The sequence below is a fragment of the Microcoleus sp. w1-18aA5 genome, from assembly GCF_036701705.1.
Classification (GTDB): Bacteria; Cyanobacteriota; Cyanobacteriia; order Cyanobacteriales; family Microcoleaceae; genus Microcoleus.
In genome coordinates this window covers 57,672-114,193 of the sequence record NZ_JAUPTE010000011.1, presented here as the reverse complement: position 1 = coordinate 114,193, position 56,522 = coordinate 57,672, and the positions used below count along the sequence as shown (strand labels likewise).

Sequence of the window (56,522 nt, the reverse complement as noted above, 5' to 3'; positions counted from 1 at the left end):
AGTTTCCTTTGTTTCGGAACTTAGAAAATTTTTAGCAGGCATTCACTTTGTCTGAATATCATTATGTTATATTATACTACTATGCGTTTTAAATGCACAACAGCTTACTACTTCATATATTTCGTTGGGGCTAAGTGGATGTATCTCTATCAGCTCCCGCGTTTTTACTGCCCAATCTTCTGTGGCAAGCCCCGCATAAGGTGAAGTCATTTACTCTATCCCCTCCAACAATTTGCTTAGCGGTACTTCCAAAGCTTTAGCTAGACGCACAATATTCAGAAGTGCAACATTTCTCTCGCCACGTTCAATGCCACCAATGTAATTTCGATGCAGTTCTGCTAGTTCAGCTAACTCCTCTTGGCTTAGCCCCCTAGCTTTTCTCAATTTCCGAACCTGTTCGCCAAATATTTTAAGCTTTATAATTTTTATCAATAAAAAAATTTAAAGCTTGTAACGGCTTTAAATCTACACACTATGAGTGTTAATTTAAACAAAGTTTCAATCAACTTGGCAGATCCGGCACTGTCCAGCCATTTTTCTGGACGATCGCACTGCCCAGAAAGTAGCGCTATTCTTAGAAAAGGGATTTGTGTCAGCGAGACTCCGGGAGATTCTTATCAATATTACTTGGAGTCCTGAGCAAATGAAATTGATCGAAGCGCAATTAGCACGCGCGGCAGTTTAGCTCGCCGGAAGAGGTTATTACAAAAGCCCTCCAGACTTTGACTCAAACACGCCAGCATTATTGGGAGTGGGTGGAGGAGGTGCGCTCTTCGGTGGAGGAAGCGGAGGCAAAACTATCGCGGGGTGAGGGAATCCCCTTAGAGACTGCGTGCGAGCAATTACAGGAAAAGTTTCGCAAGGCACGAGAGGTTGAGGGATGAGTCAATGCTTTGTCTCTCCAACAGCAATTCGTGCAAAAAGTATCCCATAATTTTGGGTCAGGGAAATAAACCGACACCTATTTTATAGTTTGTGCTAGTTAGATTAGATTCAAATAGCCCGGAATTAATGCCAGTTGAACATCAGTGGGGAAATTTACCCGAAAACTACTTTAATAACCTAATATTCAAGTCAATGTCTAAGGTAATCGATGAGCTTTGTCAAGAACTTGTCAATCTAGCATTTAACCGGGAGCGCTGGCGCTCAATGACATATTTCCCACATTTAAGAATAAGCTCTTTGAACGCAACTTAGTATGAGTTTTGAATTTAAGATGTATCAAAATCCAGAGCGCAGTCCGGCTGCAACTTCCCCAACCGCCTACTTGGTGTAATCAATAGTAATGATGAAATTTCTAGTTTTAAGAGTTCCTAGGTCCGTCAACGAAGGCTTTTAACTCAATAGCATCGTGACTGCAAAACACGCGCACATCTTTACTATGCTGCACCGATAATGCGTGCAGCCGGCCTTGATTGAGCAACCTAGCCTTGCGATCGACCTCCATCATCCATTGGTAGGCGCGCAGACCGGGCGTGCAGCGTCGGTTAGCTGCATCCATCTCGTGTCGGTAGAAATAGGCATCGCCTGCGTGCAGAAGCCAGCCATCGGGTGTATCAATGGCAATGCCAGCATGACCGCGCGTGTGCCCCACCAACGGGATTAGCAAAATTTCCGGCGGCAATCCGTCGAGCTCGCGGACTGCTTCAAAACCAAACCAAGGTTCGCCACCCGCCGAATAGTATTTCCACCGTTTGACTTCATCCCACTGCCCCGGACGATAGCGCCTTTTTGTGATGAAACCATGCCGATCGTGTGCGGCATCGATTTCAGCCTGCATGACGTGTACGGTTGCTTCAGGGAAATCCTCTAGACCACCGGCATGATCGAAGTCGAGGTGGGTGAGTACAATATGGCGCACATCGCTTGGTGAAAATCCGAGCTGTTCAATTTGATGGATTGCCGTGTACTTGCGATCGAACTGGATGTTATTAAAATAAACGAAAAACGGGCTGAGCCGAGAGTAAGGCGACTGGATATCCCGCAATCCGAAGCCGGTATCAATCAGAACAAGTCCCTGATTGGTTTCAACCAGCAGACAGTGGCAGGCGAGGTTAGCCGTCAAACCGCTACTAAAGCCATCGAAAAGCGCCCCTCCAATGGGACACATACAGCCACAATTGAGATGATGAATTTGCATAAATGTGCTGTACTAAATTACTTAGGCGGGAACCATTTATTACTCAGTTCGCATCCAAGGCCGATGCTGCATAATGCCATCGATGAACGCCTGAGAAAAATTCGCTAAATCGTCGTCACTACTGGGAGAAGTAAACACGCTTTTATTGGCTGCAATCTTGCCACTATCTGCGATGTTTACTTTCTTTAAATCTACACATAAGCATAGTAAGACGGGCGGAAATTATTGGTTGGCAGAACCCGGTTCAGTAAGCTGGCGGTGCATTTCGGCATTAACGGTATCAGGCAAAACCTTGCTTGCGCTGGCTAGAATCTTTGTCTTGAGCGAACCTGCAATGATGTTGTCCTTACCAGCCATCAAGGCTTCAAATCCCTGTTTGGCAACCTCGGCTGGATCATCTTTCTTGTCGGCGCCCGCCTTCGTGTCATCCATTCCCGCCCGGTGGAAGAAGTTAGTATCGGTGGGACCGGGCATCAGCGAGGTGACAGTTACACCTGTATCTTTTAACTCATTGCGGAGTCCTTCGGAAAACGAGTGGATGAAGGCTTTGGATGCTGCATAGACTGCCTCGAATGGCCCCGGCATTAGGGCGGCAATGGAGGAAGTGAATAGAATCCGTCCTTGGCCGCGATCGACCATATCCTTGACTACCCGTTTAGCCAAATGCACAGACGAGACAACGTTGAGGTTAATCAGATTTAGTTCGTCCTTCAAGTCTGTCTCGCGGGCAAAGTCGCCACCGACGCCGACACCGGCATTAATTGCGATCGCATCCACTGGCCGATTAGTCGCTTTTATCTGGTTGTAGAGCGTCTCAACACCGTCGTAGGTAGCGAGGTCTGCCTGCACTGTCTCGACTTTGGCACCGAGCCCCTCAAAGGCTTGAGCCGCTTCATTGATGCTCGCTCCGGTGGCGGTGACTAGGAGATCGAAGCCGTTTTGAGCGAACTGTTTGGCGAGTTCGTAGCCGATACCGTTAGAGGCACCCGTCACGATAGCCAAAGGCCGGGTCAACGAACTGTTTATAACCATTTAAAATCCTCTGTAACTGCTCCACGCTCTTTTGTCTAGGCTTGCTTCTGTCTGTACTAGACAATCTTTGTGGACTGTGGACGTTCAACTTTTACAATGCTAGGGAGATAGGAGTGCGATCGCATCTTTCCTAGGACATAAGCTTTTAGGCATTTAAATACGGTAGAGTCGAAAACAAACTTCATGCAATTAGTGTAAAAATCACAGCCGAGAATCATCTTAGAGAAAGAGCAAATAGAGAAACTACATAAAGCCTTAAAAAATGAATAAAATGGAAATATTAAAGAAATAATTATACTTAGATAGCAATCCTTGCAGGAGTCGTAAAATTTTTACCCCACCCCAACCCTCCCCGCGAGATCGGGGAGCAAGTAAGAAATTCACAAATGATGCGAGGATTGCTATCTAACTATGAAATGCGCGTAGATATGGCTAATAACTCTTTTGATAATTATTGGGGAGCCGCCATTATCGGGCGCTAAATCGGATGCGATGAGAGACGGGAGATGGAAGATGGGAGATTGACTCGGAATATTAATCCTGGGCTAAAAACATTTATCTCTGGTGGAACGGGCAGGAGGCTTGTCCAGGGATAACAGTGGGTGATGTTAGTTATAAGTGAATCTCAGGCACTGGTCTCAATCAGACCCAATCAACCTGGTAACAGCGACGCAAAATCTCAGATATCAGGTCGATCGCGCACCAAGAAACCAACCGGAGGATGCCAAGAGTGTAAGATGTCATTTATCAAGAATACTTTCTGTTGCCGATTGCCCGCTCGGCACCCAACATTGAAAATTATGACAGCCAATTGCTGATTCTGCTGGCTTCATGTTATAGTGGTTTTCCAAGAATTAAATTCGGTTGCGTAGTTTGTTGGTGTTTATTTACAAGCGTCTCTCCGAATCTAAGTCTCTGCACCCTAATGATTCTGGAGATTTTATGTCGATTTACGTGGGTAATCTTTCATATGAGGTAACATCAGATGACCTCAACGAAGTATTTGCCGAGTACGGTACTGTAAGCCGCGTCCAAGTGCCAATGGACCGGGAAACAGGCAGGATGCGGGGTTTTGCTTTTGTGGAAATGGCAAGCGAGGCAGAAGAAGCAGCAGCCATCGCAGCTTTAGACGGTGCTGAGTGGATGGGCCGTGACTTGAAAGTCAACAAAGCCAAACCTCGCGAAGACAACAAACGCCCGGGTGGCGGCGGCTGGGGCGACAAAGATCGCTCTGCTCGACGCTACTAAGCTTTGAGACTGAAAATTTGAGTTTTGGTAGTTGACGGCAGGTGCGAATGCTGCCTTTTTTTCGGGTTGTTTGATCGACCCATCCAATAAAACTCCCAAACCTCTAAATCAGTTTTGCCCCCTCCAAGGAGGGGGCTTTGTTTTTGGCGAAAAATCCGGCGAGATACGTTCGCGATCCAGTTCCCACTCTAGTTCGTGATTCAGTACCCTCTTCCTCTTAACTGCTTTTTTTAAGAGGCTGTCGGGATTTCGCGGCTCGACGCCTGTAAACTATCAAACTAGAATTAAGCAGCAAGAAAAGCTAGAATAACGGCAAAACTGAATATTGCCTAGAACAGCAAAACTATCTTTACCGAAGATTAGTCGAGAAAACCAGCCGAATATCAGCCAATATCTTGATTTTGCCTGAATAAAGATGTCCAAGGTCTACAGCACGGCGGAACTCATTAAAATCCTCGAAGAAGAGCGCCAAGCCTGCTTGTATGGGCGGCGCCTCAACTTGACTGAAACTCCTGCTACAGGCAACCCCGTGATTGACCGCTTTCTCAAATCTGAGGGCGTACAGAAGTTCACCGCTTATCAAAATTTTAAGGCAGCCGTACACGAATACCAGCGGGAACATCAAGTTTCTGGGATTGTCTGGCGGGAAATTGCGGTTAAAGGCAATACTCTACGCTATCCGGCAGTGGATGACGAATTAATAGCTCTACCGGTTGATTTGATTACGTTGAAGGCAGCTAAGATTGCTATGTTGGAATTCTGGCAGCAGGTAACTGCCGGGATGGATTTGTATTTAAGTGTTAACAGCGGAAAGGATTTTCGAGCGATCGAGTCGGTTGATGTAGAGGCTATAGCCCAGCGCACAGAATGGGCCAGCCTCTCGAAGTGGGAAAAGTTGGATTTTCTAGAAATTTTGTTGCAGTTGGGCTGGGGGAAGCCGGAGGAAGCTTATTATAAGCGGGGATGGCCGACATCGGGCAGCGAGTACATTCACGCCGTCAAACCCGGACAGCGGCCGATTTGTTAATTAGTCAGTAGTCAGTAGTCAGTAGTCAGTAGTCAGCAGTCAGTAGTCAGTAGTTACTGATTATTGGGAGATATTCAAAACAAATAACAAATAACAATTGGCAATTGCCAACTGCCAACTGCCAACTGTCAACTGTCAACTGTCAACTGTCAACTGTCAACTGACATCTGACAAAGCATCAAGCCAAACCACTGATTTGGATCTGTCCAAACCTGCACTGGAATTAAACCACGCTGCGAAAGTTCTTTTTTTACAGTATTGAGATTAAACTTGCGCGATATTTCGCTGCGGATAGTTTCTCCCGCTGCAAATTCAACCGTTAAATTGAGAGAACGCAACTGCACTGTTTGCGCTTTTTTACTTTTCAAGTGCATTTCTATTTGACATTCCTCTTGATTGTAAAAAGCCCAATGCTCGAACTGTGCTAAATCAAAATTTCCCTCATATTTTCGATTTAAATGTCGCAGCATATTCAAGTTAAATGCTGCTGTTACTCCTTGACTGTCATCGTAGGCAGGCTCTAAAATATCCTTAGATTTGTCCAAGTCAATTCCCAGCAAAAAATACTCTCCCGGCTGCAATGCACCGACAATTTGCGAGAAGAACAAATCGCATTCTTGAGCATTGAGATTGCCGAGGGTACTGCCGAGAAAACAAATCATTCGGGTTGGCAAGGGCGACGGTGCAATTTTAGCTAAGGCTAATTCGTATGTGCTGACAAGTCCGTGAATCTGGAGCGACGGATAATCGGCCAACAGTTGACAAGCGCTGCTTTCTAGGATAGTAGGACTGATGTCGATCGGCAAATAGTGCAGGGGATATTCCAGTTGACTGTAAGCATCAAGGAGAATCCGAGTTTTGGTGGAACTGCCGCTGCCGAGTTCGACGATTTCGCAGGGGCCAGTTAAATTGGCGATCGCCCCCGCGCACCCCTGCAAAATAGCCGTTTCAGTGCGCGTCAAGTAGTATTCCGGCAACTGACAAATCAACTCAAACAGGTTCGAGCCGCGATCGTCGTAGAAATACTTTGGAGGCAGGGATTTGGGGGTTTGAGTCAACCCGCTAACTACATCGCTGCCAGCATTGATTTCTGCGGGTGTCAGTGCCGCAGAGCTCACCAGTCGCTCTAAGTGCAGCCGGTTTTCTTTCGTTGAGGCTGAGTTTGTCGTGTCGGACAGTCTTGGGGATTTCATAAAGTAATTTTTAGATGCACATATCGGTATAGCACGCAGTCGCGTTGCCAAATATCGCGCTCAAGTCAGATTTTTCAGGCCACTCTCCGTTCTGTATTGTCTCACCCGATGGATCTCGCTTCCACAATTAAAACTTAAAATCTATCCACAAAAATTATTGAATACTTAACCAAACTTGTTTTGTTTGAGCTTGTTACATGGAAAAAAGTTGGGCATTTCACAAACAAATTTTGTCCCCAATTCCCTCTCCAGCCATTTATTTGATGTTCGTCAAATAAGCTTTATAATGCAATTATTAAAGAATTTATTCATCGGACTTTTCCGATGAATAAATTCCTGACTATGAACAAAGTTGAGGGTAGTTACAATTACCTAGCGAACTACTTAGCGCACCGAAAACCAGCAATAATTTGCCGCACGCCCGGATAATACCAATTCCGAAAACTTGATCGCAGAGCCTGCGGAAAAGTTGCCCAACTCCCGCCTTTCAAAACCCGGTGTTCTCCATCAAAATAAACTTGAGAATATCCCCTGTAAGGATAACTTTCAAATCCCGGATAGGCGTCAAAAGTTGAAGCAGTCCACTCCCAAACATTGCCTAACATATCGCAGCAACCCACCGCACTTGCTCCTTTGGGAAAGGCATCCACTGGCGAGGTATTGGCAATATTATTACCGTGATTGCACAGGCTGCCGTTTGGCGGTTCTTCTCCCCAAGGATAGATGCGATATTTTTGATTTGTGGCATCCCAAGTTGCAGCTTTTTCCCATTCGGCTTCCGATGGCAAACGCTTGCCGATAAAGTTGCAGTAAGCTTCGGCTTCGTACCAACTCACGCCGCAGACTGGATGGTTGTTGAAAGCTGGATTTTCTGACCAGTAAAGCGGTCGAGAGACGGCTTCGCCTTGCAGCCATTTCCAGCCGTCCGCTGACCACCAATCAGGGTTTTGATAGCCACCGGATTCCATGAAATCTCGGTATTGACGGCAAGTGACGGGATAGCGATCGATCGAGTATGCTTCTACATAACACAGGTGGCGCGATCGCTCGTTATCCAAAGCCTCAGCAGCATCGCTTCCCATATAAAATTCCCCGCCCGGAATTTCAATCGCCGGGGAATCGGTAATTGGTAATTTGTAATCTGCAATTGGTAATCGGTAATTGGAAATTAATCTTCCTTCCTCATTCCCTCTTCCTTCTTCCTTCTTCCCTCTTCCTTCTTCCTTCTTGTTGTGCATTTGCAACACGAAAGCAACAGTTTCGCAGTGCTGGCTTTCGTGCTGAATAATAAACCGCCAGAGACGTTCTTGCTCGTCGATCGGCGCGACTTCCAAATAATCTAACAGCTTTTTTCTAACCGCGTCCAGATATAATTCAACTTCAGGTAACGTCGGCAGAAAAACCCGTTGTTTTTTCGGCAAAATATCAGCAGCAAACAGTTGGTGATACTGAGGCAAGACAGGTTCCAAGCCAGCACATCGCTGTAACAGCCACAAATCCTCAGTATAAGCAATGTGACCTAAGTGCCAGCCAACTGGACTGAAATCAGGATGAGCTTGGCGGCAAAAAGTATCGTAGTCGATGTCTGTAAATAGCTTGAAAGTGCCGCGGCGACACTGCTGCAAATCGCGATAAATTGCCTCTCTACAAGATTGGATAGATTTCGATCTCACGATCTACTCCGGTAGTGATAATGCTCTGGACTGGACACTCGTGCCAATTGCCATCAAATAAAGGTTCAGAAGCAATGATGACAGAATCCGGGAAATTTAAATCGTCTCGCAGCCAATAGAGGGAAGGAGGGGCTTTTTGGGAAGCAAAGCGAGAGGCAATGAGCTGGTGTCCGTCGCTGATAATTATATTAGCTGAAAATTCTACTTGGTGAAAGTTTGCTAGCTCTGCCAAAGTTTTCAGCGTGTTTTGTAAAGCAGCTTCTAGAGTCAGATTTCCGGCTGTCAATTCATTGACAAACAAGCCGAAGATATGCTCTGAATCTGTAGTGCCGTTAATTGATTGATAAAGCGTATCGCTGAGGCGATCGCGAATTGGTCTGTAAAGAGTTTGCCGAAAATTCTTCACGAAGCCGTTGTGTACGAACAGCAGGCGATCGTTCTGAAACGGCTGACAGTTGCTCAAATCTACAGATTGTCCTGAAGTTGCACTGCGAACATATCCGATCGCGCATCCGGATTCAACGTATCGACTGATACTCGGCAGGTTAATGTCGCTCCAAATTGGCTGTACATTTTTATAAGTAAACGGGTCAGTATCTAAGTGCGGGTGATACCAACCAATACCAAAACCGTCAGCATTGAGTAGGCCAGAAGTCATTTCGCGGGGCTGGTAACTCTGCACAATTAGGGAATGTTCCGGCTTGTACAGAATAGCATCGAGTAAAATCGGCTCCCCGAGGTAGCCAAGCAAACGGCACATAAAATTTTTGCAGCAATGTGATTAGCATTGTAAGTCATGAGCCGAAAAATTGCCCGTTAGCGAAGCCCTCGAAGAGGATCGCCCATCTTCAGGGCTGGAAGGTTTTTTGTAGGCCGCTGCCAGCATCGCAGTACAAACGATACAGTTAAGGTAGAACCCCTGCAACACAAGGAGACTCTTGAATGTTCATCGACGAACTCATCCCAATGGCGAAAGAATTGATCGAACAGCCGATCGCCTTCGCGGGCGGATTTTTATCTGGCCTGCTTCGACTCAACCTTCACGAAGATCCCGTTAAAAGCTGGATCGACGAGCAAGCTGGTTCAACTTCCTACACTACTCCCCCAGCCGAACCCACCAACGGTAAAAGCACGGGGCCTCAGTCAATCTCGATCGACTAAGGAAAAGCAGTAACATCCTCCCAACGCCAAACTGATTACAGTTATGGCGTGGGTTTCCAAACTTCACAGTTTGGCTTTTCGCGTTTTTCCCTTACGGGATTTCCAGATTTGGCTAGATTGAATTGCTCACTTCCCGCTAGAAAGTCTGCACAGACACAACCGATTCCCGTATAGCCTTTCTCAGATTGATGAAGTACAATAACAGCAGTGTGTAGAGCAGTTCCAAATATCTTGCTGAGAAAGTTGACGGAATGCAAACTCGATCGCCTTTCCTAATTATTGATAATTTGTTTTGTGGATAAAACGGAAAATATTTGTAAGTTTTGACCATAATTTTTCAGTCTTATGATAAATCAGGCGAAGGGGGCGACAACTATATTACTTTCGCCCTTTTTCTTGATTACTTTATTTACTGATTTGCCTCTTTTTATGACCATTTTTCATCATTATTAAAGCATTTTTTCATTGTTTCGGTAGGTTGCCGGAGCATAAAAAGTATCAAATCTAATTGTATCATTTTCCTTCTTAAATTAACTTATATTAGAACTTTATGAACCATATAGCAATCCTAAATAAATCGTAAATTTTTTACCCCACCCCAACCCTCCCCGAAGCCGCAGGGAGGGAGTAAGGATCGCGCATTAAATAACTTACAATTTTAATTGTTATTGTGGGATGGGCGTCCCGCCCCTCCTTTTTGGACGGGCGGGACGCCCATCCCACTTTCAAGAGTGGAAGTTATTTAATTCTCATTCCTAAGAAATTCACAAATGATGCGAGGATTGCTATACCTTGTTAGTCGCTTTGTTTCCCAAGATGCTTGGTGATTCGTCGCCCACCTATCACTGATCTGATGAAAATCAAGTATTGTTCAGGGGTGGGATTTCTCGTCGCCCCAAAACTCATATCCTGATTCGCCCTGCGGATGAGTTTTGATTAAGCTAACTATTGCAGCCATTACCAAGGGTTGGTCAATGCGCCAAACCCTTTTAGTCGGAGTCGATCGCCCAGTTGTATACTACATAGCACGTGACAGTTAAATTAACAGGTTATTATGTATAGCACAACAAGTTCAGTTCGATCGACATGACTATCTACATTGGAAATCTGTCTTACCGCGCCACCGAAGAAGACCTGAAAGCAGTATTTGCAGAATACGGCACAGTCAAGCGAGTTGTCTTGCCTACCGACAGGGAAACCGGTCGGATGCGCGGTTTTGCATTTGTTGAGATGATGGAGGATGCCCAAGAAGACGCTGCAATTGCCGAATTAGACGGTGCAGAGTGGATGGGGCGCCCCTTGCGAGTGAACAAAGCTAAACCGAAAGAAGAGGGAAATCGAGGCGCAGGAATCAAAAGAAACGACGGATATTAGTCTGCGATGCGGCGGTTGACATCCTCTCGGAACCCACCTGATGCACCAGTGCGCCAGTAGCGCCGAATTGCAAGCAGCAGTTGATTTTGGGGATGCAATGTCAAATCCGCTGCACAAAAACATCGATTATTTACAGGAGCCTGCGGTATGCTTTTATTACAAGAATTTGATGCCAAAGAATGGGTGAAAACGCGCAGTTCCCTAGACGGTGAAGCAACATTTCTCACATGGAACGGTTATATTTACTCTTTTGTTCCCAACGAACCGAAAAAGCGCTTGTTCAAAATACTTGGCATGAGTGCAAGCAGGTGTATTGCTGACGGCGAGGGCGGCTGGAAATTCACCTCGCGAGAACTAACTTACTATCTAGACCCCAACAGCGGAAAAATTCTCCACAAATGGGAGAACCCTTGGACAGGAGAAACCCTAACGGTTGCTCACGTTGCTAACAACCCCGTCCAAGGGAATTTTAAAGGAATTTTCCCGGCTAAAGTAGAGCCTGAAATTACGACTTTTGTCTTTGACTTATTTCCCAACTATCCTAATCCTTTAGCTGAGGATGCCAGATTTGTTGATTACAGTCCAAATCCCATCTATCAAGCAGCGGAATTATTTAAGCTGACAGTGCCCACAGCAGAATTATTAAATCCCGAACTTGTCTCAGTTTCTCAAGTAATTCTGAGTTGGGATAGAATCGGGCCGTGGCTGGCATGGATGAAAATGGGAAATCGACCCGGTAACATGATTTACAGTGCCACGGGTTCCAAAGTCAATAGTTGGACAGAATTACCTCAATTGCTGCAAGATGAAATCAAAACTCGCATTCCTTTGTATAAAGATGCGCCGAAATCGCAATTAGATGTGGAAGATATGACTTCTTGGATTTATTTTCAACAGAACTTTGATGCTTATCTCGCGGGAGAAAGATTCCCTCTGCCAGCACCGGAAGCATAAGCTCATAATAGATGAATGCCCTCAATCAGTTCGCTATCGCATGGCGGCCCATGCGAAACCGGGTTGTTTACTGAATCTGCAGGCCCTAACGCGTCTTTTCATCCATCTTTCCCCGGTTTCGAGCAGTCGGAGTGCGATCGCGAACTGTCAATGTAGGGTGCGCGCACCAGGACATTACCGCATCATATCAAATCCGGTAGCATCGGAATTAATATTACTTACAGCCAGGACACGGTACTGCCGGGCCCCTACAATTAATCGGGCGTAGGGAAGCGGCACGTGCAGTCTCCTCTATATCATAAGGAGTGTAACCGGAACTGATATCAGTCAAATTAATTTGTAGTGAAGAATGCAAGTCTTGTGATTTTTATTACAGCACTTTGCTTAACGATTAGGTACAATATTAGAGGTGGTAAGAAAGAGAAAAATGAAACCCTACTCCCTAGATATACGTCAAAAGATTATTGACACAAGGAGAAGCAGGTAACACCTCTATTCGGAAAGTAGCAGAAAGATTTCAAGTGAGTAAAAGTACGGTACAGGCACTACTAAAGCGAAAAAAAGAGACAGGAAGACTACTCCCTAGTCAGGCTCATGGTGGTAAACCGAGCCAACTCTTTGGTCACGAACAACAGATTGAAGAGATGGTAGCCCAGTATCCAGATTACACACTTGCAGAATATTGTGAGTATTGGCACGAAAAAACAGGAGTATGGTTGAGCGAGAGTGCCATGTGCCGATTCTTACAAAAGCAGCAACTCACTTTGAAAAAAAAAACACTACGGAGTAGTCAAGCCCATAAAGAAATTAATCAAAAGAAGCGAGTAGAATATTGGGAAAAAATCCGAGATGTCGAACCAGAAAATCTGATATTTTTGGACGAAATGGGCGTATTGCTGGGGATAATGAGACTTAGAGCTAGAAGTAAAAAGGGAGAAAGAAGCTACGATATCAAGCCATTTTATAGAGGAAGTAGGGTAACAGTGGTGGGAGCAATAAGCAATAAGAAAGTCATCGCCATGAAGACCATAGAAAAATCGATAAACGGAGAGGAGTTCAAAAAATTTGTGCAAGAACAACTGGTTCCAAAATTATGGAAAGGAGCGGTATTAGTCATGGATAATTTGAAGGCGCACAAAGTAGAGGGGGTAGAAGAAATGATTGAAGCAGTGGGAGCAAGAATAGTGTATTTATCACCTTACTCACCAGATTTTAACCCGATCGAACATTTATGGTGGGAATTAAGGGCATGGCTCAGGAGATTTGTACCTCGAAGTGTACAGATTGTGGAAAAACTATTGGAATTGGGAGTGAAATTATGTTCAACTAAGCAAATCGCAAATTATTTTGCTCACTGCTGTTACTGTACCTCTTAGTCACGCAAAGTGCTGTAAGACTTGCATTCTTCACTACAAACCTGATTCTATCAATGTCCAAAAATATCCGTCAGGTGCAATGAAGGAAAAACTTTGTTCCCCAAATTCATTAGCGACTATTTCTGTAATTTTTTGTGCATTGCTGGCTTTGACTCGCTCAAAATATTCTGCAATACTAGACACTCGATATGTGTACAGCGACATTCCCAAACATCCGGGATTGGCGCGATCAAATCGATCGCTTAGTGCGATCGAACTCGGAAACCTCAGAATATACAGTCTACCCGATCGCGCGACCTGAAAATCTGTTTTCGACGATCGGGGGTCATCAAAAGCTGTCACCACAAATCCTTCCCCAGACTGAAGCTCAAAAATCTCCCTTCCGGCGAGGGAAGACTCAAAGGTAGTTTCTACATCGTCGCGCGCCCGAATCAACCCCAGAACTTCTTCATAAAATAGCAGCGTTTCTTTGCTGTCATCTTGAATTACCATTCCCATGTGGGTAATTTGACTGGTTTTAAAAAAAGCATTTGGATTAATTTTCCCGTAATTAGGCAAAGCATAATTGAATCTTTGAAAAAAAACTTGCCGACTCAAAGGCTGCAAAAGCATCATCTCACGCACTCCGACAGCCGCCTCGACAAAAGGACGCGGTTTTCGCTCTTTGTTGTAAATAATCTCCCAGTGCGGGGATGTATATTTGACCGACAAATTGGCAGATTCAGCATCTTCGGCATGGTTGAGGATATTCAACAAATCAGCAGTTAAAGTAGTTGCCCAACGGTTGCCTTTCACCTTCATTGACGACATTTGCAAACCATCGTTTGTAGGTTTTTCCCAAATCATCAAGCGAATTAATCCGTGATCCGCATCTTGGTGATAGAGTCGAATCGATCGCACTTTTGAACTAACTCCATATAATTCGCCAGCTTCGGATGCCGAGAATTCTCCTATTTTACCGATCCGATATCCAAATTGCTCCCAATATTGCAGTTGTGGAATCGCATCGGCTACGCCAATACACACTTCGTAAATGCCTGCGATGGAAAGGGGCTGCACTTGATTCATACTTTTTGAAACATAATTTACGCACTTTTACATCGGAGTGTTCGCTGTGAGATATCTAAGCGAGATATATAGCGGTTCTCAAGCGTGGTGAGGTATGCCCACGGAGGCCACGGAGGCCACGGAGGCCATGAGTACCTCATATGAGAGCTCGAAAGGCTATATATAGGCAAAGCTTTGCAGGGTGTTCCAAGCCAGATATATAGGCAAAGCTTTGCAGGATGATCGCACTCCTAAAAAAACGCTTTTTACCAAACCGGGATGCTTCCGATACATCGCCGATCAAACCAAGATTTATCACGAGAAACCGGGTTGATGAGCGTTAATCTTAGAAAGAGTAAACTCGCCCTTTTTCATCAATATAAACTGATCGGTCTTGCCGAGTGCTGCCGTCTGATCTGGTGATGCGAATCGTCAAAATGTTTGTCTGCGAGTCAACGTTATAGTCGTATTTCAAAGTTGTGGTTCCTCCGGTGGCATTAATCGGAATATTGGCAATATCGCCGGTGCGATTGCTGATGCGAACAATGATGTTTTTGCTGGTTCCGACGGGCAAAGATGACAAGCTGGCACCTGATTGACCGTATTCTAGGTTTAATCCAGTTTCATTTAACAGTCTGAGGGTAATGTTGCGAGTATTGTCAACCTGCGCTTGAGGTTGCCAGAATCCTGGTTTTTTGCCACCGTCAGTTGCAGGTTGAGCTAATGCTGGGTGAGGATGCAGAAAGGCTAGGGCGGCAAGTATTGCTGCGGTTGCAATAATTTTTGATTTCACGGTTTTTACCTCCGGGTCATTCGATTTTAGATTTTAGATTTTAGATTTTAGATTTTGGATTGACTTGCGCGAGATAAATGCGGGGGCTTGAGGATGTTCGATTTTCGATTTGGGATTGATTCCACGGATAAATCACGTGGCGGGTACCACCTTTGAAATTCGTGGTCAAGAATTGGTTATATTTCTATTCTAGCTTTAAAATCCGATGTTAGTGGAAGGAAGAGGGAAGAGGGAAGAAGGAAGAGGGAAGAGGGAAGAAGCAGTAAAAGCAATAAAAGCCAGGGTTTGAGAAATTAAGGATTTCCTAACCGTCGGGCGCGGTTGCTATATCTACTCAGAAACGGGGCTTCTGTAGTTGTTAATATTCCTGGACGCACGGGTTGTCTAGAAATCCGATTTCTGAGCGGGTGACTGCTTGCCAAAACTATGATTTAGAGTAGAAACGGGATTTCTGAGGTCAAGTGCGTCCGGGAGTGGTTAATTGTTAATTATCGATCGAGCGGCTTCTAGCAGCAGGCGCTGTTCGGCGCGGACGATCGCCCTGCTAGTTTGTTCTACAGCATCGACATTGACCGAAATAGACGAAATTCCCCACCGCACGAAGGATTCAACTGTGTCGGGATACAATGCGGGAGCGTCGCCGCAGATTGAGCAAGGAATGCCGGCGGCCCGGGCCTGTTTGATTAATTGTTCGATCGCCCTCATCACTGCTCGATCGCGCCCGTTGAAAGCACCTGCTACCTGGTCGGAGTTGCGGTGACTGCCTAACAGAAATTGGGTTAAATCGTTGGTGCCGATGGAAATTCCTTGAACTCCTGCTGTTACGTAATCTGACAATAAAAATAACACTGAAGGAACTTCCGCCATAATCCACAGTTGAAATTCGGCTGAACGGTTTTTCCAAATTGTTTCTAAGCGCTGGCGGCAGTAGATAAACTCGTCAACCGAGCGCACGAAAGGCAAAATTAAATTAACATTGGTATGGCCTGACTCGCAGACTTTTTGAAGTACGCAGAGTTCCCAATCAAATAATTCCGGTTCAAAGGTATAACTGAAACTGCCGTGGGCGCCTGACTCCCGTAAATCGAGAGAGCGATAAAATATTGGTCGCGGCGAAACGGCAGCAGCAAATAAGCTCAGGCAATCGGCCATGCGATCGACAAATTCCGATTGGCGGCCGTCTTGTAGCCAAACTTTGGGGTTTTGACAGTCCAAAGCTTCTAATGCCATTAATTCCGATCGCAGCAATCCGATGCCATCTATTGGCAGATTTTTGAGGCGGTCAATCGAACTTGTTTGGCTGACATTAACTAGCAGTTGAGTCGCCGTTGGTGGGCCCCAAACATATTGAGTAGACTCAGATTGTCGAGATTTAGGCCCGGAATTGGACGATCGCTCGGAGGTAGAAGATTGGTGCTTGGCTATTGACATTTTTGCTGCTGTACTGTATATATTTGCCTTTTTTGCTGTGTCCCGAAGTCGGCTGCTGTCTCCTCTGTCGATCGCATCGTGTTGGGCGAGGGCAAAAACTTCTCCGCTATCGCCGTCTACCAAAACCGAATCGCCCGATGCGATCGCCCGCGTGGCCCCGGTCACTCCCACAACGGCGGGAATCCCCAATTCTCTTGCTAAAATGGCGCCGTGGCCTGTCATACCTCCTTGTTCGGCAACCACCCCAGCAGCAACCTTCAGCCAAGGCAGCCAATTCGGATCGATTGTCCGAGCTACCAAAATGCCTCCCGCTAAGAATTCCGCGTTTTCTGGGTGGGAATTAGTCATAACTTGGGCAATTGCTTCGGCTTTTCCTGATGCTGCTCCCACACCTCTAAGTATGGCAGGAGTTCGGGCTGGGGCGATCGAGTTGGGCTGCCGGAGGGCGATCGAAGTTTCCTCTAGTGGCGCGACTTTTTCCCCTTTCACCAGACGAACTTGAGTGAAATAAAACTGCGGTTCGCCACTGTTTGCTGTCTGGTTTAGCGTCCACTCCAAAATTAAATCTGAGTCAAATTCGGCGATCGCTTTTTTACTCAATTCAATGATTTCTTGCAGTTGCGATTCCTCTAAAACGTATTCTGTTTGTGCTTCCTCTCCCAGCGCTAAAACTTGCACGCAACAGTCAGCAAAATCAGGAATTATAAAGGGAGAATCGGGAATTGGGAAAGCAGCAAACTTGCCCAGCAGGAGTTTTTTTTTCGGTTCACCATCGCCGACTTTGAGATTGTAGGCTAATGTTTTGTAACCGATCCGCTGGAATTTAACCGCGCTTGTTTCCGGCTGCACTTGATAGTAATCGGGGATGGTTTCTCCCTTAGCGAGGGACAATCCCAAACCGCTGATGGCTTGGATTTCCCACTGTGCACCCGCCTTTGTTTTCACCTCGCCCGCGGCGATGGCTTCTTGAAGTGGCTGCACCAAAACTGCGGGATTGATTTGCTGTACCCGCAGGCCGCACCGCTGCCAGTAAAATAGACTTCGGGCTCTGAACATTTCTGCCCAAGCTCGTTTGAGTCCGTCCCCAATGGCTTCGGGTTCTGCCCGTACTGCCTGAGATGCCAGAATGCCCACTGTTTTCGGGTTCCAGGAAGTCAGGGAAGGGCGAAAAATTAAAGCTGTGGAGTTTAAGTTTGACTTGGAGTTGAGTTGAGAAACAGCAGACTCTAGGGTGGAGAGCAGTGAATCTGGCAGTTTGCCGGCGAGGATTTGGTGGCGGATGCTGCGGGCGATCGATTGCAGTTGTCTGGGTTCATCGACATTCAAGTGCAGTGAAGAGTGTGGCCAGTCAGCAAACAGCGGTTCTAGGCACTCGATCGACTCTAAAAACTGCCAGAATGTGGTAGCCGGTACGACAAAACCAGGTACAACAGGATGATTTTTCTGGAGCAAACAGCTCAAGTAAAATGCTTTTTCTCCCACTGCATCTCTGTCTGAAGGTTGAATTTTGTCTAACCAGTAGAGGTTTTTCACGCTGCGAGCCTGTCGGTGGAAACTGATTGAAGTTGAAAGTTTTTCCCATTAATCACTTACGACAATTTTAGGATGAACAAGCGACAATGGACGGGATTAGTCAAATCTTTTCTCAATCTATTTCTTAAGTCTAACTGTCCTCTTTGTCAGCGACCGGCCGCCGGAGAGTTTTGTCCCTACTGTCACAAGCAACTTCAGCGATGTCAGTTAAGCGATCCCGGTCGATTTTGGCATTCACAGCAGCGTGTTTTTGTGTGGGGTGAGTATGGCGGGGCTCTCAAACGGGCGATCGCAGCTTTGAAATATGACGGCAATCCGCAATTAGCGAAACCTCTCGGCCGCTGGCTAGCAGAAGCTTGGCTGAGTTTTCCCGAGTTAGCTATAGACAATCTAACAGTTGTACCGATTCCCCTGCACAAAGAAAAGCTCAAGGACCGCGGTTTTAACCAAGCAGAACTTTTGGCTGAAAGTTTTTGCGAGGTGACTGGTTTGCCTTTGCAGCGGCACGGTTTGGATCGGGTGAAAAATACTCAGGCTTTATTCGCTCTGACGCCACAGCAGCGGCAAGCGGAAATGAAAAATGCTTTAAGTTTGGGGAAAGATTTCCGTCGTAGGCTCCCGCGCGATCGAGTGCTGTTAGTTGATGATATTTACACTAGCGGTACTACGGTTAAGTCGGCAATTCAAATATTGAAACAATCGGGAATTTCGGTTTATGGAACTGTGGCACTTGCAACTCCGAATAAGAGCGATCGGTCAATCGATTTTAGATTTTAGATTTTAGATTTTAGAATTGAAGCATTGAAGCATTGATCCCACGGATAAATTGGGAGGCAAGTTTATCGGACACAGGTTTTTTATTTCTCCACCACGGATGAATCCGGGGCTTATATCCTTGATGCTTTCGGTAAGTTGTGACTGGCTTTAATTTTCAACAGGTTTGTAGTGAGGGAATGATATTTATCAGGATTTGCTAATAAGATTTTTTTGGGAAAACGAACCGCGAAGACGCGAAGAACGCGAAGAAAGAGAAAGGAGAGAGTTTAGGCGGAAAGCGGGAATTGGTTGCTGATGTTCCAACGGCTGCCGTCGTGAAGCAGTAAAGTTAATGCCGAAGCGGTAAACTCAAAGTGGAGCGATCGCCCTGCAAATTCTAACCAAGCCGTTTGAAAATTCTCTTTAGTTAAATCGCGAAACGCTACTGTCATGTGCGGTACAAATGGGCGAGTTTGAGAAACTCGATCGACAATTCCCAAACTTGCCTCCATATAACTCATCAAATCTTTGTGAATTTCCAGCAATTCGGGTGATTTGACAACATCAGCGTAAATGACGCGGGGCGCGAAAGCAGCAAAACCGGGTAGAGTAACGGGAATTGGCAGCCGATTTGCAGAAAACTGGTTCAAACTTTCCTCTAATTTGGGAACATCCTTCGCTAACGAGTGAAAAGGAGGTTGTAGCGTGATGTGCGGCGGCGAATTCAAAGCTCCGAGGCTGTTATAATGTTCCGCAAAATACTGTTGAATCTCAGTAATGTGCTGTTCAATATCGGGAGGCGGCACTAGGGCAATAAAAAATCGCTGTTTTGACTGGTTCATAGGATAACATCGCAGTTAAGAAAGGATGGTGGAAAATGGAATATAGAGCATTTGCCCTAGATCCCGTTGCCGATCGCCCATTCCCAATCTAAAATATAAAATCTAAAATCCCAAATAAAAATGCCTTGGTTTGTCAAAATTGAGCAAGGAATTGTCGAAAAGCCTGTTTTTGACCAATACGTGCCAGCTCACAGAGCTTATGTTCGAGAGTTGATTTCTAAAGGACACCGAGCGAAAACTGGCTACTGGGCGCGACGGGGCGGCGGTATGTTGATGTTTGAGGCGAGTTCGATGGATGAGGCGAAGGCGATCGTCGCTGAAGACCCGCTGGTGAAGAACGGTTGCGTTATTTATGAAATTTATCACTGGTGTGTGGTTGAAGAATAAATAACTGTGTTATACTCATATATGAACTGGACCCACGCGATTCCAACGCCCAAATCTTGTCAGGACCGGAAGGTAGCAGCAACACGGGATGCTTGTAATAGGCGTGGTCTCCGGTTCACCCAGTTTTATGAGGTGTAGCTCCTATGCCTGGTTTCGGAGATATTTTACAAAAAGCAGTTTACCTTGGTGTCGGGCTCGCTTCCTATGCGGGTGAAAAAGCTGGCAGCAAGTTAACTGAATTACGCACTGAAGCCCAAAAGCTGGCAGACGAATTGGTGAAGCGGGGCGAGATGTCCACGGAAGAAGCTCGCCGCTTTGTTGATGACATGGTGCAACAGGCTCAGCAGCAGCCCCCCGTAGCCTCGGCTGGGAACGAAAAACCCGCTGAACCTCGGCGGATTGAAATTGTTTCTGAGGAAGAAGATGTCTCGGCAAAAGATGCTAAAGAGACAGGCGGCGTAGACAAGCTCCGCGAACAGGTGCAGAATTTACAAGAGGAATTGCGGCGGCTGAAGCGGGATTAAGCAGGAAAAAGCTCGCTCAGCAAAGCATGAGGGGAACTCAGGATAATAATCTTGAGTTCCCTTTTTGAATATCTGCCCTGTCAGATGTGGACGGATATCAGGCAATAGGTAATAGAATTGAAAGTAGGTGCGATCGCTTCGCATGAGGCTGGCTGCACCTGTCTGTAAAATATTTTGTAATAGCCAACTGTCAAATTCATGGAAGATTGGTCTAAAGATTTTTTTGGAGTAATGGAAAATGCTGTTTCTGAAGTAGAGCAGTTTTTCAGCGAAATGGGCGAAGAGTTTGTCGAAATGCTGGACGTTTTGGCAAAAATGTCGGAAGAGTTTACAGAACAAGTACAAAATAATCTGATTAACGACATTGACGGTTATTTCAATGAATTTGATGGTTTATTTAATGAATTTATCGAACCGATAATTGAAATTTGCCGCGACTTCGACCCGGAGTTTGATGAGATAGATTTGTCGATGGTGACTTATGTAGACCCTTCGCCGACGCAGCAGCCAGCTTGTCGCGGTTGTCGCAATTATCACGGTCAAGTTTACGGTGGAAATTTGTTGGTTTGTGCGATGCACCCTACTGGTGTGGAATCGGAGAGTTGTGCGGATTGGGAAACAGACGGCGATGCAGATTTTTAATGGCCCAGTTGAGTTGTTGAGGGGTTAATGGCTTATGGTAACGTCAATTCAGTCTCCGTCAAAGATTTCTCTGGAAGAGTTTCTGCTATTGCCAGAGACTAAGCCTGCTAGCGAGTATGTTGACGGTGAAATTTATCAAAAAGATATGCCACAAGGAAAACACAGTACGTTACAATTCGAGTTTCCATCTGTTATTAATCGAGTTGGCAAGCCGCAGAAATTAGCTTATGCGTTTCCAGAATTGCGCTGCACTTTTGGGGGACGTTCTATTGTTCCAGACATAGCAGTGTTCGAGTGGCCGCGCATTCCTCTGAATTCTCAGGGAAAGATTGAAAATAGGTTTGAAATTGCGCCGGATTGGACAATTGAGATTTTATCGCCGGAGCAAAGTTCAACTCGCGTAATTAATAAGATTCTGTTTTGCCTCAAGAATCATACTAAATTAGGTTGGCTGATTGACCCGGAAGAAGAATTGGTAATTGTTTTTAAACCGCAGCAGGAACCTGAGATTAAAGAGAATGAAGATATTTTACCTGTACTGGATGTGCTGTCGGATTTGCAATTGTCGGCGACAAATTTGTTTGAGTTGTTAAGTTTTAATTAGAAATGAGTTACAGTTGAGTCAGGGTAATTTTGCATCTAACGACATTTAAAGGTGAATCGCTCAACGGCTAATAATTCGCAATTTGGGTTTCCGAATATGCCGCCATCGCTGCAATTGCGACACTATCAGCGAGTGGCGGTTGCTAATTGGTTTGCGAATCAGGGACGCGGTACGCTGAAGATGGCGACGGGTAGCGGCAAGACGATTACTGCACTGGCGATCGCCACTGAATTATACAATAAAATTAACCTGCAAGTCCTGCTCGTAATTTGCCCTTACTGCCACCTGGTGAATCAGTGGGCGCGCGAATCCGAGAAATTTGGTTTAAAACCTATTTTGGCTTTTGATAGCGCCCGCAGTTGGCAAAATAAGCTGGCTGCGGGTTTGTATGAAGTGCGATCCTCTTCGAGGGCTTCGCTAACGGGCGAGCGAGCATTTCTCACAATCATCACTACCAATGCTACCTTAATGGGAGATAGTTTGCGATCGCAACTGCGCTATTTCCCAGAAAAAACCCTGATTATTGGAGACGAAGTTCACAACTTAGGCGCGCCCCGTTTAGGAGAAAGTTTGCCGCGCAATATTGGACTGCGACTCGCCCTTTCCGCCACCCCAGAAAGGCATTTCGACGAACAAGGAACCGAAGCTATTTTAGATTATTTTGGCCCTGTTTTGCAGCCGGAACTTACCTTAGCCGACGCCATCCGCCAAAAAGCATTAGTACATTATTTATACTATCCAATTTTAGTAGAATTGACCGAAGCCGAAACCCGCAAGTATTCCCGCTTAACTCAAAAGATTGGCTGGGCGCTTTGGGGTGATGAAAAAGTAGAAGAAAACGATGCTTTAACAACTTTATTAATGCAGCGGGCCCGGTTAATTGGGGCAGCGGCTAATAAATTAATAGCTTTGCGAGAATTAATGATTCACCGTCTCGACACAAGCCATACTTTATTTTACTGCGGCGACGGTGCGATTGAAGGAGGTGGCCGCCGAAATAACAACCGCCAACTAACAGAAACCGCGAAGTTATTGGGTTCAGAATTAGGCTACCGAGTTAACACTTATACGGCGGCAACTCCTTTAGCAGAAAGAGAACGATTGCGTCAGCAATTTGAAAGTGGAGAATTGCAAGGTTTAGTCGCGATTCGCTGTTTGGATGAAGGCGTTGATATTCCAGCCATTCGCAATGCTGTAATTTTAGCAAGCAGCAGCAATCCGCGCCAGTTTATTCAGCGCCGGGGACGGATTTTGCGGCCGCATCCGGGGAAGGAAAGGGCAACTTTATTTGACATGATAGTTTTGCCTCCAGATTTAGGTCGGGAAACGTTAGAAGTCGAGCGCAATTTGCTGCGAAAAGAGTTAAAGCGGTTCTTGGAATTTGCGGATTTAGCCGACAATTCTGGGGAAGCGAGAGTGAAATTGCTGCAAATTCAGAGGCGTTACGGGCTATTAGACATTTGACATTTATTAAGGTTCGGTTTATGTTTGAGAATAGAGAATTATTTGATTGTAGTTTTAGTTGCTAGTTTTAATGTTTGTCAAAAGAATATGACTGAAAATCTGAATGAAAATCTGATTATGGCATTTAGATATGAAGATAGTGCGATCGCAGCCGTACCAACAAGTATTTTAGCAGAAAATCGTTCTTCTTATCAAACTCATCAGGAATTGAGCGACGTACAGGAACCAATTACTAGCGCGCCGCCCGAAGTCCGGCAAATTATCGAACGGGTATTAGAAATTGAAAAAGATAAACTGTACATGAGGGCTCCCCGCTATATTAGCGATGACATTTTGAAAGTTATTAAGGAAGCAATTGTATGAAGCTGATTTCAATTAGTCTGTGCAATTTCCGGCAGTTTTTCGGCCAAACACCCGAAATTAAGCTAGCCTGGGGCGCGCAAAATATTACAGTGATTCACGGCAATAACGGTGCTGGAAAAACAGCTTTGATGAATGCCTTTACTTGGGGACTTTACGGAAATCTGAGCGCGGGTTTTACGGAAGAACAATCAGTAAATAAACGCGCTATTGCGGAAGCTAAACCGGGCAAACGAGTACCTTGTTGGGTGGAAATCGTCTTTGAACACGACAGCAAACGCTACCAAGTAAGGCGCAGTTGCCATGCTTACAAAAGTCAAAATAGTGTCGAACATAGCAAAGGCGAATTGTTTATGCAGGTAGCTAAAGATGACGGTCGCTGGATGCTACCGCCCCAGCATCCTGATGATATTATCGGACGAATTTTGCCGGAAAGTTTGCATCAATATTTCTTTTTTGACGGAGAGAGAATCGAGCAAATAGTCCGCCACGATAAGAAAGCAGAAATTGCTGAAGCTACTAAGGAATTGCTAGGAGTAGAGGTGCTAAACCGCTCGATTAGACATTTGGGAGATGCCAGAAAGTCTCTAGAAACAGATTTAAGAATGATTGGCAGTTCCGAAATTAAAAAACTTTTGAAAGAGAAGCAAAAATCTCAAAAAGAGGCAGAACAATTTTTGCAAAAAAAATTAGAACTTGAGCAAGAATTGATTCATCAAGGCGAGTTAAGAAAAGCAGTTAACGGTGATTTGCTGCTACTGGGCGGTGCCGCCGAATTGCAAAATTTGCGAGACGAATTGGAAAAGCAGCGCCATTTATTTAAGCAACAAATTTCAGAAGCTACAGATGCTCTAAAACGCTCAATATCTATGCGCGGTTACGCGGTATTTTTGTCAGATGCGGCGGCTGAATTTGAAGTGATTGTCGGGGGTTTACGAGAAAAAGGCGAGTTGCTTTCGGGGATTCAGCGGCCGTTTTTGGAAGAGTTATTAGCGCAGCAGCGGTGTATCTGCGGTGCGGAATTAGTGGAGGGTTCTGAATCTCACCAACAGGTTAGGGGTTGGATGGATAAGGCGGGTGTTGGCGATGTGGAAGAAACAACTATTCGGATTAGCGATCGGGTAAATGAAATTGATAGGCAAGTGGCTGATTTTTGGGAAGAAATTGACAGACAGCAAGCCAATATCAGTCGCGACAGAACCGAACTTTCTCGGGTGGAAACGCAGTTAGACGATATTCACAACAAGCTGCGAAATTTTCCTGAAGGTGATGTCAGCCGCTTGCAAAAGCGCTTGGATGAAATTGAGGCAAAAATTGGCGATTTGCACCGGGAAACAGGCTCTAACCAGCAGCAGATTGAGAGTTTGAATGCGTCGATCGCCAATCTAGACAAGCAAATCGATAAGCAGCAACTGAATGAGCAAAGGCAAGTATTAGCCCAGCGCCGGATTGCTGCGGCTCAAGATGCGATCGATCGCCTAACTGAAGTGCGATCGCGCTTAGAAAAACAGTTTTGTTCTCAGTTGGAAAAGCGGGTGCAAGATATTTTCAGTCACATTTCTTTTACTCCTTATATCCCCAAGTTGAGCGATAAATACGAACTCACGCTAGTAGAAAATACGTCGGGACAAAACTCTTTGGTTGCCGCTTCTACAGGAGAAAATCAAATTCTCAGCTTGTCGTTTATCGGCGGGATTATTGAGGGCGTGCGGGAGTGGAGTCAAAAAAATACTTTGATGGGCCCGGATAGCAGTACGTTTCCAATTGTGATGGATTCTCCCTTTGGGAGTTTGGACGAGATTTATCGCAAGCAAATTGCAAATAAGCTGCCGAAATTGGCGAATCAATTGGTGGTTTTGGTGACAAAAACTCAGTGGCGCGGAGAAGTTGCTCAAGAGATGGAAAGTTGCACAGGCAGGGAATACGTCCTGGTGTACAATTCTCCGAAAGCTGATTGTGAAGAAGATGCGATCGAACTGGGGGGGACGCGCTATCCTTTAGTTAGGCGCAGTCCAAATGAATTTGAATATACGGAAATTGTAGAGGTGGATTATGGCTTCTAATTCGGCAATTACGCAGGTTGTGGAAACAGATATTTGGGTGAAGGCGACGTGGGAAGAGTTTCTGAATTTTGCTGAGGATTCAGCATGGGAAAAGGGCAAGTTTTATTACTATCAAGAACACATGAGGGTAGAAATGTCACCAGTAGGGGCATTGCACAGTCGTCATAATTCAGTAGTTTCGAGAGTTGTCAATTTTTATACTGCTTTTAGAAATATCCGAATAGTGGAGTTAATTAATGCCAGTTTTCGCAAAACAGGTATTCGGGAATTTCAACCTGATTTGTCTTATTATATAGGTGCAGATTTTGAATTGCCTTCTCCCACAAATAGGCCAATTAATTTGAATGTGTTTGCACCTCCAGCTTTAGTAGTGGAAATAGGAGCATCTTCTAGTGCCGATGATTTGGGAGTAAAGCGTTTAATTTACGAACATTCTGAAGTCCAAGAATATTGGGCAGTAATAGCTAATACAAATGCAGTATTTGCATTAGCTATTACTGCTGTAGGGAGTGGGACAATTCAAAATTCACTTGTTTTACCTGGCTTAGAAATAGCGTTAGTTGAAGAAGCTTTGAATCGGAGTCAAACGCAAGATGATAGGGAAATTAATCGCTGGTTGATTCAAACTTTTAGTCAAGGTTGAAGGGAGTTTGACGTGGAAAAAGAGTATCATAAGTTGGTGCGCGATCGCATTCCTGAAATTATTCGCCAAAGCGGGAATGAATGCGAGTTTGTAATTTTGTCGGACGCAGAATACCGTCAAGCTTTGCTGCATAAATTAATTGAAGAAGCGGGGGAAGCTGCAGAGGCTGATGAGGAAGATTTGGTGGCAGAATTGGCGGATTTGTATGAGGTAATAGATGCGGTGATGGTGAGTTTTGGCATTTCGGGCGATCGACTTTTGGCCGAACAAATGAAGCGGCGGGAAGCAAGAGGAGGTTTTGCCCAAAAAATTATGTTGTTGCGGACATTCTGAAAATTATCTGCGTTAATCTGTGTTTATCTGCCTCTAATCTGCGGTTACTCTATCAAATTACTCAGTTAAAAATTACATATTAATCCCAATGGCTGCTAACAAAATTAGAATTGCTAAAGATAAAGCGGAGTTAGTCAAATCATTAACTTTATCGGATAACAACTCCGCGCCATTTCAGACTTACGCTGATGTCATCGCCTTCGCTGCATCCTTGGGAAAGCAGCGGAAAAAACGATCGCCTTTGGGGGAAATTTCTAAACGAGAACCGGGGGCGATAGATGTTGATATTTTTGTATCCAGGGGCTACGATATGGCGATTAAGTTAATTGCGATCGCCGAAACCAAAAATCCTCAAATTCTCTCCCATCTCGACGAAAAATTGGAAGCAGAACGCTTGCAAATTTTTGAAGAATATGCTAATGGCGGACTGGAAATTTTGCGAGAAGAGTTGCGGGGTGCGGCGGATTATACCGATCGCCTTTTGTTGGTGTTGATTTCTGAAAGAGACAACCAACATCGATCAAATGAAGAATTCGATTTAAGCAAGTTTTTATTTTAATAGGTTCCCAATGAAGCACATCCCCAAAAATATAATCAAGAGAGGCTTACAGAAATCTGCAAAATTTCTTGCTTACAGTTACTCAGCATTTATTATCTGCTATTTCATTCTCCAACTATTTTTTTGGGATAGAATAGGAATTATTGCCTTAATTAGCACTTTTAGCCCCTTAATTTTATTCCCAATTTTCTTGCTTCCGATCATCGGAGTGTCAATTATCAAAAAAAGATGGTTCACTGTTATTTCTGCGATCGCCTGCATTATCCTAATAAGTTGGCTGCACATTAAATACTTTAGCCCCAAACCAATAAACATCACAAATTCGCAGCATAGCATCAAAGTTTTATCTCATAACCTCAGTTGGCATAAAACTCAGTCACCTACTTTACTAAAACTTATTAACCAGCAAAAACCAGATATTATATTTTTACAAGAAATCGTTAGGAAACATACCGAAAGAGCTTTCACCTGGTTAAAAGCAGACTACCCCTATCAAATTGGCACTCCCCCTGTAGGAATTCTCAGTAAATATCCAATTGTATCCAGCGAAATACTGCACTTAGCCGGTCATCCAGAAACGCAGCAACGGGCAATTATTAAATTTAACGAACACGAAGTAGTGATTTATAATATGCAAGCTACCGGGCCGTGGTTGAAACTCTCTAAAAAATGGCGTTTTCTCAAAGTTCCAGTTTACAAATATGACAAACGATCGCCGGAAATTCAAGACTTAGTGCAGCGAGTTGAGCGAGAAACTCTGCCAGTAATTGTCGCGGGCGATTTTAATATGACAGACAGAACTCAAGACTATGACAGGGTGCAGAAAGTCATGCAAGATTCTTTCCGAAAATCGGGATGGGGGTTTGGTTTTACCTGGCCTCACGGTTGGGAACTTAAGTTCTTGGTAAAAAGGTCGAATTGGAGATTAAATTATCCTATTTTCCGGATTGATTATATTTGGTATTCAAATCATTGGGGTGCTAAATCTAGTTCGGTTTTGGAGGCAACCGAGTCCGATCATTTGCCTGTAGGAGCTGAACTTATTTTGTTAAAATGAAGCGGTGTAAGCCACAGCATCAACCAAACTTAAGATCGATCGCCTGCTCTCGGAAAACTCCTCGGAAAACTCCACTAACTACTCAAGGTAATACCACAGTACATAATGGTATAATTTACATCTACCCGTGCAAAATTTGGTAACCAGTATTATAGACCCCTACTCGCAGAAGACCCCTTACGCAGTGAAAGGGAGTGCGGGTCTCCTGGGATGTTGAGATGAAGAAGTTGAGTAGGTGGCGATTAATGGCGCCACCCGCCATCGATCATTTCCTACCGAAGTGTAGCTATTGATTGAAGTCAAATTTTGGATCGAATCTATGTTGAACAGCTTTAAACTCAGAGGAAAAATGCTACTGGGCTACTCAGTGCCAGTAGGATTAATCGCAGGACTAGCGATCGGTGTCTATAGTACATCGCAAACAGTTAGTAAGAACTTTGAGGAAGCATTGCAAGCAGTAGAAGCTGCTAGGATGTCAGACTACATTGAATTGAGAGTGTCAGAAATTGCCCGGCAGTCAAGGGGTTATGCTCTGACCCTTGACAAAGAAGCGCTCGATCGCTACGAAGCGGGTGTCAAGAAGCTGAAGGAAACTGAAGATCGAGCCTCAGATCTGACTCACAACCTCAGCAATGAACAAAAAGAACGGATGACCAAGATGATTGAATTTTCAACCCAGTATGACAAGAGCGCCCGCAATCTGATTGAAGCAGCCAAAGCTGGTAACCGTAAATTGGTAATGGACACAGCAGAGCAGGGTGCAGAAAATCTCAAGGCTTTCGAGGCTGTTATGACGGAGTTTGACACTCAGCAAGCTAAGCTAGTCAAGCAGTCGGAAACTAACACCAAAAATGCGCTCGGTGTGTTGGTCATGATGTCGGTATTGGGTGCTGTTGCTTCTTTAGTTATTGCCTTGGTGGTGGCATACTTGATATCCACGGCGATCGCCAACACCCTCAACCAAACTGCCGGCGAAATTGCTAGCTCCTCGGCACAAATCGTCAGTGCGGTCGAAGAGCAAGAACGCACCGTCTCGCAACAAGCTAGCTCAGTGAATGAAACCTCGACCACGATGGACGAACTCGGCGCATCTTCGCGCCAATCGGCGGAACAGGCTGAAGTCTCAGCTTCAGGGGCACGTCACGCCCTCTCGCTGACTGAAGGCGGTACTGAAGCGGTGCGCCAAACTCTTGATGAGATGACTACCCTTAAGGACAAAGTGGGGGCGATCGCCCAACAAATTTTCCGCCTGAGCGAACAAACCAACCAGATTGGCAATATTTCGGGCTTGGTGGGTGACTTAGCTAATCAAACCAATATGCTGGCCGTGAGTGCCGCCGTAGAAGCCGCCCGTGCTGGCGAGCATGGCAAAGGCTTTGCGGTAGTTGCTCGAGAAATTCGCAAACTTGCTGACGAAAGTAAGAAGTCTGCGGTCAAGATCGACAGGCTAGTATCGGAAATTCAAACGGCGATCGACTCCACCGTGATGGTCACCGATGAAGGCAACAAGACAGTGAATGAAGGCTTGTCCCTTGCCCATAGCATGGCAGAGGCATTCACAGGTGTGTCTAACTCCATCAACAAAGTTTTCATCAGCAGTCAACAGATTTCGCTGAATGCCAAACAACAAGCAGTTGCGATTAATCAAGTCGTCGAAGCGATGAATGCGATTAATCACGGTGCGCGGGAGACGGCTTCGGGTGTATCGCAAATCAAAGTCAGCACACACCAACTCAATTCTGCTGCTCAAAAGCTGCAAGCAGTTGTTTGATCCTCCACCCTTCAGCATCTCCGTTCTCAAGGGGGACTTAACGAATTCAATCCCCCTTTTTCATGGCTGGTAGCGACTGTTCGCAAAAACTTAGCTAAATATTCCTAAAATTACTCCGACGACAGATCATCCGTCTCATTCCCGATCAAATGGGGAAGCAATATTTCTGGCTACGGGAAGAACAACAACCGCAATCCTTCTCTATTGCTGCTTGGGAATTCCTAAGACTCACCAAACGCGAGGCCCCGGCGTTGTTTTGGATTGCCAAAAATAATAGCAATGCCGGAATATAGCCTTTCTCAGTTGAGTTAAGCTGTCGCGCATTTAAATTGCATATTCAAGGCGGGCGGGACGCGCACCCCACAAAACTTTGATTGTTTTTTGACAGACAATTTAAAAGCCGCAACAGCTTAAGTGCAGATGTCCGATTGAAAACTGCTATAGCTAAAGTGCTGGGTTGCACTGAAGGAACAGTGCGAAAACATTGGGAGAATCTTTACAAAAAACTATACAAACTCGAACGGGTGCGGTGATGGTTGCCAAGAAAAGTTGGGACTGCTTAAAGGAGAATTGGTTGCAATATCTTCATAATCCTATACGCAGATCATCGTATTGTTTCCCAAGTTTATTTGAAGGAGTATTGGAGCAAACGCTGTCATCCAGCGTCTTTAGAAATCCGAATTTCAGGAATTCATTGCATAAATTGAAGGAGAAAAACCTATGTTTTATAAAGAGTCTAGCCTTAGTCATCCAGCTAACCGAAATCGTGTTGATGCCTTCGTCTCTGGTGTAGCCACTGAGCCAGTCGCGGTTGCTTCGACCCAGAAGAAAAAATTCCTAGCGCAGCGATCAGGATCTTCCTTAGTGGTGAACACCATGACCGGAAATCCTGCTTACTTAGAAGGAAAATTGTCCATGAAAATGACAGGCACTGCCGCTGACGCCAGCCGTTCCTTCCTGATGGAAAACCCTGGCATTTTAGGACTGAGCGCAGAAGATACTGAAGAACTGACTGAAGTTGATTCCTTTAAGTGGGGCGGGCTGAAATTCATTCGTCGCCAGCAAAATCACCAGGGATTACCGGTCTTTGGTGCCAGCGTTTTGGTAGGTGTAGATGACAAAAATCAAGTTCGGATAGTGACGAGTGGCCTGCGATCGCAAATTTCTGTCAAACCGGGCGAGACAGCTATCTCCCTAAAAGAAGCTCGCCAGATTGCCCGAAAAGATCTCGGTGAAGCGGTTGAGTTGAGGGGTGGCATTACTCATAAAACCGTCCTCTATCCGACCCAACAGGGTGATGTGCGAGTCTATCACTTAACTGTTCCGGCAGAAACCCCCCTCGGTGACTGGGAATACTTTATTGATGTCCAGAATGGAGAAATTGTAGACAGCTACAACTCGATGAAGTTTCACTCATTTTACTTTGCACCTCGGGCGCGAGTTTACTCTGAAAATCCCGAGGAAACGCCCCTAACAACTGTGATGCTGCGCGATGTCAAATCTCCTTACAACAAGTTAGATGGTCGGTATTGTAAGGTGATTAATGAGGATGCTTCCGGCGCAGTGGTAGGCAGCAATTACCGATTTGACTTTCCTCCTGAAGATACGCACTTTGATGAATGCCAAGTCTACTATGCTGTGGAGAAAGTCTATCAATACTTCTTGGACCTGGGATTCCGAGGGTTTACAGTCAATAACCCCTATGGCAAAGCTAACAGTGGACAACTCGCTGCTAACGTCCATACCGGAACAAAATACGATAATGCTTATTACTCTTCCAGTACGGGGCAGATCTACTTCGGAGATGGCAGTTATCCCGGCAATCCCGGTGGACTTCGCGACCTAGCCAAGGAAGTTGATGTAGTTGCTCACGAGTTCACCCATGCCGTGATTGATGAATATCACCCTGCTATGTTTGGAAGTGAAGGAGCTGCACTGCACGAAGGTTACGCTGATTATTTCGCTTGCTCTTTATTGAATGATCCTGACTTAGGGGAGTATGTCGTACCTGCTCCTGAAAAAGCGGGGATGATTCGCAACTGCGATAATGATTTGAAATATTCCGAAACTTCAACAGAGTCCCATGACCGTGGTCAAGCTTGGGCCGGGGCCTGCTGGCACTTGAGAAAAAAACTCGGACAAGAAGTGGCAGACTTCCTGATCTTTGGGAGTATGCTGGTTCTAGGAACAACTTCACCGACCTTCAAGTATGCCAAGGATATGCTACTCGCGGTTGACCAATCCTGGTGTGGTGGAGAATACAAAGCAACGATCCAGCGGATATTTGAAACTGAACGAGGCATCCCTGTTTAGTAGTTTGCTTTGTCTATGTCAACTAGAAGAATAGTCTAATTAGGACTGGGGGTATGGTGAAACCATGCCCCAGAGATAGGTTTTTTGCTATGGAGAAGCCTTTTTACCAAAAACTCATTCCAGTCACCATTCTGGTATCACTTCTAGCGTTTATGACTGCTATGGCGATGAGTACACCTCGTAACAATCCTTTCCTCACGGAAGATGGTCACCCGATCGCAGAGTTAGAGTTCCGAGATGGACAGATGGGCTTTGTGGGGATTTCTGGCATAACTTGGACAATTCTCCCTAATGGGACTTGTCAGGCTAGTCGTTTTATCAACGATACAGTGTCATCTCCCCATCAAATATGTCAATTAGAGCGACAGGATTTAGTAATGCTTGCCAATATTCTGTCCGATCGGGATTTTGCCGACCTACCCTCTGATATCCCATCTGAACCTACCCTCAACCCCCATCGGCTCACTATTCGCCTGGGGGAGAAATCATCAACATTGGTATTGCCAACAGGTCAAAGTATTGAGAATGTTCTGAGAACACTCCATAATCAACCGGAAACTCCTCGATCGAGATTCCTAACTATTGCACAGGCGATCGATCGACTTGTACGGCAGCATTGCGGGGATAATTAGTCTGCTGCTAAGTAAGTGCGATCGCCATCTTCTAGCAAGATGGGTTGAGGGAACGAAACCCATCATCCCAAACTGATCGCCACAACAAAAAATCTGGGTTTCACAGAAGTTTAACTCAGTCCGCACAAGATCGGGCGATCGCCTGAGTCCAGTTCATTCTTGCCAGAGTGCGATCGCCGATCGCCCCACATTAACCAAAAAAACATAACTTCAGAAGTGCGAGCAAAGCTATTCACGAATCTTGAGATAATTCCTATGACATTTACCGATCAAAATCTCACTAATCAGCGCCCAGCTAGTCTAAAAGACTTTTCTTTACCCCGACGTGAGAGTTACTTTCCATCCTCTGCAGATTGGAGAAATGAGGTACTTTACTTTCTCTTACCCGATCGCTTTAGCGATGGTAAAGAAGATACACGCCCTCTACTTAATCGGCAGCAACTGAATCAGGCCCGACCTAATCTGCCCAATGGACAGTCTTGGCAATTTGACAAATGGGCAGAGTCGGGAGGCGATCGCTGGCAGGGTGGGACGCTCAAAGGATTAGAGTCAAAGCTGGATTATCTCAACCAACTAGGCGTGACAACGATCTGGGTAGGGCCAATCTTTCAGCAACGGGGTCACTTGGATAGCTATCACGGTTACGGCATTCAAGATTTTCTAGAGGTCGATCCTCGGTTTGGGACTCGCCAAGATTTGGTCAGTCTGGTCAATAAAGCGCACTCCAAGGGGCTACGCATTATCCTTGATATCATTTTTAACCATTCAGGATCTAACTGGTTTTATGCTCCTGGTACCCCTGGGGGAGAATGGGAACCACCCTATACACCTAGTTGGTATCAGTTTGGGTCGTGGGTAGGCGATCGCGGACAACCCATTGCGGGGCAACCTCAAACCGACGCGGAAGGAGTCTGGCCGATCGAACTCCAGGAACCAGATTGCTATACTCGTGCCGGAAAGGGCGATTTAGGGCGTGGCGATCTCGATGATCCCAATGCCGAATTCCGGCGATCGGATTTCATTACGCTGCGTGATTTCCAGTTGGACTATCCCCATCTCTTAGATAACTTAGCCCGGTGTTATAAATACTGGATTGCCCTGACAGACTGCGATGGCTTTCGGATTGATACCCTCAAACACGTTACCTACGAGCAAGCCCGAAATTTCTGCGGGGCGATTAAGGAGTTTGCTGCCAATCTGGGTAAGAGTGACTTCTTTTTGGTAGGAGAAGTCGCAGGCGGAGACTACAACGAAGACCGTTATCTGGATGTGGTGGGGCAAAACTTAAATGCTGCGTTGGATATCGGCGAGATGCGGGGAAATCTTAACCAGGTTGCCAAAGGGCTGATGGACCCAAGAGCCTACTTTAACGGGTTTGATCCAATGAACGCGGTGATGGGTTCACACCGGAATCTCGGGCGGCGTCATGTTTCAATTTTGGACGATCACGATCATGTGTTCGGTGAAAAAATCCGCTTTTCCAGCGAAGCTGCATCGGATCATCAGGTGATTGCGGGAGTGGCATTGCAACTGTTCACGTTGGGGATTCCTTGCATTTACGCGGGAACTGAGCAGGCATTGGCGGGACCAGAACCGTCTGAACGCCAGTGGTTGCCCGACTGGAAGGGATCTGATCGCTATTTGCGGGAAGCAATGTTTGGCCCCTCGCATCCCCGGCAATCAGGAGTAGCAGGACTGCAAGCGATCGATCAAAACTTACCCGGCTTTGGGCCGTTTGGGACAGCGGGTGCTCACTGTTTCGATCCGAATCACCCTGTCTATGTTCGGATTGCGGCAATGGCGGCACTCCGCAAAAAGTTCCCTGTGCTGCGCTTGGGACGACAGTATTTGCGACCAACCGCGATTCCCTTCTTGAATTTGCCCTTTGGCGAGCATGGACGGAGTGGAGAAATTATTGGTTGGTCACGGGTTTTAGATGATGAAGAAGCGGTTTGTGTGCTAAACAGTCATGGAACGGATAATCGAGGAGCGAGAGTGCTAGTAGATGCCAATCTCAACCCGATCGGGAGTTCAATGACGGTAATTCTGAATACGGCCGAAGTAGGTAATCCGGGTTACAGGGGTGCTCATCAGGTGGGATCAACGGTGTCAGTGCAGCGACAAGATGGGACTGCCTATGTCGAGATCCAACCGCTTCCAGCATCCGAATTTTTGATTTTGACGAATTATCCCTAAAGTCAAGCTGAGGCGCCGTGCGATCGCCGGAATCAATCAGTCGGTGACATGACCTTGAGCAAATCAACTTTGTAACGCCGTGCGATCGCATATCTTGAATGGGCGAAAGGAGCGATCGAGTCAGTGCAGTTTCAACTCCACTGATTTGATTAACTTTGCAACGCCGTGCGATCGCAAATCTAGAGTACGAGAAAAACAATAAATTGCCGCAGCTATAGCGGTTCTCAAGCCCTATGCCCTATGCCCTATGCCCTATGCCCTATGCCCTATGCCCGTGGCCAGATAGTACCTCATGTTACTGAGAAAGGCTATATGTGCAGTCGATCGCCGATCGTGAAAAAACATCTGCCTGCATCTGCAGTAACAAAATTAACTCAGCACTGGCGGCAATCCTACCTCTTGCGGCTGCACAAATCGGCCGTTAAAACTAATAGCTTTATCCTCAAAAGTCCTCGCTTCCGCTACCGCTTGCCGCAAATGAGCTCGATCCATATCGTCCTGAATTCCCCCCACCAAATATACAATTAACTTCGTTGCTAAATCCTTTCCAGAAACTAGCACTCGCTTTTTGTTCGGATCGTACAAAATCCCGTACCACGCAGACTCAGGATTGTCCATGTGGCTAAATCCTTCATCCACATCGTACCTGCGGAGTTTGTCGAAAATAGATTTCAGGGAAAGTTTCTTTCTAAATACTAGAATTCCCAAAGCATTAGCTAAAGCAACTTGACCGACTGGACGGAACAAAATATTTCCCTCGCCCCCTGGCTTTTCAAAACTAAATCGGCGCAATTCTGCCGTTTCTTCGCCGCTTTCAATTCTTTGATAGCTGGGTAAAGTTGCTAAATGATCGAACAATTTTTTAAACTCTTCAATTCCCTCTTTTAGTTCTTCATCTTCGGGACGCATGGGAATTAAACCTTTTCGTTCCGGCTTCCAATGAGGGAATTTGTATTCTAAATACCGTTCGGACATATCTTGCAGCGCTTGCAATGTAGTTAACACAGTTGATTTGGCTGCGACTGTGGCGCTGTCCCAATTGACGCGGGGGTTTCTGTCTTCTTGTTCTTTTAATAAGGGATGGGTGACGGCAATTTTGCGGGCGCAAATCGCAAATCCGTTGTCCTCGTTCAATAATGCTAGCTGGCCCTGACTCAGCGTTACCGCCATGAGGTTAACGTGCACAAAGATCGATCGCACGCGCCGTTGTGCTTGCTGTCGCGTTTCCCCCACTACCGCCGCCGGGATAAACTCAATCCCGATTTTTTCGTGAGCTAATTTATACACTGTTTCGGGGTCGATTTGATACTCTTCTGCTAAATCTTCCAGAGTAATTGCAGCGCCGACAGGTTTTTTATTTTTGTTGTATCTTTGCAGGATTCCGGTTTTAATTAAACTCATTAAACCTTGAACTCCCATCAGCCGATGCTGGCCGTCTAAGGCAAAAATTGAGACTTTTTGAGAGACATTCAAAAGCCCTAAGTTCTCGTTTTTATCAAAGGATATAAATTCAGTCGCGGATTTGGTTGCTACGCCATTTTTATCCCATTCCTCGGCTAAAGGATTGTCTACCCACGGGGGACTGACGACTACTAAAACTGCGGGGAATTTGTGCGATTTTCGGGCGGTTAAATATTGAGTTAAGGTGGCTTGCCGCGACCAATCTAAGGGACGCTGGATAATTTCGTCAATGGTTTCGTCGTCGCGGACGATGTTGTTGGTTTGGAGGTCAAATTTTTGGCGGAAAAGCGGCATTTGCGAGGCGAAACGGACGCGAGAGTCTAACCATTCTAGGGTGACTGAACCGATGTATGCTTCGCTGTTTCCCATCTGGGTTTTTTGTACGAAAATGCGATCGTCCTTTCCTAAATAATTATCTAATAAAAGTGCGATTTCCTGTCTGTCGCTATTTTCTTTTTCTAAAATTTTGCTAGCGAGGTCATCCGCTGGGTTGGTGTTCATCGGCGGTTTTTATATAATTAGGCTATTTTTTTCAAAAAATATCATATATTAAAGTTTATGTCAACACTTGTTTTTAAAAAAACCTTGTGAAATACTTAATTTATGCCCTACTAGCCGACCTTATTACCATAAACTTTGCTAAAAGTCAATAGCTATTAATGCCCAATGCCCCATGCCCCATGCCCCATGCCCCATTCCCCATTCCCAATGCCCCATTCCCCATTCCCCATTCCCAATGCCCCATTCTAAAATATGTCTACTCCTTCCTTTGAATACATTTTGCCGGTAATTCGGGGCATTCAAGCGGGCCGCGAATATTACGTGTCGATGTGTCCGGTGCGTTTTTTGCCGAAATTGTTTCCCTTTGAATCTGAAGATTTGCCGCCGTCTATGCGGGCGAAACGGGCGCTTAACAAAGCTAGGATTCCCGAAATTGCTGATTATTTTGTTAAGAATCCTACAAATTATACTTGTGGGGCAATTGCTGCTTCGATTGATGCGGATATTACTTTTGAAGCAGTGGGAAATGAGGCCGAAGAACGGAAAATCGGTCGCCTGCGAGTGCCGATGGATGCTAAGTTTACTATTAATGACGGACAGCATCGCCGGGCGGCTTTTGAGATGGCTTTGAGGGAAAATCCGCAGTTGGGATATGAGACGGTGGCGCTGATTTTGTTTCTCGATATTGGGTTGGAAAAATCGCAGCAGATGTTTGCTGATTTGAATAATTTTCAAGTTCCTTTGGAGGCGTCACTCAGTCTACTTTACAACCACCGGGACGATCGCGCTTTCGTGGTGAAGGCTGTTGTTAAGCAGGTTGAGGTTTTCCGGTGTTTGACTGAGATGGAGAGGGGGAGTTTGAACGGGCGATCGCACAAATTGTTTACGCTGAGTGCGATCGATCGTGCGATCGTGGCTTGGCTGTCTAATATTCACGGCAGCGAACAGGCAAAACTCTCTGGTTCTCGCACCAAAAAAGAACAGAAAGAGGAAGAACTTGCTCAAAAAATACAACTAGCGGTTAGTTATTGGAATGCGGTTTGCAGTTTTATTCCAGATTGGCAATTAGTTCTGCACAAGCAAGTTGCGGCGGGGGAAATGCGCCGGGATTGCGTACACTGTCACAGTGTTGTGCTTGAGAGTTTGGGCGAAGTTGGGGCGGCTTTGCGATCGGTTTTTCCTGAGAGTTGGGAGGAACGTTTGAGCCTTTTGCAGCAGGTTGATTGGTCGATTTCTAATCCTGATTGGGAGGGGGGTATTTTGTTGAAAGGGGGGATTTCTAAGTCGAGGGCTAGTGTTAGTTGGATGACTGATTATTTGAAAAATCGGTTGGGTTTGGAAACCGCAGATACAGCACAGCAGCGCCCAAATGCCTCCAAAAACTAGGCTAATTAAAATAGCGTCTGAATGGTTCTGCAAGAATGCCCAAAATTTGGTCTAGCTGAGTAATGAAATATTCAGTCAAATCAATTTTTAACAACTGATTTTCTAGAATTAGGAATTTCCAGTTTGTACCTGTTGAAACTGCTCCATAAATCCCAGATTGTTCTTGCCCTTTGCGGGCATTAAATATTTGAGCTGCTGCCATCTGAGCCGCACACTGTCCCAATCCTATTCTAATATCGTTGTCTTTGGCTTCCACTAATGTCAAGACTGGGGCTGTAACTAATGATTGATTGCTCGACGCACTGAGGAGAAAGTCACAAGCCCCGGTTAATCCTTTGCTCTCTTCTACGTTAAATGTGTTGCCGGAAAAGTAGCCAATTTTGTTGTTGAAAGTGCGCCGTATTTCGAGTAAAATGGGGGTAATGATTAATTCCGATCGAGCTTTTTCGGTGCTGATACTTGAGGCTAAGTCTAAAGCTTCGTCTAGAGTTTCTTTGAGGCGTTCTGAAGGTGCGATCGGGGTAATTTGGCTGAATAAGTGGGGAATGTCTTCAACGGTTAGATCCAGGGTTGAGACGGCTTGGTCGATCGTTTTGAAGTCGCTGTAGGACATATTTAGTTTGCGGATGGAATGGATTTGAGAACCGCAGATGCACGCAGATGAACGCCGATAATATTAGTTAAATCCATCCTAACTCGGCTTTTGCTGCCTCGACCGCCATTTTTACAGCACTAGCACTTGCTGTTATTTTATAGGAGGCTCTTGGATTATTAGGGTTGGAGTTAGATAAAACAACATTTCCCTCCCAAATACGGCTTTGTCTAGACCAATCCAGTTGTGCCACTTCCGATACTTTTTCAGGATCAAAATCTTGGCTGCTATCTGTGTCATAGGTATAGTATAGCAACCGACCTAAAACTTCTAGCCCTACACTTCTACCTAAGATACAGTATTCCTTAAAATGATTCACATCTTCAACTGTCAAATCTTCAACCTTGGTTTCACAAATATGTCTACTCTGACTACATTCGGAAAAGAAATTGTTAAGACATCTAGCCAGAATCCTTGAGGATTCAGCAACGTCATAATCTTGGAGTTCATCAATTGGGCCGTCAGTAAACGCACAACTCACCAATTTAGCTATAAAATTAGTTGTGTATATAAGTTTCCTTTTACTGTCGGGATTAGTTTTAATTTTATCGGTTTTTCCATGAAACATTAAAACTTTTTCAAGTAAGTTTTTGGTAATACCAACCCTACCTTCAAACTCACCGAATGACAAAAGTAAGGATTTATCAAGTTGTCTTGTCTGCGCCATATCTCGAAAATCCGCCTGACACTGGTTAAAGTCTTCCTCTAAAACCAACGTAATAGGGAAATCATTATCACCTATTAACTCGCCGTCAGCACTTTCAATTAACTCGTGAATAGCGCGCTTGCGATGCTGCCCATCGGTAATATCTAACTTAACACCACGATGAATAACTACTAGACAAATCCCCCGACCTAGTTCTATAATGTCAATCTTTTCTGGATCGACATTTGCTGTCAGTGTCCCCAAAATCCAGGGTTGATCGTTTCTAGCACGTTTAAGAATATATTGTTTTACTTCCTCAGCATGACCCTTTATCTCTGGGCGGTTTTTACCAGAATCAGGATCGTTGCCAGTTGAGGGTTTGGCCTGGAGGAGAGTAGGCAAGTCATCAGCCGGGATATTTATTTGCACCATCTTCCGCTTCCCCTGCTGGAAAATTAGCCCTGGATAGCACTTCTGACGGTGGTACTTGGCAAAGTAAGGCTCTAGAACCTCCTCCAGTTTCTGGCTCGAATCAGTCTCTGGGTAGTTGTTTTCAGACATAATGGGGGTAAAAGCTTATTTAATTATTATAACTTTTTTGATGGTACGTGAATCAGGGATGCTATTGTGCAAAAAGGCCAATAACAAAGACACATGGATCAGTATGCTAGCCAACAAGCAGATTGTATCATAAAACTTAAAAATTAGCAAGATAGGGGTTTTAAAACGTGATAGAAATTCAGCAGATGTCATTATTTGCGCCGCGAACTGTTAAGGAGTTACTCGATGAGATAAAAGAGCTAACTAAAGAAATTCAAGAATTATACTGCTCAGACGCTATACCTTGGTTAATCGGTTGGAGTGGCGGGAAAGATAGCACCGCAGTATTGCAGCTTATCTGGAACGCAATCGCAGCACTTCCGATCGAGAAACGCACAAAAACTATCCATGTAATTACAACGGATACTTTCGCGGAAAATCCGATTATTTCAAATTGGGTACGTAAATCTTTAGCTAAGCTCAAGATACTTGCTCAAGAGCAAAAAATGCCTGTTTCTCCGCATCTGCTTCATCCAGAGGTGAAAGAAACATTCTGGGTATGCTTAATTGGTAAAGGCTATCCAGCGCCTCGCAATGGATTTCGGTGGTGTACAGATAGGATGAAAATTCAGCCGGTCAATCAATTTATCCGAGATTTAGTTCGAGTACATGGTGAAACTATTGTTGTTTTGGGTACTCGCAAGGCTGAAAGCAGCAAACGTGCAGCAACAATGAAAAAGTATGAAGCAGGTAGATTGCGCGATCGCCTCAGTCCTAATGGTCGCTTACCTAACTCTTTAATTTATACCCCTATTGAGAATTGGCGTGATGATGAAGTTTGGCTGTATCTAATGCAGTGGGACAATCCTTGGGGAAATAACAATAAAGATTTATTTGCCATGTATCGGGGTGCAACCGCAGACAATGAGTGTCCTTTAGTTGTTGATACTTCTACTCCTAGCTGTGGCGATTCTCGCTTTGGGTGCTGGGTGTGTACAATGGTTGACAAAGATAAATCTATGGAGGCAATGATTCAAAACGATGAGGAAAAAGAATGGATGCAGCCTCTCCTTGATATTCGCAACGAATTAGACATTAAAAACGATCACGATAAAAGAGACTTCCGCCGCATCTACGGTAGAGTAGAACTGTTTGAACGCAACATGGGCGACGACACAACCTCCGTCGAACCCATCCCAGGGCCCTACACCAAATTCTGGCGAGAACACTGGCTCAGACGACTCTTGGAAGCACAAACCCAAATCCGCAAAACCGCACCCCTAGAAATGCGCGATATCACCTTAATTACCCCAGAAGAACTTAGCGAAATCCGCCGAATTTGGCTGGAACAAAAGCACGAATTTGACGACAGTTTGCCCCGGATTTACGAAGAAGTCACGGGCGAACGTTTTGAAGATTCCCGTCCCGCCGCCGAAAGAAAACTCCTCGGTAGCGATGAATGGACTGCGATCGAAGAGATTTGCAGCGAGGACAAAATGCACCTCGAATTGATGGCAAAACTCCTTGATACAGAACGCCAATACTACACGAAGCCCCGCCGTACAGGTATTTACGCCGATTTGGACAAATGCTTTGAAACCAGTTCGCGATCGAAGGAAGAAGCGATTGGCAACGCCCACTATCAACGCAATTTAAAAAAAGCGGTGGAAGATATTAAAGCAAATCCGACGGAAAACATTCAGCAATTCAAAGATGCGATCGCCCAAACCAACAGTTCCGCCAAAAACGATACCGTTGATATTGCCAAACTTAAAGAAGAGCTCGAAAGCAACAGCAATCAAAGCAGGCAGCTATCTTGGGCGGATATTAAATTTTCACCGCCAAATTCAGGAGAGGAAAAACCTAGCGATTAGCACGCGCTAGCCTGCGGTTAAACCCGAACTTGTTGACAGCCACCCCGCCGAGCGATCGAATACAATAGGCTGTCAACTAACCTCATTATTACCCAACCATCATCGTTGAAATTACAAAATTTTTACGACCATGCTTGACCCTAATATTCCCCATCAGGATCTTACATACAGCATCATCGGCTGTGCAATGAGAGTACACCGGAGGACACAAAAAGGTTTAAGAGAAAAACATTACCAAAGAGCATTTGATGCAGAAATGCTGAAATCCAGTATTACAACAGAAATGGAATATCCCCGACAAATTTATGACGGTCAAGTTTGGATGGGAATTCTCTATCTAGACCATTGGGTGAATGAATGTATTGTAGTAGAAGATAAAGCCGTGAATTATCCAATGACCGATAAAGATAAAGCTCAAATAATAGCTTACTTAGCAGCTACAGGAGCACAAGTAGGTTTATTTATAAACTTTGGAAGCAGTAAATTAGAATATCACCGCATTCTCCCACCAAAATCTGTACAAGGTTGGCAACAACACATTCAACCATACTTGTGGCGGCCGAAAACAAATGGCAGAGGTTGGACGAGAGGAAGTGCAGGAACCTATGAAGAAACAGATGACGAACTCCCATTACCTCCCAACATTCAGTCCCAAAACGAAGAGGAAGATTCAACCAATGTAATTGATTGGTAGCAAGGGAGGGGGGCGGTTAGCAGCGGATTTTGTAACGGATGTAACGGATGTAACGGATCATTAGTGGGAGATCACCAAATCTGCCACTAACCGCCGCCCAACCAACCACCCATCCGCTAAATCCGCTACCAAATCCGCCACTAACCGCCGCCCAACCAACCACCCATCCGCTAAATCCGCTACCAAATCCGCCACTAACCACCCCCCCACCAACCACCCATCCGCTAAATCCGCTACCAAATCCGCCACTAACCACCCCCCCCCACCAACCAACAACATATACATCTACAATGCAATTCCTCGAACTCGTCCTCAAAAACTTCGGCCCCTATGCAGGCACCCAAACCATCAATCTCCGCCCCGAAAAAGACGGAAATCCCTGCCCAGTCATTTTATTTGGCGGCATGAATGGCGGCGGCAAAACCACCCTCATGGACGCCATTCGCCTCGCCCTCTACGGTGGCCGCGCCCAATGTTCCACCAGAGGCAATTTAAGCTACAGCGACTTTCTCAATCAATGCGTCAACCGCCACACTCCCCCATTAGAAGATACCCGCGTCGAACTAACATTTGAACAAGTCCAAGACGACAAATTAACTCAATTCAAAATAGTTAGATACTGGAAAAAATTAGATATCAAAGACAACCTAAGCATTCTTATATACAGCGAGATAGTCAGTGATTGGTGGTCGGACAAAGCAATTACTAACACTTGGGACGAATACATCGAAACCCTTTTACCCGTCGGAATATCCAACCTATTTTTATTTGACGGCGAACAAGTAAAAGAACTCGCCGAACTCGAAACACCGCCGGAGTTCGTCGTCGGGGCGATTAAATCTCTTTTAGGTTTAGAATTAGCAGAACGCCTCGCCGTCGATTTAGAAATATTGGCCGGCCGCAAGCGGAAAGAAATTGCTGGCAAAAAAGACTTGGCTGCTTTAGAAAAAATTGAACAAACTTTTAAGAAAATTACTGATGAAATAGAGTTAGCTAAGCAAGAACAAGCCAGCTTTAAAAACGAGTTAGATAAAGCTCAAAAAAATCAGCAACAAGCATCAGAAAAATTTATCTATGAAGGCGGGAAGATTGCCGCCGATCGCAGTCAGCTAGACAGCAAGCTAAATGACTACAGAAATCAGGCAGACAAAACCCGTCAAGCCATGATGGAATTGGCATCAAATACGCTACCACTAGCCTTAATTTCGCCATTGCTAAGTGAAGCAAAAATTCAAGCAGAAACAGAAGCCAGCCAGCAGCAAGCAAAGATTGCCCAAAATGTTATCAAACAAAGAAGCGATCGCCTTCTCAACTATATTGCGGAAATCTCCTTAAATCCCCAACAGCTAGATAAAATTCAAGACTTCATCCGCCAAGAAAACCAAGAACTCGAACAGCAAGCCGGAACAAACGTTCCTCCCTGGATGAACGCCGATAACAACAGCATCCAGCAACTAGAAAACCTCCTTAGCTACCAAATCAAAGCCCAGCAAATTCTAGCCCGCGATCAAATAGAAGAAATCAAAAGCATCGAAGCAGAAATCGACTTTACAGACAGACAACTCGCAGCCGCCGCTTCGCCCGAAGCCTACGAAAAACTAGAAGAAGAAGTCAGGAAAGCCCAAAAATCAGTCGCTATCGCAGCCGCAGCCTTGGAATCAGCCAACCGCCGCGTCGATGAATTAGAGAGAGAATTAGCCAAAAACCAAAAAGAACTAGAAAACTACAGCAGCGAATACATCACCATCAGAAACAGCCAACACGTCATCGCTTCGATCGCTAAAGCCCAAGCTACTCTGAAACTCTTTAAAGAAAAACTCACCCTCAAAAAACTCAATAAACTCGAAATAGAAATTACCGACTGTTTCCGCTACCTGTTGCACAAAACCGACCTCGTGCACAGAGTTGCGATCGACACTCAAAGCTTCAGCCTTTCGATTTACGATCCAGAAGGCAAACCGGTACCCAAACACCGACTTTCAGCCGGGGAAAAACAATTGCTGGCGATCGCCTTTTTGTGGGGATTGGCTAGAGTATCCGGGAGACAATTGCCAGTGGCAATCGACACTCCCTTGGGCCGCCTTGACTCCTCCCACAGAAACAACCTAGTGGAACGCTATTTCCCCTCGGCCAGCCACCAAGTCATCCTGCTTTCTACCGACACGGAAATTAGAAAAGTAGAATACGAAAAACTCCAAGAATTAGAGGCGATCGCCCACAGCTACCTCCTCAAATACGACTCCGCCAAACACCAAACCACCGTCGAAAAAGGTTACTTCTGGGAATAAAAATTCGCCCTAAAAAATAGCCACAACTCCCTTGACTTTGCTGGGGAGTTGCGGTATTATGTATATAATAATGGGATGGTTGTGAAAATTTTATTTTTGCTAGTATCCGATTATATAGGATAAATCCTACTAGAAATACAATACCAAAAACCGCCGATTTAATCAAGCCCGCGCCGTGTAAAAATTTGTTAATGAACCGCAGATGATGGCAGATGAGCGCTGATGAACGCAGATTTGATTTTACATTGTAGCAGAAGGTGATTTTTGGTAGAGTTTTGGATGTGGGATTTTTGGAACCGCAGATGAGGGCAGATGAACACGGATGAACGCAGATTGGAACTTAATGAGATTACGGAAAAAATTATTGGGTGTGCTTTTAAGGTTGGGAATAGGTTGGGTTACGGATTTTTAGAGAAAGTTTATGAGAATGCTTTGGTTTATGAACTGCGGAAAACAGGAATGTTGGTTGAACCTCAGTTTACAGTTTATGTCCATTACGAAGATATAATTGTTGGGAAGTTTGTGCCAGATGTGTTAGTGGAAAGAGCCGTGCTTGTAGAACTCAAAGCTATCAAATCACTGGGTGAAAGAGAAACAGCACAGTGTCTCAATGTCATAAAAGCTACAAAAATAACCATCTGCTTGCTAATTAATTTCGGCAACCCCAAAGTAGAAATTAAACGAATAGTCCACAACTTCTAAACCGCAGCCCCAATCTCATGCTATCATCTGCGTTAATCCGTGTTCATCTGCCCTCATCTGCGGTAACAAATCATCAACCTATGGAACCACCAGTCGATCGCATCCGCCTCTCCCAAACAGGCAAAGACCAACTATCAAAACTGAAACGATCGACCAAAATCGATCAGTGGAATATTCTATGCAGGTGGGGATTTTGCCGATCGCTCGCCGAGCCCAGCATCCCATCCCCAGTACCAATTCCCAGCGACAGCAACGTCGAATTAAGCTGGGATGTCTTCGGCGGCGACATGGCCGATATCCTAATAATGGCCCTCAAGCAGCGCTGTTATCAAGACAATTTAGGCACAGAAAAAGAAACTCTAGCCAAACAGTTTCGCCTGCACTTGCACCGAGGGATTGGTTATTTGGCGGGCGATCCGAATATTAAGAAAATCGAAGACTTGGTGGCGATCGCTTTATCGCCTGAAAAATTAAGAAATTAACTAATTGTTGACAGTTGACAGTTGACAGTTGACAGTTGTTATTAGCAGGCCCAAGCTAGCAACAAATAAATAACCAATAATCAATGACTTCTTATTTCACTAAAAGCGGGAAAAAATGACCTACTGGGCCTTGGCCTTCCCCAATATCCAAAGCATATTTGAGAGCATTAGTCACATAATCCTTAGCCAATGTTACCGCTGTAAACAAATCTTTCCCCAAAGCTAAATTAGCGGCGATCGCAGCACTCAAAGTACAACCAGTCCCGTGAGTATTCCCAGTATCAACAGTCTCAACCTGCAAAGTCTCCAACCGCGTACCATCAAACCAAACATCAATTCCCCGCAAATCTCCCGCCATCCCGCCGCCCTTCACCAAAACAGCTTTCGCACCCAAACGATAAATCTGCTGCGCTGCCGATCGCATATCGTCTAGAGAAACAATCTCTAAACCGCTCAAAATTTGAGCCTCAAACCGATTCGGAGTCACGACAGCAGCCATTGGAATCAAAATATCCCGCAAAAAGGCGATCGCCCCCTCATCAATCAATCGATCGCCCGATCGTGAAACCATCACCGGATCGACAACCAAATTCCCTATTCCCAAAGTCTCAACCTGTGAAGCCACAGCCGCCATAATTTCCCGATTTAGCAGCATCCCAGTTTTCACAGCATCCACCCCAATATCCCCAACCACCGCCTCAATTTGAGCCGCCACAGCCTCAGCAGACAAAGCATCCACCCGCATCACCCCCAAAGTATTTTGAGCCGTCACGCAAGTCAAAGCACTCGTACCGTGCACGCAGTGAAACGCAAAAGTCCGCAAATCCGCCTGAATTCCCGCCCCGCCGCCACTATCCGAACCAGCCACAGTCAAAGCCACAGGAATCTTCGATTTAATCATCTTTTTTGCAACCGCAGATAAACGCAAACAAACGCAGATAAATCCCATCTTATCCGCGTTCATCAGCGCTCATCCGCCCACATCTGCGGTTACAAAATCCCATCTTATCCGCGTTCATCAGCGCTCATCCGTCCACATCTGCGGTTACAAAATCCCATCTTATCCGCGTTCATCAGCGCTCATCCGCCCTCATCTGCGGTTAAAATTCTCCAAACAAAATTAGCTATGATTAAAACCAATGTAAAGAATTATTGCAAACAACTGTGAAAATCACCCGAATCGACCTCAACTCTTGGATTTTCCACATCTGTGGCCAAACCATCCTCGTCGATCCCTGGCTGGTCGATCCGCTCGTATTTTACGGTCAACCCTGGCTGTTCACCGCCTACCACAACACCCCCGTCGCCTTCACTCCCAGCACCTTACCGCCGATCGACCTCATCCTAATTTCCCAAGGATTAGACGACCACTGCCACAGGCCAACACTCGAATTGCTCGATCGTACAATTCCCGCGATCGCCTCACCCACCGCCGCCAAAGTCCTCAGCAGTTTAGGCTACACCAATATCACATCTTTAGCAAATTGGCAAGACTTGAATTTTAAAGAAAAGTTACAAATAACCGCCGTACCCGGAGCCGAAATTGGGCCCGGACAAGAAGAAAACGGCTACTTGCTCAAAGATTTAAGCAGCGGCGAGACACTTTATTACGAACCGCACCTGCCACCATTAGAAAAAGTCAAACAGAAAATAGACACAGTAGACGTAGCCATCGCCCCAGTCATCGGTCAAATATTCCCATTCCTCGGACAAGTCATCATCGGGCCTTCGGAAGCCATCAGCCTCGCCCAAACACTGAAACCTCGGTTTTTTCTGCCTACAGCGGCGGGAGACATCCGAGCCACAGGCATTTTACCAATGTTAGTGCGATCGATCGGCAGCATTCCCGAATTTCGCGATTTACTAGCAAAATCCGGCCTCTCCACCCAACTCCTCGAACCCGAACCAGGCCAAACCTTGGAGATTTTGGATTTTAGATTTTAGATTTTCGATTGGGGATTTTCGACTGGAGATTTTCGATTTTTTAGATTGGAGATTGGAGATTGGAGATTCAACCCAAAATCCAAAATCCAAAATCTAAAATCTAAAATCTAAAATCATCTTGGCGGGCGACGGTTACGCAAAAACTCAGGAATATCCAATCCCAAATCCTGCGGCGGTTTCGCTTTCGGATCGGGCGTCTGTTGAGCAGGAGTCGTCGGCACAGTTGCAGCCCGCCAAGGAGCATTAACATTTTGCGTCCGCCCCGGAGTCGGAGGCGAAGGAACTTCCCCCGAAAAACCAGTAGCGATCACAGTAATCTTAATTTCGCCCTGAAGCCGCTCGTCAATTACCGCTCCAAAAATAATATTGGCATTCGGATCGACAACCTCGTAAATCGTCTCAGCCGCCGCATTCACTTCGTGCAGCGTCATGTCAGTACCGCCAGTGATGTTAAACACCACACCTCTAGCGCCCTCAATAGACGAAGCTTCCAGCAGAGGCGAAGAAATAGCCTGCATCGCAGCCTCCCTAGCCCGCGACTTGCCAGAACCCACGCCGATGCCCATCAAAGCCGAACCCGCATCTGCCATTACTGCCCGCACGTCAGCAAAGTCAACATTCACTAAACCGGGAATAGTAATAATGTCAGAAATACCCTGAACCCCTTGGCGCAGGATATCGTCAGCAACTCGAAAAGCCTCTTGTACCGGCATTTGTTCGGAAATCACAGACAGCAGCTTGTCGTTAGGAATCACGATCAGCGTATCCACCCGAGTTTGCAAAGCCGCAATTCCTTCCTCAGCTTGGCTGGTGCGCCGCCGTCCCTCAAACGTGAAAGGCCGCGTCACTATCCCTACAGTCAAGGCGCCCATTTCCTTAGCGACCTCAGCCACGATCGGAGCCGCGCCCGTGCCGGTACCGCCGCCCATGCCGGCTGTGATAAATACCAAATCCGCATGATTCAGAGCATTAGCAACCTCGTCGCGAGATTCCTCCGCAGCCTTTTGACCGATCGCCGGATTGCCCCCTGCCCCCAAACCGCGCGTCAACTTCTGTCCGACTTGCAAGCGTTTCGGAGCATTTGAGAGAACCAGAGCTTGGGAATCTGTATTCACGCACCAAAACTCGACACCAGAAACCTCGCTAGCAATCATCCGGTTAACGGCGTTGCCCCCACCGCCGCCGACGCCAATTACTTTGATTTTGGCGGCACTGCTGGGCATTATGTCTTTGGGATTGACCATAGGATCGATATCAATACTATCTACATTTACATAACCAGACTTGCGTCTAAAGGGATTGGCGGAATCTGCAGCCACCGGAAAATTTTTTACTTCTTCCGAAGGGGGACTGTCTTGGTCAGACCCCTGTCTATTATTAAGCTTCATTAGAGTCGGGGATAGTAGATTACAGCTTTTTAACTAAACGCCAATTCACAATCAACTATAGGCTAAGTTGCGCGAAAAACTAACACTGGTCGATGCTTAATGTTAGCAATCTCGGATTTGGCAGACCTCGCTAGCCCAGACCTCGCTTGACGCCATCCAGGTACTTGACCGGATTAAGGCAGTTGTAAGCAAGGCAGAAGGAAAAAAAATGGATACTAGCCTCAGAGGCATCGGGATGGAAAGAAAAATTAGATTTTTTTTCCCGACTCGATATCAAAAAACAGTCCTTATTTCCAGTGCTGCGTATTGATCCTGATGGCTAAAAATTCTGCCGTCCGATCGATGCCTTCTACCTTTTGTTGACAGAGGATCAATTTCGGGCGCGAGTGGGTGCCGGAGTTGAACTCTCCAAACTGCCGGGTAGTTCGGGCAAATGGACGATCGGCGAAGCAGGATTTTTTAAGTCAATGTAGGCTATTTTGCTTGAATCTAGCTGTTTTGGCAATTGTCGCATTCGGTCTAAAACCTTAAGTTGCTCCGCAGTCCTGGAACTGTAAGGCCCTAAGTGTACGGTACCGATCTCTGTTTTCAAGATCAAGTTGTTCGGGTTTTGCCAATTAATCTCAAACACTTTCACCGTCAAGCCGCTGAGTCCTTGGTAAAACTTCGGCCAAGAGGCGCGATACTGTTCCAAAGGCCCAATGACTTTTAAAGTGGGCAAAGAACGCTGAGGCTGCGTTCCCGGAATGCTGCCGGGCCCGATCGAACTATTCTGCGATCGTGCAGCAGTATAACTATCCGACGGCATCCAACCTCCGCGAGCGTCCAGCCACCCCACTTTTTCCTTGTCACTGTTCGATCTCAACACCGTATTCGGCTGGGCCACCGCCACTGGCAGGCGTTCTGCCACTTCTATAGTCAAACTTGGCGGAAACAAGTTACGAGTCACCTTCGCTTGGGCTATGGGCCCCGTTGACTCCAGCTTTTCGGCCAGGGCCTGCGGTTGAATCCCCCACAGCGACTGCGGGTAAGACAGCGGCACCAAAGACCGCACCGCCTTATCCGACAGCCACTGATTGCCCTCCACCTTCACTTGTTCCGATCGGGCAATCAACCAAGCCGGCTGAGCAATCCACCACAGCAAACCTCCAGCGATTGCGCTCGCTGCTAGCATTTGCCACACAACAGCCGCCAATCGAGCGCGCCTCTGCTGCCGCAACTTTTGGCGCCTGCGCCCTAACTCTGTTTGAGAAACCGCTCCAAAACTAGCCATCTACGTCTTGACAATATAGGAATTAAGGATTAGCACAAATTCAAAACTGTTTAATCTCTTTCTCTTGAACCCTGTTTTCCCCTACCATTTAACCAGATCCCCGCAAATTTACCCATACTCCTGTTGATATCAGTAATATCACTGATCCCGCTCAGTAATAAAAAATTATTAATTAAAAATTCTCAATTCCAGCGCCGGGAAAACCCCTTACTAGATCAAGGTTCTTTGGGTATTTAGGGCATTACCCCACAGGGCAAAAGGTTACAAATCAAACTAAACTCAACTAAAGAAAGTTTAGACTTTCGATTAACTTTTTTAACTTTTATTCGGCTTCCATTGTGATCGCACTCGAATTAGACAGATTCTATAAAGCCTGCAACCCCAGCAAGACCCTTGTTGCGGGAGACCCAGGGGATTATCAATACTACATTGATTTTGGTTCCGTGCGTGGCGGCAAAATCATTGAATCTTTACAGCGAACCATTACCCGCATCTCCCCCAACGAGCCAACCTGTCAGCTATTTACAGGACATATCGGCTGTGGCAAATCTACGGAATTGTTTCGGCTGAAAGCTGAGTTAGAGCAAGAGGGTTTTTGCGTCGTCTACTTCGAGTCTTCCCAAGACTTAGACATGGGTGATGTAGACATCAGCGATATTTTGCTGAGCATTGCGCGCCAAGTCAGCGAAACTATGGAATCGGCTAAAATCAAACTCAGACCGAGCTATTTCACCAATCTGTTTGCAGAAGTGGCAGAATTTTTGCAGACTCCCATAGATTTGTCAGCGGAAGCCGAGTTATCTGTAGGCATTGCTAGAGTTACTGCTAAAACTAAAGACTCTCCCAAACTGCGATCGCAACTTAGGCAATATCTCGAACCCCGCACCAACAGCATTTTGCAGTCGATCAACGAAGAACTCCTCGACAAAGCTAACGCCGAACTCAAGCAGCAAGGCAAAAAAGGGCTCGCAGTCATCGTTGACAACCTCGATCGCCTCGACGCCTCCCTCAAACCCAGCGGACGCACCCAGCCAGAATACTTGTTTTTAGACCGCGGCGAACAGTTGAAAAAACTTAATTGCCATGTCGTCTACACGATTCCCCTCACTTTGATTTTTTCCAACGACTTCGGCCGCCTCGCCAGTCGATTTGGAGTCAAGCCCAAGGTGATGCCGATGGTACCAGTGCAAGTGCGATCGGGCGAAGACCACCTCGAAGGAATGGCACTGCTGCGGCAGCTAGTATTAGCTAGAGCTTTCCCGAAAGTTGCTCCCGATCAACGCATTGATTTGATTTCCCAGGTGTTTGACTCTCCCGAAACTTTAGATCGGCTTTGTCGGATTAGTGGCGGTCACGTTCGCAATCTACTGATGCTTTTGTATAGCTGTTTGCAGCACGAAGACCCTCCCTTCTCTCGCGAATGCCTCGAAAGCGTCATTCAAGAATATCGCGATGACCTTTTGGGAGCCATCAATGACCTGGAATGGGAATTGCTGTTTCAAGTCGTCAAGCGACAAAGTGTAACTGGCGAAGAAGAGTCTCAAATCTTGTTGCGAAGTATGTTTGTCTTTGAATACCGCGATCAAGAAGGTCGTTGGTTTGGGATTAATCCAGCCCTAGCAGAAACCAGAAAATATAAGGAGTGGCTGCAGCGCACTGAAGCAAAATAGTTGGGATTTTTGAGATAGCTTCGTGACTCTAAGAACCCTTAATCACCAGGAAATTAGAAAGTATTTAACTGAAAATTCATCGCTCACAACTCCGAAATCTTACAATTTAATAAAGACATCAGTCAGCGGTTTTTGCCACTGGCTGATTTCTGTTGAATGCTGGCTATAGGCGGTGAATGTTATTGTCGTGTACAACTTTGCCACCACTAAGGACTTTCCCCACTCTCAACTCTCATATCTGCAATGTCATACCCCCTATTTCTGTTTTTACCTGTTGCTCTTAATTTCACATAATCCCATCCCGGACGACATTCTTTTTTGCGGTTGTGTTAAATGCCTGCTACAGATATATCGGAGTTGTTTACTAATAGCTAGCCGTCGGTATGATCGTGAACTTAGCAGTTGGCTATTTATGATCTGTAGTCTTTTATGTATAGCTGAATAAAAATATCTAAGATAACCTTAAAATTTTATTGGGAAGTCTAGCATTCTCTGAGATTGAGAGGTATGATATCTTTACATTGGATCTAATAACTATGTAAGTATTGATAGAACAAGTAGGAAAAACTACGTATTTATACAGAGATAAGGCGTCAGACAGAGACGGCGCTGTCTAAGTAGATACGCTTTCAGTCACGATTGGCGAGCGTTAGGTAATTGATTAATGCAAAAGAGGTGCACGCATGACCGATCTAATTAAGGTACAAGAAACTGCCAACTACAACGAGCGATCGCTCAAAACTCTGGTCAGGTCAATCACAATGTCTCAACACCAATTCTCGCTAATTTTGGTGCGCTGCAACTACAAGCAGTTGCGCCAGCAAATAGCGCAGCGGCTGCGAGAAGTGTCCCCAGTTCCAATTCAAGATATCGTCCTGCCAGCTTCAGTCAAAACCCTTTACACTACTCTGCAGGCAAGCACTTTCCAAGAGGGGTACTCGTCTGTGGTTTCTGCCTCGGCTTTGATGGTATTTGGTTTAGAAACAGTAGTAGCGATCGACGAACTGATGGCTTCTACCAATCAAGTGCGAGACGAGTTTCGCAAAAATTTTTCCTGCCCAGTGATTTTGTGGGTAACAGATGACATCGTGACCAAAATGATTCGTCTGGCCCCGGATTTCAAAAGTTGGGCCGCAGCCACAATTAAATTTGAAATGGGCGTTGACGAATTAATTAATTTTCTCGCTAGGCGAGCCGATACTATCTTTAAAATAGGCGAACTCAATCAAGAACTCGCCAGTAGCAACGTCAGCACCATCGCTAATTGTGAGACCTGCGAAAGCCAGTGCGAAAAAAGCGACCTCGATCGCGAAATCAGCCCTGGAGAACGCTTTCTAACTTTTAACTCACGGCCACAAAACCGACGACAATCAGATGTCCACTCCTATTCGCCATTGAGTCCGGGCAATACCTTCGATTTGGCGATCGGCTCTTTGCCACGCCGAGAACTAGAATTAGCTTTAAGAGATTTACAAAATCGCGGTGAAGAATTAGAACCCGCCCTCAAAGCCAGCCTGCAATTCGTTCTCGGTCGAGATTACTATGTCAGCGACCAAACCGAAACTGCCTTAATTCACTACCAAGAAAGTTTAGTATTTTGGCAGCAGAAAACGGGCAACTGGGAACTAGCAAACTTGGAACATTCCGAAAACCCAGAAACCTTCTCCTCCTTGTCGAATCCTGTCCCCAAAATTTTATTTTTAGAGAGAGAAGGCATAGTGCTGTTTCACATAGCCCTGTGTCACCGCTTACAAGCAGCCAGAAACCCGGTAGCCAACCGCCAGCACTGGGAACAAGCGTGGATTAGCCTGGAAAAATCTAGAAACGCTTTCTCCCTTGCCTCACGCCCGGAATTGGTAGCTGAGGTGACAGCACACCTCGGAGAAGTGCTGCAGCGCCTGAAAGCTTGGGGAGAGTTGCAAGCATTAGCTGAAAATTCTTTGCAGTTGCACTTCACTTACGGTACTCCCAGCCAACTAGCTCAAGATTACGGCTTTTTGGCTGAAGTTGCCCTGCAAGAGTCGAGGTGGAGTCAAGCCCGCCAACTAGCCGAGTTGGCTTTGGCGATTTTGGATCAAACGCCTAATGATTTGAGATTGTTGATTGAAGATTTGAGATTGGGCTTTGAGGGAAATTATCCAGAAATTGTGGGTTCTAACGAGTTAAGTAACGAACCCAAATCTAAAATCCAACATCCCAAATCCGACAGGAGTTCGTATCTTTTACTTTTAGCCAGAAGTTTGCGACAGCTAGGGCAGTGGGAAGCCGCGGTTCATTCTTTGGAGTTGGCTCAATCTCAAAGCGAGCCGAAGTACGACCCCCGACTTTACATCGATATTTTGACGGAATTGCAAGCGGTTTATTTCGAGCAGGGAGAGTATCTTAAAGCGTTTCGGATTAAAAAAACCCAGCGTTCGATCGAATATCAATACGGATTTAGAGCTTTTATCGGAGCCAGCCAATTGCAGCAGCAGCGCCAAGCGGTCAATCCTTCAGGCCCCTCAGCTCAAAACCAAGCTGCCATCGCAGCCTCCATGACAGCTTACTCGCGGCAAACAGATATCAATAGCTTGCTAGAAAGAATTAGCAGGGACGACCATAAATTAACTATTATTCACGGGCCCAGCGGAGTCGGGAAAAGTTCTCTAGTCAATGCCGGCTTAGTACCAGCTTTGAAAAATATTACTCCGGGCGCGCGCGATACATTGCCCGTAGTAGTCAAAGTTTACACCGACTGGTTGGTAGAGTTAGAAAATGCTTTGAACAGCGCACTGTACGACAAACAAGCCGAAGAGGAAAGTAAATTAATCTCGAAAGGACTACAGGAAATCCACAAAAGAAGTTGCTCGGTTATTCCTGCTCGCAGCTCGGAAGTCTCTTCTTTTATTATAGAGCAGTTGCGCGAAAATGCCACAAATAATTTGTTGACTGTGCTGATTTTCGATCAATTTGAAGAGTTTTTCTTTGTTTCGACTTCAGTGGCACAAAGACAACTTTTTTATAATTTTTTGCGTTTGTTTTTGAATTTGCCTTATGTCAAAATAATTCTGTGCTTGCGCGAAGATTATTTGCACTACTTACTAGATTGCGATCGCTTCCCAAATCTTGATGCTATTAACAATAATATTCTCGACAAAAGCATCCGCTACCAACTGCGGAGTTTTTCTATCAAAGACGCGCGGGCTGTCATCGGACACTTAACAGAACGGGCAGAATTTTATTTAGAGCCGGCACTGATCGATGCCTTCGTAGAAGATTTAGCAGACGAACTGCAAGAAGTGCGACCAATCGAATTGCAGGTAGTAGGAGCGCAACTGCAAGAAGAAGGTATTACCAGTCTAGCACAATACCAGCAGTTGGGGGACAATCCCAAAGCGGAATTAGTGAAACGATCGCTCGAAAGAGTCATCTCTGACTGTGGACCAGTTAACGAAGACGCAGCTTGGAAAATCTTGTTTTCTCTGACAGATGAAAGAGGCGTTAGACTGATAAAAACCAAACACGAACTCTCGTTAGTTACAGGTCAGCAGCCAGTCGATGCCCGCGAAACCGAATTATCGGCGATCGGCAGAAACAGAATTTCCCTACAGCGACAGTTCGCCAAAGACCCTGAAAGCCTACCAAATAAAACCGACAACCTCGACTTAATTTTAGACATTTTAGTTGGTCATGGTTTGCTATTTCTGCTACGGGAAGCGCCCGAAGACCGCTATCAATTAGTACACGACTATTTAGTGCGACCGATCCGCCAAAGATTCGGCTTAGAAGCCAGACTGCACAAAGCAGAAGCAGACAAAAAAATGAGTCAAGTACAGCTCTACCGAGCCAATACTTTTCTCAAACAACTGCTGGGATTAGCAGTGATCGGCGTCATGCTGCTAACCAGTTCCACC

Annotated in this window: 50 protein-coding genes and 1 other RNA gene (1 of these 51 only partly in view); 33 read left to right on the top strand and 18 right to left on the bottom strand. The window is 45.7% G+C overall.

Translation table 11 applies throughout. The annotated features are described in order from the left end of the window. Positions 1 to 66: 66 nt before the first annotated feature. Together Q5691_RS27660 and Q5691_RS06280 are read right to left on the bottom strand one after the other, a co-directional pair. Complete coding sequence (locus Q5691_RS27660) at positions 67 to 210, bottom strand: ScaI family restriction endonuclease (protein WP_445305824.1); 144 nt, start codon at positions 208 to 210, stop codon at positions 67 to 69. After that, positions 211 to 432, bottom strand: coding sequence for a helix-turn-helix transcriptional regulator (locus Q5691_RS06280; protein ID WP_333216410.1), 222 nt, complete (start codon positions 430 to 432; stop codon positions 211 to 213). 290 nt (positions 433 to 722) lie between these two features. On the opposite strand from Q5691_RS06280, the gene Q5691_RS06275 reads away from it, so the two are divergent. Next, positions 723 to 884 (top strand): hypothetical protein, encoded by a 162-nt coding sequence (locus Q5691_RS06275; RefSeq protein ID WP_333217055.1) that lies wholly within the window; start codon positions 723 to 725, stop codon positions 882 to 884. Between the two features lie 419 nt (positions 885 to 1,303). Here Q5691_RS06275 and Q5691_RS06270 read toward each other — a convergent pair whose 3' ends face one another. Continuing rightward, positions 1,304 to 2,140: an MBL fold metallo-hydrolase gene (locus Q5691_RS06270; protein WP_333311639.1), complete on the bottom strand. Its 837-nt coding sequence runs from the start codon at positions 2,138 to 2,140 to the stop codon at positions 1,304 to 1,306. 222 nt (positions 2,141 to 2,362) lie between these two features. Then, positions 2,363 to 3,133, bottom strand: coding sequence for an SDR family NAD(P)-dependent oxidoreductase (locus Q5691_RS06265; protein WP_333217058.1), 771 nt, complete (start codon positions 3,131 to 3,133; stop codon positions 2,363 to 2,365). A gap of 981 nt (positions 3,134 to 4,114) precedes the next feature. Between Q5691_RS06265 and Q5691_RS06260 the strand changes: the two genes are divergently transcribed. Then, on the top strand, positions 4,115 to 4,420 hold the full coding sequence (locus Q5691_RS06260; protein ID WP_333344190.1) for an RNA-binding protein: 306 nt from the start codon (positions 4,115 to 4,117) through the stop codon (positions 4,418 to 4,420). 415 nt (positions 4,421 to 4,835) lie between these two features. Next, positions 4,836 to 5,447 carry a hypothetical protein gene (locus Q5691_RS06255; protein ID WP_333213090.1) on the top strand — a complete coding sequence of 204 codons (612 nt, stop codon included), beginning with the start codon at positions 4,836 to 4,838 and terminating at the stop codon, positions 5,445 to 5,447. A gap of 149 nt (positions 5,448 to 5,596) precedes the next feature. Here Q5691_RS06255 and egtD read toward each other — a convergent pair whose 3' ends face one another. The 3 genes from egtD to egtC form a co-directional block, all read right to left on the bottom strand. Continuing rightward, positions 5,597 to 6,640: an L-histidine N(alpha)-methyltransferase gene (gene egtD / locus Q5691_RS06250; protein ID WP_333213091.1), complete on the bottom strand. Its 1,044-nt coding sequence runs from the start codon at positions 6,638 to 6,640 to the stop codon at positions 5,597 to 5,599. A 380-nt stretch (positions 6,641 to 7,020) separates the two neighbouring features. Then, complete coding sequence (locus tag Q5691_RS06245) at positions 7,021 to 8,313, bottom strand: ergothioneine biosynthesis protein EgtB (protein ID WP_333344188.1); 1,293 nt, start codon at positions 8,311 to 8,313, stop codon at positions 7,021 to 7,023. Then, positions 8,285 to 9,073 (bottom strand): ergothioneine biosynthesis protein EgtC, encoded by a 789-nt coding sequence (egtC, locus tag Q5691_RS06240; RefSeq protein ID WP_333344187.1) that lies wholly within the window; start codon positions 9,071 to 9,073, stop codon positions 8,285 to 8,287. Before egtC ends, Q5691_RS06245 begins: the two co-directional genes overlap by 29 nt. A 182-nt stretch (positions 9,074 to 9,255) precedes the next feature. Here egtC and Q5691_RS06235 point away from each other — a divergent pair, with 182 nt between their 5' ends. From Q5691_RS06235 to Q5691_RS06220, 4 genes are all read left to right on the top strand, one after another. Beyond that, positions 9,256 to 9,474 (top strand): hypothetical protein, encoded by a 219-nt coding sequence (locus Q5691_RS06235; protein WP_333040721.1) that lies wholly within the window; start codon positions 9,256 to 9,258, stop codon positions 9,472 to 9,474. Between the two features lie 1,086 nt (positions 9,475 to 10,560). Further along, the gene (locus Q5691_RS06230) at positions 10,561 to 10,848 is read left to right on the top strand and encodes an RNA recognition motif domain-containing protein (RefSeq protein ID WP_015179076.1); all 288 of its coding nucleotides are present in this window, start codon (positions 10,561 to 10,563) and stop codon (positions 10,846 to 10,848) included. A gap of 147 nt (positions 10,849 to 10,995) precedes the next feature. Further along, positions 10,996 to 11,802: a DUF1838 domain-containing protein gene (locus Q5691_RS06225; RefSeq protein ID WP_333344186.1), complete on the top strand. Its 807-nt coding sequence runs from the start codon at positions 10,996 to 10,998 to the stop codon at positions 11,800 to 11,802. Between the two features lie 464 nt (positions 11,803 to 12,266). After that, positions 12,267 to 13,178: an IS630 family transposase gene (locus tag Q5691_RS06220; RefSeq protein WP_333213095.1), complete on the top strand. Its 912-nt coding sequence runs from the start codon at positions 12,267 to 12,269 to the stop codon at positions 13,176 to 13,178. 33 nt (positions 13,179 to 13,211) lie between these two features. Here Q5691_RS06220 and Q5691_RS06215 read toward each other — a convergent pair whose 3' ends face one another. From Q5691_RS06215 to Q5691_RS06205, 3 genes are all read right to left on the bottom strand, one after another. Next, complete coding sequence (locus Q5691_RS06215) at positions 13,212 to 14,246, bottom strand: VOC family protein (protein ID WP_333213096.1); 1,035 nt, start codon at positions 14,244 to 14,246, stop codon at positions 13,212 to 13,214. A 325-nt stretch (positions 14,247 to 14,571) separates the two neighbouring features. Then, entirely contained in the window at positions 14,572 to 15,018 is a 447-nt protein-coding gene (locus Q5691_RS06210) for a hypothetical protein (RefSeq protein WP_333344184.1), read from the bottom strand. Positions 15,019 to 15,495: 477 nt separating this feature from the next. Beyond that, complete coding sequence (locus Q5691_RS06205) at positions 15,496 to 17,982, bottom strand: putative PEP-binding protein (protein ID WP_333344183.1); 2,487 nt, start codon at positions 17,980 to 17,982, stop codon at positions 15,496 to 15,498. A 72-nt stretch (positions 17,983 to 18,054) separates the two neighbouring features. Between Q5691_RS06205 and Q5691_RS06200 the strand changes: the two genes are divergently transcribed. Continuing rightward, entirely contained in the window at positions 18,055 to 18,759 is a 705-nt protein-coding gene (locus Q5691_RS06200; RefSeq protein ID WP_333344182.1) for a ComF family protein, read from the top strand. A gap of 266 nt (positions 18,760 to 19,025) precedes the next feature. On the opposite strand, the gene Q5691_RS06195 is transcribed toward Q5691_RS06200, so the two are convergent. After that, the gene (locus Q5691_RS06195) at positions 19,026 to 19,580 is read right to left on the bottom strand and encodes a 2'-5' RNA ligase family protein (RefSeq protein ID WP_333213100.1); all 555 of its coding nucleotides are present in this window, start codon (positions 19,578 to 19,580) and stop codon (positions 19,026 to 19,028) included. A gap of 120 nt (positions 19,581 to 19,700) precedes the next feature. Here Q5691_RS06195 and Q5691_RS06190 point away from each other — a divergent pair, with 120 nt between their 5' ends. The 16 genes from Q5691_RS06190 (at position 19,701) to Q5691_RS06115 (ending at position 35,128) form a co-directional block, all read left to right on the top strand. Then, complete coding sequence (locus Q5691_RS06190) at positions 19,701 to 19,967, top strand: YciI family protein (RefSeq protein ID WP_333213101.1); 267 nt, start codon at positions 19,701 to 19,703, stop codon at positions 19,965 to 19,967. Between the two features lie 23 nt (positions 19,968 to 19,990). Further along, positions 19,991 to 20,087, top strand: an RNA gene (ffs, locus tag Q5691_RS06185) — signal recognition particle sRNA small type. A gap of 23 nt (positions 20,088 to 20,110) precedes the next feature. Beyond that, the gene (locus tag Q5691_RS06180) at positions 20,111 to 20,491 is read left to right on the top strand and encodes a phasin-related domain-containing protein (RefSeq protein WP_333056143.1); all 381 of its coding nucleotides are present in this window, start codon (positions 20,111 to 20,113) and stop codon (positions 20,489 to 20,491) included. A gap of 198 nt (positions 20,492 to 20,689) precedes the next feature. Continuing rightward, positions 20,690 to 21,133 (top strand): hypothetical protein, encoded by a 444-nt coding sequence (locus tag Q5691_RS06175; RefSeq protein WP_333213102.1) that lies wholly within the window; start codon positions 20,690 to 20,692, stop codon positions 21,131 to 21,133. A gap of 34 nt (positions 21,134 to 21,167) precedes the next feature. After that, positions 21,168 to 21,737: a Uma2 family endonuclease gene (locus Q5691_RS06170; RefSeq protein WP_333213103.1), complete on the top strand. Its 570-nt coding sequence runs from the start codon at positions 21,168 to 21,170 to the stop codon at positions 21,735 to 21,737. 96 nt (positions 21,738 to 21,833) lie between these two features. Continuing rightward, a complete protein-coding gene (locus tag Q5691_RS06165) occupies positions 21,834 to 23,201 on the top strand; it encodes a DNA phosphorothioation system restriction enzyme (protein ID WP_333229661.1) in 1,368 nt (455 codons plus the stop codon). 87 nt (positions 23,202 to 23,288) lie between these two features. Beyond that, a complete protein-coding gene (locus Q5691_RS06160) occupies positions 23,289 to 23,564 on the top strand; it encodes a hypothetical protein (protein WP_333213104.1) in 276 nt (91 codons plus the stop codon). Continuing rightward, positions 23,561 to 25,624 carry an AAA family ATPase gene (locus tag Q5691_RS06155; RefSeq protein WP_333344181.1) on the top strand — a complete coding sequence of 688 codons (2,064 nt, stop codon included), beginning with the start codon at positions 23,561 to 23,563 and terminating at the stop codon, positions 25,622 to 25,624. Before Q5691_RS06160 ends, Q5691_RS06155 begins: the two co-directional genes overlap by 4 nt. Beyond that, complete coding sequence (locus Q5691_RS06150) at positions 25,614 to 26,267, top strand: Uma2 family endonuclease (protein ID WP_333344180.1); 654 nt, start codon at positions 25,614 to 25,616, stop codon at positions 26,265 to 26,267. The genes Q5691_RS06155 and Q5691_RS06150 overlap by 11 nt, the downstream gene beginning before the upstream one ends. A 12-nt stretch (positions 26,268 to 26,279) precedes the next feature. Next, positions 26,280 to 26,600, top strand: a complete 321-nt coding sequence (locus Q5691_RS06145) for a nucleoside triphosphate pyrophosphohydrolase (RefSeq protein ID WP_333213107.1) — start codon at positions 26,280 to 26,282, stop codon at positions 26,598 to 26,600. Between the two features lie 88 nt (positions 26,601 to 26,688). Next, positions 26,689 to 27,159: a DNA phosphorothioation-associated protein 4 gene (locus Q5691_RS06140; protein ID WP_333082402.1), complete on the top strand. Its 471-nt coding sequence runs from the start codon at positions 26,689 to 26,691 to the stop codon at positions 27,157 to 27,159. 208 nt (positions 27,160 to 27,367) lie between these two features. After that, on the top strand, positions 27,368 to 28,216 hold the full coding sequence (locus Q5691_RS06135) for an endonuclease/exonuclease/phosphatase family protein (RefSeq protein ID WP_333344178.1): 849 nt from the start codon (positions 27,368 to 27,370) through the stop codon (positions 28,214 to 28,216). Between the two features lie 319 nt (positions 28,217 to 28,535). Then, positions 28,536 to 29,987 (top strand): methyl-accepting chemotaxis protein, encoded by a 1,452-nt coding sequence (locus Q5691_RS06130; RefSeq protein ID WP_333311647.1) that lies wholly within the window; start codon positions 28,536 to 28,538, stop codon positions 29,985 to 29,987. Positions 29,988 to 30,863: 876 nt separating this feature from the next. Next, a complete protein-coding gene (locus Q5691_RS06125; protein WP_333344177.1) occupies positions 30,864 to 32,300 on the top strand; it encodes a M36 family metallopeptidase in 1,437 nt (478 codons plus the stop codon). 53 nt (positions 32,301 to 32,353) lie between these two features. After that, positions 32,354 to 32,932, top strand: a complete 579-nt coding sequence (locus Q5691_RS06120; protein WP_333213111.1) for a hypothetical protein — start codon at positions 32,354 to 32,356, stop codon at positions 32,930 to 32,932. A 255-nt stretch (positions 32,933 to 33,187) separates the two neighbouring features. Beyond that, positions 33,188 to 35,128 (top strand): alpha-amylase family glycosyl hydrolase, encoded by a 1,941-nt coding sequence (locus Q5691_RS06115; protein ID WP_333311650.1) that lies wholly within the window; start codon positions 33,188 to 33,190, stop codon positions 35,126 to 35,128. Positions 35,129 to 35,497: 369 nt separating this feature from the next. Here the strand turns inward: Q5691_RS06115 and Q5691_RS06110 are convergent, their stop codons facing one another. Further along, positions 35,498 to 37,090, bottom strand: a complete 1,593-nt coding sequence (locus tag Q5691_RS06110; protein ID WP_333344175.1) for a DGQHR domain-containing protein — start codon at positions 37,088 to 37,090, stop codon at positions 35,498 to 35,500. A 252-nt stretch (positions 37,091 to 37,342) separates the two neighbouring features. Here Q5691_RS06110 and dndB point away from each other — a divergent pair, with 252 nt between their 5' ends. Continuing rightward, positions 37,343 to 38,476, top strand: coding sequence for a DNA sulfur modification protein DndB (dndB, locus tag Q5691_RS06105; RefSeq protein ID WP_333344174.1), 1,134 nt, complete (start codon positions 37,343 to 37,345; stop codon positions 38,474 to 38,476). 1 nt (position 38,477) lies between these two features. On the opposite strand, the gene Q5691_RS06100 is transcribed toward dndB, so the two are convergent. Continuing rightward, positions 38,478 to 39,089: a hypothetical protein gene (locus Q5691_RS06100; protein ID WP_333198801.1), complete on the bottom strand. Its 612-nt coding sequence runs from the start codon at positions 39,087 to 39,089 to the stop codon at positions 38,478 to 38,480. Positions 39,090 to 39,156: 67 nt separating this feature from the next. Further along, positions 39,157 to 40,335: a DNA sulfur modification protein DndB gene (locus tag Q5691_RS06095; RefSeq protein WP_333213115.1), complete on the bottom strand. Its 1,179-nt coding sequence runs from the start codon at positions 40,333 to 40,335 to the stop codon at positions 39,157 to 39,159. 185 nt (positions 40,336 to 40,520) lie between these two features. Between Q5691_RS06095 and dndC the strand changes: the two genes are divergently transcribed. Together dndC and Q5691_RS06085 are read left to right on the top strand one after the other, a co-directional pair. Then, positions 40,521 to 42,188, top strand: coding sequence for a DNA phosphorothioation system sulfurtransferase DndC (gene dndC / locus Q5691_RS06090; RefSeq protein ID WP_333344172.1), 1,668 nt, complete (start codon positions 40,521 to 40,523; stop codon positions 42,186 to 42,188). Between the two features lie 130 nt (positions 42,189 to 42,318). Next, positions 42,319 to 42,882 carry a GxxExxY protein gene (locus Q5691_RS06085; RefSeq protein ID WP_333344170.1) on the top strand — a complete coding sequence of 188 codons (564 nt, stop codon included), beginning with the start codon at positions 42,319 to 42,321 and terminating at the stop codon, positions 42,880 to 42,882. A 60-nt stretch (positions 42,883 to 42,942) separates the two neighbouring features. Here Q5691_RS06085 and Q5691_RS06080 read toward each other — a convergent pair whose 3' ends face one another. After that, positions 42,943 to 43,161 (bottom strand): hypothetical protein, encoded by a 219-nt coding sequence (locus tag Q5691_RS06080; protein ID WP_333344169.1) that lies wholly within the window; start codon positions 43,159 to 43,161, stop codon positions 42,943 to 42,945. Positions 43,162 to 43,172: 11 nt separating this feature from the next. Here Q5691_RS06080 and dndD point away from each other — a divergent pair, with 11 nt between their 5' ends. The 3 genes from dndD (at position 43,173) to dndE (ending at position 46,354) form a co-directional block, all read left to right on the top strand. Beyond that, on the top strand, positions 43,173 to 45,170 hold the full coding sequence (gene dndD / locus Q5691_RS06075) for a DNA sulfur modification protein DndD (RefSeq protein ID WP_333344167.1): 1,998 nt from the start codon (positions 43,173 to 43,175) through the stop codon (positions 45,168 to 45,170). A 312-nt stretch (positions 45,171 to 45,482) separates the two neighbouring features. After that, the gene (locus Q5691_RS06070; protein ID WP_333344166.1) at positions 45,483 to 45,872 is read left to right on the top strand and encodes a GxxExxY protein; all 390 of its coding nucleotides are present in this window, start codon (positions 45,483 to 45,485) and stop codon (positions 45,870 to 45,872) included. Positions 45,873 to 45,952: 80 nt separating this feature from the next. After that, positions 45,953 to 46,354, top strand: a complete 402-nt coding sequence (dndE, locus tag Q5691_RS06065; protein WP_333206025.1) for a DNA sulfur modification protein DndE — start codon at positions 45,953 to 45,955, stop codon at positions 46,352 to 46,354. Positions 46,355 to 46,445: 91 nt separating this feature from the next. On the opposite strand, the gene thiD is transcribed toward dndE, so the two are convergent. Then, complete coding sequence (gene thiD, locus Q5691_RS06060; protein ID WP_333213122.1) at positions 46,446 to 47,255, bottom strand: bifunctional hydroxymethylpyrimidine kinase/phosphomethylpyrimidine kinase; 810 nt, start codon at positions 47,253 to 47,255, stop codon at positions 46,446 to 46,448. 263 nt (positions 47,256 to 47,518) lie between these two features. Between thiD and Q5691_RS06055 the strand changes: the two genes are divergently transcribed. Beyond that, positions 47,519 to 48,298, top strand: a complete 780-nt coding sequence (locus Q5691_RS06055; RefSeq protein WP_333213123.1) for an MBL fold metallo-hydrolase — start codon at positions 47,519 to 47,521, stop codon at positions 48,296 to 48,298. A 113-nt stretch (positions 48,299 to 48,411) separates the two neighbouring features. Here the strand turns inward: Q5691_RS06055 and ftsZ are convergent, their stop codons facing one another. Together ftsZ and Q5691_RS06045 are read right to left on the bottom strand one after the other, a co-directional pair. Next, complete coding sequence (gene ftsZ, locus Q5691_RS06050) at positions 48,412 to 49,686, bottom strand: cell division protein FtsZ (protein ID WP_190660599.1); 1,275 nt, start codon at positions 49,684 to 49,686, stop codon at positions 48,412 to 48,414. A 370-nt stretch (positions 49,687 to 50,056) separates the two neighbouring features. After that, a complete protein-coding gene (locus Q5691_RS06045) occupies positions 50,057 to 50,959 on the bottom strand; it encodes an FtsQ-type POTRA domain-containing protein (RefSeq protein ID WP_333344165.1) in 903 nt (300 codons plus the stop codon). A 338-nt stretch (positions 50,960 to 51,297) separates the two neighbouring features. Between Q5691_RS06045 and Q5691_RS06040 the strand changes: the two genes are divergently transcribed. Continuing rightward, positions 51,298 to 52,629, top strand: coding sequence for a P-loop NTPase fold protein (locus tag Q5691_RS06040; RefSeq protein WP_333344164.1), 1,332 nt, complete (start codon positions 51,298 to 51,300; stop codon positions 52,627 to 52,629). Between the two features lie 683 nt (positions 52,630 to 53,312). Then, positions 53,313 to 56,522 carry the 5' portion of a WD40 domain-containing protein gene (locus Q5691_RS06035; protein ID WP_333213126.1) on the top strand. Its footprint extends 2,265 nt past the window's final position, so only the first 3,210 of its 5,475 coding nucleotides appear in the window; its start codon is at positions 53,313 to 53,315; its stop codon lies beyond the right edge, outside the window.

Excerpts from the sequence above, each read along its gene's own strand:
- Q5691_RS27660 (WP_445305824.1), bottom strand. The coding sequence starts at position 210 with ATGACTTCACCTTATGCGGGGCTTGCCACAGAAGATTGGGCAGTAAAA.
- Q5691_RS06270 (WP_333311639.1), bottom strand. The coding sequence starts at position 2,140 with ATGCAAATTCATCATCTCAATTGTGGCTGTATGTGTCCCATTGGAGGG.
- Q5691_RS06260 (WP_333344190.1), top strand. The coding sequence starts at position 4,115 with ATGTCGATTTACGTGGGTAATCTTTCATATGAGGTAACATCAGATGAC.
- Q5691_RS06255 (WP_333213090.1), top strand. The coding sequence starts at position 4,836 with ATGTCCAAGGTCTACAGCACGGCGGAACTCATTAAAATCCTCGAAGAA.
- egtD (WP_333213091.1), bottom strand. The coding sequence starts at position 6,640 with ATGAAATCCCCAAGACTGTCCGACACGACAAACTCAGCCTCAACGAAA.
- egtC (WP_333344187.1), bottom strand. The coding sequence starts at position 9,073 with ATGTGCCGTTTGCTTGGCTACCTCGGGGAGCCGATTTTACTCGATGCT.
- Q5691_RS06235 (WP_333040721.1), top strand. The coding sequence starts at position 9,256 with ATGTTCATCGACGAACTCATCCCAATGGCGAAAGAATTGATCGAACAG.
- Q5691_RS06230 (WP_015179076.1), top strand. The coding sequence starts at position 10,561 with ATGACTATCTACATTGGAAATCTGTCTTACCGCGCCACCGAAGAAGAC.
- Q5691_RS06225 (WP_333344186.1), top strand. The coding sequence starts at position 10,996 with ATGCTTTTATTACAAGAATTTGATGCCAAAGAATGGGTGAAAACGCGC.
- Q5691_RS06215 (WP_333213096.1), bottom strand. The coding sequence starts at position 14,246 with ATGAATCAAGTGCAGCCCCTTTCCATCGCAGGCATTTACGAAGTGTGT.
- Q5691_RS06200 (WP_333344182.1), top strand. The coding sequence starts at position 18,055 with ATGAACAAGCGACAATGGACGGGATTAGTCAAATCTTTTCTCAATCTA.
- Q5691_RS06195 (WP_333213100.1), bottom strand. The coding sequence starts at position 19,580 with ATGAACCAGTCAAAACAGCGATTTTTTATTGCCCTAGTGCCGCCTCCC.
- Q5691_RS06190 (WP_333213101.1), top strand. The coding sequence starts at position 19,701 with ATGCCTTGGTTTGTCAAAATTGAGCAAGGAATTGTCGAAAAGCCTGTT.
- Q5691_RS06180 (WP_333056143.1), top strand. The coding sequence starts at position 20,111 with ATGCCTGGTTTCGGAGATATTTTACAAAAAGCAGTTTACCTTGGTGTC.
- Q5691_RS06175 (WP_333213102.1), top strand. The coding sequence starts at position 20,690 with ATGGAAGATTGGTCTAAAGATTTTTTTGGAGTAATGGAAAATGCTGTT.
- Q5691_RS06170 (WP_333213103.1), top strand. The coding sequence starts at position 21,168 with ATGGTAACGTCAATTCAGTCTCCGTCAAAGATTTCTCTGGAAGAGTTT.
- Q5691_RS06165 (WP_333229661.1), top strand. The coding sequence starts at position 21,834 with ATGCCGCCATCGCTGCAATTGCGACACTATCAGCGAGTGGCGGTTGCT.
- Q5691_RS06160 (WP_333213104.1), top strand. The coding sequence starts at position 23,289 with ATGACTGAAAATCTGAATGAAAATCTGATTATGGCATTTAGATATGAA.
- Q5691_RS06155 (WP_333344181.1), top strand. The coding sequence starts at position 23,561 with ATGAAGCTGATTTCAATTAGTCTGTGCAATTTCCGGCAGTTTTTCGGC.
- Q5691_RS06150 (WP_333344180.1), top strand. The coding sequence starts at position 25,614 with ATGGCTTCTAATTCGGCAATTACGCAGGTTGTGGAAACAGATATTTGG.
- Q5691_RS06140 (WP_333082402.1), top strand. The coding sequence starts at position 26,689 with ATGGCTGCTAACAAAATTAGAATTGCTAAAGATAAAGCGGAGTTAGTC.
- Q5691_RS06130 (WP_333311647.1), top strand. The coding sequence starts at position 28,536 with ATGTTGAACAGCTTTAAACTCAGAGGAAAAATGCTACTGGGCTACTCA.
- Q5691_RS06125 (WP_333344177.1), top strand. The coding sequence starts at position 30,864 with ATGACCGGAAATCCTGCTTACTTAGAAGGAAAATTGTCCATGAAAATG.
- Q5691_RS06120 (WP_333213111.1), top strand. The coding sequence starts at position 32,354 with ATGGTGAAACCATGCCCCAGAGATAGGTTTTTTGCTATGGAGAAGCCT.
- Q5691_RS06115 (WP_333311650.1), top strand. The coding sequence starts at position 33,188 with ATGACATTTACCGATCAAAATCTCACTAATCAGCGCCCAGCTAGTCTA.
- Q5691_RS06110 (WP_333344175.1), bottom strand. The coding sequence starts at position 37,090 with ATGAACACCAACCCAGCGGATGACCTCGCTAGCAAAATTTTAGAAAAA.
- dndB (WP_333344174.1), top strand. The coding sequence starts at position 37,343 with ATGTCTACTCCTTCCTTTGAATACATTTTGCCGGTAATTCGGGGCATT.
- Q5691_RS06100 (WP_333198801.1), bottom strand. The coding sequence starts at position 39,089 with ATGTCCTACAGCGACTTCAAAACGATCGACCAAGCCGTCTCAACCCTG.
- Q5691_RS06095 (WP_333213115.1), bottom strand. The coding sequence starts at position 40,335 with ATGTCTGAAAACAACTACCCAGAGACTGATTCGAGCCAGAAACTGGAG.
- dndC (WP_333344172.1), top strand. The coding sequence starts at position 40,521 with ATGTCATTATTTGCGCCGCGAACTGTTAAGGAGTTACTCGATGAGATA.
- Q5691_RS06085 (WP_333344170.1), top strand. The coding sequence starts at position 42,319 with ATGCTTGACCCTAATATTCCCCATCAGGATCTTACATACAGCATCATC.
- Q5691_RS06080 (WP_333344169.1), bottom strand. The coding sequence starts at position 43,161 with ATGTTGTTGGTTGGTGGGGGGGGGTGGTTAGTGGCGGATTTGGTAGCG.
- dndD (WP_333344167.1), top strand. The coding sequence starts at position 43,173 with ATGCAATTCCTCGAACTCGTCCTCAAAAACTTCGGCCCCTATGCAGGC.
- Q5691_RS06070 (WP_333344166.1), top strand. The coding sequence starts at position 45,483 with ATGAACACGGATGAACGCAGATTGGAACTTAATGAGATTACGGAAAAA.
- dndE (WP_333206025.1), top strand. The coding sequence starts at position 45,953 with ATGGAACCACCAGTCGATCGCATCCGCCTCTCCCAAACAGGCAAAGAC.
- thiD (WP_333213122.1), bottom strand. The coding sequence starts at position 47,255 with ATGATTAAATCGAAGATTCCTGTGGCTTTGACTGTGGCTGGTTCGGAT.
- ftsZ (WP_190660599.1), bottom strand. The coding sequence starts at position 49,686 with ATGAAGCTTAATAATAGACAGGGGTCTGACCAAGACAGTCCCCCTTCG.
- Q5691_RS06045 (WP_333344165.1), bottom strand. The coding sequence starts at position 50,959 with ATGGCTAGTTTTGGAGCGGTTTCTCAAACAGAGTTAGGGCGCAGGCGC.